The sequence below is a fragment of the Flavobacterium sp. Arc3 genome (genome assembly GCF_041431375.1).
GTDB lineage: Bacteria > Bacteroidota > Bacteroidia > Flavobacteriales > Flavobacteriaceae > Flavobacterium.
In genome coordinates, this window is sequence record NZ_JASMRI010000008.1 from 1 (window position 1) to 57,671 (window position 57,671).

42 protein-coding genes (1 of these 42 running past the window's edge) are annotated in these 57,671 nt (G+C 35.0%); 19 read left to right on the forward strand and 23 right to left on the reverse strand.

Annotated features, from left to right (window positions below; all coding sequences use genetic code 11):
* The 4 genes from QO200_RS07215 to QO200_RS07230 all read left to right on the forward strand — a co-directional run.
* On the forward strand, positions 1-5,382 hold a 5,382-nt coding region (locus QO200_RS07215; RefSeq protein WP_371538264.1), incomplete at its 5' end, for a beta strand repeat-containing protein.
* 52 nt (positions 5,383-5,434) lie between these two features.
* Entirely contained in the window at positions 5,435-10,069 is a 4,635-nt protein-coding gene (locus QO200_RS07220; RefSeq protein WP_371538267.1) for a BspA family leucine-rich repeat surface protein, read from the forward strand.
* A 43-nt stretch (positions 10,070-10,112) separates the two neighbouring features.
* The gene (locus QO200_RS07225) at positions 10,113-10,340 is read left to right on the forward strand and encodes a hypothetical protein (RefSeq protein WP_371538270.1); all 228 of its coding nucleotides are present in this window, start codon (positions 10,113-10,115) and stop codon (positions 10,338-10,340) included.
* A gap of 156 nt (positions 10,341-10,496) precedes the next feature.
* Complete coding sequence (locus QO200_RS07230; protein WP_371538272.1) at positions 10,497-13,565, forward strand: fibrinogen-like YCDxxxxGGGW domain-containing protein; 3,069 nt, start codon at positions 10,497-10,499, stop codon at positions 13,563-13,565.
* A gap of 109 nt (positions 13,566-13,674) precedes the next feature.
* Here QO200_RS07230 and QO200_RS07235 read toward each other — a convergent pair whose 3' ends face one another.
* The 3 genes from QO200_RS07235 to QO200_RS07245 form a co-directional block, all read right to left on the reverse strand.
* On the reverse strand, positions 13,675-14,619 hold the full coding sequence (locus QO200_RS07235) for a tRNA dihydrouridine synthase (protein ID WP_371538275.1): 945 nt from the start codon (positions 14,617-14,619) through the stop codon (positions 13,675-13,677).
* Positions 14,620-14,811: 192 nt separating this feature from the next.
* Positions 14,812-15,597, reverse strand: a complete 786-nt coding sequence (locus tag QO200_RS07240) for an anti-sigma factor domain-containing protein (RefSeq protein WP_371538277.1) — start codon at positions 15,595-15,597, stop codon at positions 14,812-14,814.
* Positions 15,597-16,127 (reverse strand): RNA polymerase sigma factor, encoded by a 531-nt coding sequence (locus QO200_RS07245; RefSeq protein WP_371538279.1) that lies wholly within the window; start codon positions 16,125-16,127, stop codon positions 15,597-15,599. The genes QO200_RS07240 and QO200_RS07245 overlap by 1 nt, the downstream gene beginning before the upstream one ends.
* A 232-nt stretch (positions 16,128-16,359) precedes the next feature.
* Here QO200_RS07245 and QO200_RS07250 point away from each other — a divergent pair, with 232 nt between their 5' ends.
* From QO200_RS07250 to QO200_RS07270, 5 genes are all read left to right on the forward strand, one after another.
* Entirely contained in the window at positions 16,360-17,010 is a 651-nt protein-coding gene (locus tag QO200_RS07250) for a DUF4331 family protein (protein ID WP_371538281.1), read from the forward strand.
* Positions 17,011-17,038: 28 nt separating this feature from the next.
* A complete protein-coding gene (locus QO200_RS07255) occupies positions 17,039-17,590 on the forward strand; it encodes a DUF4331 family protein (protein ID WP_371538283.1) in 552 nt (183 codons plus the stop codon).
* 77 nt (positions 17,591-17,667) lie between these two features.
* The gene (locus QO200_RS07260) at positions 17,668-18,966 is read left to right on the forward strand and encodes a hypothetical protein (RefSeq protein WP_371538286.1); all 1,299 of its coding nucleotides are present in this window, start codon (positions 17,668-17,670) and stop codon (positions 18,964-18,966) included.
* Positions 18,967-18,975: 9 nt separating this feature from the next.
* A complete protein-coding gene (locus tag QO200_RS07265; RefSeq protein ID WP_371538288.1) occupies positions 18,976-21,189 on the forward strand; it encodes a TonB-dependent receptor in 2,214 nt (737 codons plus the stop codon).
* Between the two features lie 156 nt (positions 21,190-21,345).
* Positions 21,346-21,933 carry a glutathione peroxidase gene (locus QO200_RS07270; RefSeq protein WP_371538290.1) on the forward strand — a complete coding sequence of 196 codons (588 nt, stop codon included), beginning with the start codon at positions 21,346-21,348 and terminating at the stop codon, positions 21,931-21,933.
* Positions 21,934-21,975: 42 nt separating this feature from the next.
* Here QO200_RS07270 and QO200_RS07275 read toward each other — a convergent pair whose 3' ends face one another.
* Together QO200_RS07275 and QO200_RS07280 are read right to left on the reverse strand one after the other, a co-directional pair.
* Positions 21,976-22,440, reverse strand: coding sequence for a hypothetical protein (locus tag QO200_RS07275; protein WP_371538293.1), 465 nt, complete (start codon positions 22,438-22,440; stop codon positions 21,976-21,978).
* 15 nt (positions 22,441-22,455) lie between these two features.
* Positions 22,456-22,953, reverse strand: coding sequence for an N-acetyltransferase family protein (locus tag QO200_RS07280; RefSeq protein WP_371538295.1), 498 nt, complete (start codon positions 22,951-22,953; stop codon positions 22,456-22,458).
* 144 nt (positions 22,954-23,097) lie between these two features.
* Here QO200_RS07280 and menD point away from each other — a divergent pair, with 144 nt between their 5' ends.
* Positions 23,098-24,759, forward strand: a complete 1,662-nt coding sequence (menD, locus tag QO200_RS07285) for a 2-succinyl-5-enolpyruvyl-6-hydroxy-3-cyclohexene-1-carboxylic-acid synthase (protein ID WP_371538297.1) — start codon at positions 23,098-23,100, stop codon at positions 24,757-24,759.
* A 236-nt stretch (positions 24,760-24,995) separates the two neighbouring features.
* Positions 24,996-25,337, forward strand: coding sequence for a DUF2853 family protein (locus QO200_RS07290; RefSeq protein WP_371538301.1), 342 nt, complete (start codon positions 24,996-24,998; stop codon positions 25,335-25,337).
* Between the two features lie 87 nt (positions 25,338-25,424).
* On the opposite strand, the gene QO200_RS07295 is transcribed toward QO200_RS07290, so the two are convergent.
* The 6 genes from QO200_RS07295 to QO200_RS07320 all read right to left on the reverse strand — a co-directional run bounded on the left by QO200_RS07295 (position 25,425) and on the right by QO200_RS07320 (position 33,880).
* Entirely contained in the window at positions 25,425-26,045 is a 621-nt protein-coding gene (locus QO200_RS07295) for a TlpA family protein disulfide reductase (protein WP_371538303.1), read from the reverse strand.
* Positions 26,046-26,128: 83 nt separating this feature from the next.
* Positions 26,129-27,226: an efflux RND transporter periplasmic adaptor subunit gene (locus QO200_RS07300; protein ID WP_371538306.1), complete on the reverse strand. Its 1,098-nt coding sequence runs from the start codon at positions 27,224-27,226 to the stop codon at positions 26,129-26,131.
* Positions 27,227-27,245: 19 nt separating this feature from the next.
* On the reverse strand, positions 27,246-30,404 hold the full coding sequence (locus tag QO200_RS07305; RefSeq protein ID WP_371538309.1) for an efflux RND transporter permease subunit: 3,159 nt from the start codon (positions 30,402-30,404) through the stop codon (positions 27,246-27,248).
* Positions 30,405-30,414: 10 nt separating this feature from the next.
* Positions 30,415-31,794, reverse strand: a complete 1,380-nt coding sequence (locus QO200_RS07310; protein WP_371538312.1) for a TolC family protein — start codon at positions 31,792-31,794, stop codon at positions 30,415-30,417.
* Between the two features lie 114 nt (positions 31,795-31,908).
* Positions 31,909-32,310, reverse strand: a complete 402-nt coding sequence (locus QO200_RS07315; protein ID WP_371538313.1) for a hypothetical protein — start codon at positions 32,308-32,310, stop codon at positions 31,909-31,911.
* Positions 32,311-32,527: 217 nt separating this feature from the next.
* Positions 32,528-33,880 (reverse strand): M28 family metallopeptidase, encoded by a 1,353-nt coding sequence (locus tag QO200_RS07320; protein ID WP_371538315.1) that lies wholly within the window; start codon positions 33,878-33,880, stop codon positions 32,528-32,530.
* 323 nt (positions 33,881-34,203) lie between these two features.
* Between QO200_RS07320 and QO200_RS07325 the strand changes: the two genes are divergently transcribed.
* The 8 genes from QO200_RS07325 to QO200_RS07360 all read left to right on the forward strand — a co-directional run bounded on the left by QO200_RS07325 (position 34,204) and on the right by QO200_RS07360 (position 42,976).
* Complete coding sequence (locus tag QO200_RS07325; protein ID WP_371538317.1) at positions 34,204-35,058, forward strand: S1 RNA-binding domain-containing protein; 855 nt, start codon at positions 34,204-34,206, stop codon at positions 35,056-35,058.
* Positions 35,059-35,672: 614 nt separating this feature from the next.
* Positions 35,673-36,503: a 1,4-dihydroxy-2-naphthoyl-CoA synthase gene (locus QO200_RS07330; protein ID WP_074724270.1), complete on the forward strand. Its 831-nt coding sequence runs from the start codon at positions 35,673-35,675 to the stop codon at positions 36,501-36,503.
* Between the two features lie 80 nt (positions 36,504-36,583).
* Positions 36,584-37,099, forward strand: a complete 516-nt coding sequence (locus QO200_RS07335) for a PH domain-containing protein (RefSeq protein ID WP_371538318.1) — start codon at positions 36,584-36,586, stop codon at positions 37,097-37,099.
* On the forward strand, positions 37,099-38,601 hold the full coding sequence (locus tag QO200_RS07340) for a PH domain-containing protein (protein WP_371538319.1): 1,503 nt from the start codon (positions 37,099-37,101) through the stop codon (positions 38,599-38,601). Before QO200_RS07335 ends, QO200_RS07340 begins: the two co-directional genes overlap by 1 nt.
* Positions 38,602-38,659: 58 nt before the next feature.
* Complete coding sequence (gene menA, locus QO200_RS07345; protein ID WP_371538320.1) at positions 38,660-39,622, forward strand: 1,4-dihydroxy-2-naphthoate octaprenyltransferase; 963 nt, start codon at positions 38,660-38,662, stop codon at positions 39,620-39,622.
* Positions 39,623-39,636: 14 nt separating this feature from the next.
* A complete protein-coding gene (locus tag QO200_RS07350; protein WP_371538321.1) occupies positions 39,637-40,314 on the forward strand; it encodes a metal-dependent hydrolase in 678 nt (225 codons plus the stop codon).
* 128 nt (positions 40,315-40,442) lie between these two features.
* On the forward strand, positions 40,443-41,645 hold the full coding sequence (locus tag QO200_RS07355) for a tetratricopeptide repeat protein (RefSeq protein ID WP_371538323.1): 1,203 nt from the start codon (positions 40,443-40,445) through the stop codon (positions 41,643-41,645).
* Positions 41,646-41,920: 275 nt separating this feature from the next.
* Complete coding sequence (locus QO200_RS07360; protein WP_371538325.1) at positions 41,921-42,976, forward strand: o-succinylbenzoate synthase; 1,056 nt, start codon at positions 41,921-41,923, stop codon at positions 42,974-42,976.
* Here QO200_RS07360 and QO200_RS07365 read toward each other — a convergent pair.
* The 12 genes from QO200_RS07365 to QO200_RS07420 all read right to left on the reverse strand — a co-directional run.
* Positions 42,960-44,693, reverse strand: coding sequence for a response regulator (locus QO200_RS07365; protein ID WP_371538326.1), 1,734 nt, complete (start codon positions 44,691-44,693; stop codon positions 42,960-42,962). The two genes, QO200_RS07360 and QO200_RS07365, sit on opposite strands and share 17 nt — an antisense overlap.
* 193 nt (positions 44,694-44,886) lie before the next feature.
* Complete coding sequence (locus tag QO200_RS07370) at positions 44,887-46,116, reverse strand: cation:proton antiporter (RefSeq protein ID WP_371538327.1); 1,230 nt, start codon at positions 46,114-46,116, stop codon at positions 44,887-44,889.
* Positions 46,117-46,118: 2 nt separating this feature from the next.
* Positions 46,119-47,018 (reverse strand): mechanosensitive ion channel family protein, encoded by a 900-nt coding sequence (locus QO200_RS07375; RefSeq protein ID WP_371538328.1) that lies wholly within the window; start codon positions 47,016-47,018, stop codon positions 46,119-46,121.
* Positions 47,019-47,021: 3 nt separating this feature from the next.
* A complete protein-coding gene (locus QO200_RS07380; RefSeq protein WP_371538329.1) occupies positions 47,022-47,831 on the reverse strand; it encodes a mechanosensitive ion channel family protein in 810 nt (269 codons plus the stop codon).
* Between the two features lie 58 nt (positions 47,832-47,889).
* Complete coding sequence (locus QO200_RS07385; RefSeq protein ID WP_371538330.1) at positions 47,890-49,632, reverse strand: APC family permease; 1,743 nt, start codon at positions 49,630-49,632, stop codon at positions 47,890-47,892.
* A gap of 221 nt (positions 49,633-49,853) precedes the next feature.
* Positions 49,854-50,210, reverse strand: coding sequence for a DUF1572 family protein (locus QO200_RS07390; protein ID WP_371538513.1), 357 nt, complete (start codon positions 50,208-50,210; stop codon positions 49,854-49,856).
* Positions 50,211-50,302: 92 nt separating this feature from the next.
* Entirely contained in the window at positions 50,303-50,776 is a 474-nt protein-coding gene (locus QO200_RS07395; RefSeq protein ID WP_371538331.1) for a nuclear transport factor 2 family protein, read from the reverse strand.
* Between the two features lie 134 nt (positions 50,777-50,910).
* Positions 50,911-51,969 carry a class I fructose-bisphosphate aldolase gene (locus tag QO200_RS07400; RefSeq protein ID WP_371538332.1) on the reverse strand — a complete coding sequence of 353 codons (1,059 nt, stop codon included), beginning with the start codon at positions 51,967-51,969 and terminating at the stop codon, positions 50,911-50,913.
* A gap of 54 nt (positions 51,970-52,023) precedes the next feature.
* Positions 52,024-53,112, reverse strand: coding sequence for an alkene reductase (locus tag QO200_RS07405; RefSeq protein WP_371538334.1), 1,089 nt, complete (start codon positions 53,110-53,112; stop codon positions 52,024-52,026).
* A gap of 197 nt (positions 53,113-53,309) precedes the next feature.
* Complete coding sequence (locus tag QO200_RS07410; RefSeq protein ID WP_371538336.1) at positions 53,310-55,340, reverse strand: OmpA family protein; 2,031 nt, start codon at positions 55,338-55,340, stop codon at positions 53,310-53,312.
* Between the two features lie 72 nt (positions 55,341-55,412).
* Complete coding sequence (locus tag QO200_RS07415) at positions 55,413-57,194, reverse strand: Ig-like domain-containing protein (RefSeq protein WP_371538338.1); 1,782 nt, start codon at positions 57,192-57,194, stop codon at positions 55,413-55,415.
* A 380-nt stretch (positions 57,195-57,574) separates the two neighbouring features.
* Positions 57,575-57,671, reverse strand: partial view of a histidine kinase dimerization/phospho-acceptor domain-containing protein gene (locus QO200_RS07420; protein WP_371538340.1) — the end only. The gene runs 341 nt beyond the window's last position; 97 of the gene's 438 nt are visible here — the last part of the coding sequence; the start codon falls outside the window, past its right edge — the gene reads right to left on this strand; the stop codon is at positions 57,575-57,577.

Genomic DNA, 57,671 nt, shown 5'->3' on the forward strand with positions numbered 1-57,671 from the left:
ACTGCCGATGGAGCTTTAGCAACCAATTTAGCAACAGAAGTTACAAATAGAACTAATGCTGATTTATTAAAAGAAGACCTAGTAAATAAAAGTACCGATGTAAGTACTGATGGAACTTCGGATACGAAATACCCAACTGTAAAATCAGTAAAAAGCTATGTTGACGCGAGTGCAAGCACAAGTGCGACAGGATTGACCAACGAAATTTCAAGAGCTAAAACAGCAGAAATAGCAAATGCAGATGCTATTGCAACAGAAACCACTAATCGCACTGCTGCCGATGCAACTTTAACAACGAACTTGGCTACCGAAGTAACAAACAGAACTAGTGCTGATTTATTAAAAGAAGATTTAGCTAATAAAAGTACTGATGTTTCAACAGATGGAACTTCTGATACCAAATACCCAACAGTAAAATCAGTAAAAAGCTATGTTGATGCTAGTTCAACTTCAAGTTCATCAGCATTAACAGCAGAAATTTCGAGAGCTAAAACAGCAGAAATTGCAAATGCAGATGCTATCGCAACTGAAACTACTAACCGTACTACTGCAGATGCAACTTTAGCAAGTAACTTAGCTTCGGAAGCGTTAACTGCGAGAGCTGCAGAATCTGCAAACGCTTCAGCAATTGCAACAGAAACTACAAATCGTAGTACTGCAGATGCAAGTTTAGCAAGTAACTTAGCTTTGGAAGCGTCAACGGCGAGAGCTGCAGAATCTGCAAACGCTACAGCAATTGCAACAGAAACTACTAATCGTAGTAATGCTGATTTATTAAAAGAAGACCTTGTAAATAAAAGTACCGATGTAAGTACTGATGGAACTTCAGATACGAAATACCCAACTGTAAAATCGATAAAAACCTATGTAGATGCAAGTTCAAGTACGGGATCAACAGCCTTAGCCGCAGAGGTAACTAGAGCAACAAATTCAGAAAACGCGATTACCGCGAATATGGTTACAGAAACAAATTCTCGTACCACAGCTGATGCAACTTTGGCAACCAACTTGGCTACGGAATCGTCAACTGCTAGAGCTGCAGAAGCTGCAAACACAACTGCAATTACAACGGAAACTACTAACCGTACAACTGCAGTCGCATTAAAAGAAGACCTATCAAATAAAAGTACCGATGTAAGTACTGATGGAACTTCAGATACGAAATACCCAACTGTAAAATCGATAAAAACCTATGTAGATGCAAGTTCAACTTCAGGTTCAACAGCATTAACAGCAGAGATTTCGAGAGCTAAAACAGCAGAAATCGCTAATGCAGATGCTATTGTAACAGAAACTTCTAACCGTACCACTGCAGATGCAACTTTAGCAAGTAACTTAGCTTCGGAAGTATCAACGGCGAGAGCTGCAGAATCTACAAACGCTACGGCAATTGCAACAGAAACTACTAATCGTAGTACTGCTGATTTATTAAAAGAAGATTTAGCTAATAAAAGCACTGATGTTTCAACTGATGGAACTTCTGATACCAAATACCCAACAGTAAAATCAGTAAAAAGCTATGTTGATGCTAGTTCAACTTCAAGTTCATCAGCATTAACTGCAGAAATTTCGAGAGCGAAAACAGAAGAAACAGCTAATGCGAATGCGATTACAGCAGAAACAACCAGAGCGACAAACTCAGAAAATAGTATTTCCGCAAACTTGGTAACAGAAACGAATTCACGTACCACAGCCGATGCAACCTTAACAAGCAACTTGGCAACAGAAGTTACTAATCGTACTACTGCGGATTTATTAAAAGAAGATTTAACTAATAAAAGCACTGATGTTTCAACAGATGGAACTTCTAATACCAAATACCCAACAGTAAAATCGGTAAAAAGCTATGTTGATGCTAGTTCAACTTCAAGTTCATCAGCATTAACTGCAGAAATTTCGAGAGCTAAAACAGCAGAAATAGCTAATGCAGATGCAATTGCAACAGAAACTTCTAACCGTACTACTGCAGATGCAACTTTAGCAAGTAACCTGGCTTCGGAAGCGTCAACTGCGAGAGCAGCAGAATCAGCAAACACTGCAGCAATTACAACGGAAACTACTAACCGTAGTACTGTTGATTTATTAAAAGAAGATTTGGTTAATAAAAGTACCGATGTAAGTACTGATGGAACTTCAGATACGAAATACCCAACTGTAAAATCGGTAAAGAGCTATGTTGAAGGAAAAATCAGTACTTCTGAAACAGCTACACAAACCGCTTTAGATTTAAAAGTAGATAAGGAAACAGGCAAAGGATTATCAACCGAAGATTATTCGACAGTAGATAAAACAAAATTAGCATCAATAACTGGTACCAATACAGGAGACCAAGATTTGAGCAGTTTTGCTACGAATAGCAATTTGGATTTAAAAGCAAATATAGCTTCGCCCACTTTCATTGGTGTGCCAAGTGCACCAACAGCGGTAGCGACAACTAACACCACTCAAGTTGCAACAACTGAATATGTAACTGATGCAGTTTCAACTTCAGGCGCCAATTTTTTACCATTGACAGGCGGGACATTGACTGGGACATTGATCGGGACTTATGGGGATTTTTCTTCTAATTTTAGAGTTTCTTCTTTAACTTTAGTAGGTAATACTAGTTCATGGGATTTTGGCCCTAATGGAAATGGGATTGCATTGGTTCAAGGGGGTTGTTGCAGAAGACTAACCATTGATGAAAAAGGTAGATTTGGAATAGGTGCAAATTATACTCCTTTATATCAATTGGATGTTGAAGGAGAAGGTCGATTTACTGAAAAAGTTATAGCAGAATCATTTAAAAAAGATGGAGGGACTTCTTCTCAATTTTTAAAAGCGGATGGAAGTATAGACTCCAATAATTATATAACAACTAGTGATAATGCTGAAAATGTGACTGGCATAGTTGCAATTGCAAATGGAGGAACAGGATCAGCTACTCAAAACTTTGTTGATTTAACAACAAATCAAACAATTGCGGGAGCTAAAACATTTAGTAGTGCCGTTACTGGAGCATCCTTTGTTAAATCAGGTGGTACATCTTCACAATTTTTAAAGGCTGATGGTAGTGTTGATTCAAGTACTTATCTGACAAGTAGTGGTAATGCCACCAATGTTACTGGTATAGTGGCTGTTGCTAACGGTGGAACAGGAGTGACTACTTCAACAGGAACAGGATCAGTCGTTTTATCGACTTCACCTAGCTTGGTTACACCAGCTCTAGGAGTTGCAACTGCTACGAGTGTAAATGGAACTTCAATTCCTACCTCAAAAACATTGGTTGTAACTACAGATAAATTAAGTGTATTATCATCAACTACATCGACAGAATTGGCTGGAGTTGTTTCGGACGAAACAGGAACAGGAAGTTTGGTCTTATCAACTTCACCTACATTAACAGGAACACCAATAGGACCAACAGCGACAGCAGGAACGAATACCACGCAACTTGCTACTACCGCTTTTGTTACTAATGCAGTAAGCATTGCTACTAGTGGGGCTTTTGTAGATTTAACAAACAACCAAACGGTCGGAGGAACAAAAACGTTTAGTTCACCTATAACGGTTCAGAGCAACACCTTAAAAGGGGATGGTTCAGGTTCTGTTCGAAACGTAGGTTTAGGCTTGGCTGTATTTAATGCAACTGTATCCGGAAGATGGAACACAGCTATGGGAGCCTATGCTTTTGAACGACTTACGTCTGGATCAAATAATACGGCAATTGGTAATGAAACTCTGAGCTTTGTAACTACTACTTCCAATAATACGGGTATTGGGAACAGGGCAATAATGAATACGACAGGTTCAAACAATACTGCCTTGGGAAGTAATGCGGCGGTTCAACTAGCAACTGGGGATAACAATTTAGTTCTTGGAAATTCGTCAGGTACTCAAATTGCAAGCAACTCCAACCTGACAAGTTTATCCAATAGTGTTTTAATTGGCTCTGGTGCCAGAACATCAGCAAATGGAGATACTAATGAAATTGTAATAGGTTATAACGCTGTTGGAAATGGCTCTAATTCTATTCAACTAGGTAATTCAAGTATTACCAATGTCAATACTAGTGGTTCATATGAGGGTTCAGGATTCAAAACGCCTTCAGGAACTTCCTCACAATTCTTAAAAGCAGATGGATCTGTAGATAGTTCAACTTATTTAACAGCCTTAGGAACAGCATCAAACGTTTCTGGAGTAGTTGCAATTGCAAATGGTGGAACAGGATCGTCAACTCAAAATTTTGTAGATTTAACAACTACTCAAACTATTGCAGGAATCAAAACTTTTAGTACTGATGTAAATATAAACGGACTAACAATAGGGCGAGGTAATTTTAATGAAAATTCAAATACTGCAATCGGACTTGGTGTTTTAGGAAGTAATGCTGGTTATGCAAATACAGCAATTGGTAGGGCAGCCTTAGAAAAAAATGTTGATGGTGGAGGAAATACGGCACTAGGTTATACAGCATTACAGAATAATACTTCTGGTACTGATAATGTCGCAATCGGAACTCAAGCATTAGTTTCAAGTAGCTCTGGTTCAGAAAATACAGCTATTGGTAAACATGCAGACGTCGCTTCTGATGGAATTTCAAATTCAGTCGCTATTGGTGCAAATGCAATCGTTACAGCCTCTAATACAATTCAGCTAGGGAATACTAGCGTAACTGAAGTTAAAACCTCAGGAACTGTAACCTCAGGAACTGTAACTTATCCTAAAACACATGGGACCAATGGTCAAGTATTATCCACAACAGGTAGCGGAACACTTTCTTGGATAACTCCAAGTACAACAGCTACAGCATATAGTGGAACATTACCAGTTGCTAACGGCGGATCAGGAGCAACTACATCAACAGGTACAGGGTCAGTCGTTTTATCGACTTCACCTAGCTTGGTTACACCAGCTCTAGGAGTTGCAACAGCAACAAGTGTAAATGGAACTTCAATTCCAATCTCAAAAACATTGGTTGTAACTACAGATAAATTAAGTGTATTATCATCAACTACATCGACAGAATTGGCTGGAGTTATTTCGGACGAAACAGGATCAGGAAGTTTGGTCTTATCAGCTTCACCAACATTAACGGGAACACCATTAGCTCCAACGGCAGTAGTTGGAACCAACAGCACACAAATTGCAACAACTGAATTTGTAAAAGCGGCAGAAATTACTGAAGTTGCAGATGAGTTTGCTGCAATCGCTTCTCAAACTAGTTTTGCGTTGACAAAAGCACCTGCTACGAAAAGCAAAGTAAAAATGTATGTAAATGGAATCCGAATAAGTAATACCGCTTATTCTGTTACTGGTTCAACCTTAACTTATGTTCCATCAAATAATGGCGGATATACATTGTCAGTTAATGATAGAATTCAGTTTGATTATTTTTATTAAAAGCATAAATTCCAAAATTAGAAAAGAAAATAGGATGATAAGATTTCGTAATTTGATAAGGTTAACTAAAATAATTAAAGGCAGCGTATTTTATTTCTGTTTTATTTTCTTGTTGATCTCGTTTTCTGGAAAGGCGCAGACTCCATTCACAACTACTTGGCAAACAGATGGGGCAAATAACATAATCATACCGTTAACTGGAAATGGTTACGATTTTACAATAGACTGGGGAGATAGTTCTATAGAGACTAAAGTGGGATCATTTGGAAATATTAGTCATACTTACAGTACGGCTGGTATAAAAACAGTTAGTATTACACCTAATGTAATAACAGGGTTTCCTAGGATTTATATAAATAATTTTGGTAATAGAAATTATTTGAAATCAGTGGATAATTGGGGAAGCGGACAATGGTCAACAATGGCAAATGCGTTTTACGGTGCCAGTGTTATGCAAATTACTGCCTCAGATATTCCTGATTTATCTAATGTTTCAAGTTTTTCTAATGCATTTATAAATTGTACTGCATTAACTGGAAATAGTAGTATGGCTGACTGGAGATTTACTACTGATATAAATAAATCGATTGATATGTCTGCTATGTTTCAGTCAGCTTCTAATTTTAATCAGGATATTAGTAATTGGAATATGGAACGGGTAACTAATTTAAGACAAATGTTTAATGGAGCATCAGCATTTGATCAGGATTTAAGTTCTTGGGAGGTTTCTAACGTACTAAGTATGTCCTATTTATTTGGTAATACAACAAAGTTCAATAATTTAGGTAATGATTTAAATTGGGGGGCTAAATTAGCTAATGTTACAGATATGAATAATATGTTCAATAACGCACAAGCTTTCAATAATAATATTAGCGGGTGGGATGTAGGAAACGTGACTAATATGAACGCTATGTTTCAGTCTACTAAAGTCTTTAATCAGGATATAAGTAGTTGGAATGTTGGTAACGTGACTAATATGGCGAGTATGTTTTATGCAGCTCAAGCTTTTAATGAAAATTTAAGTACTTGGGATATTGCAAATGTCACCAATATGAGTAGTATGTTTAGACAAACATTAGTTTATAACCAGCCTTTGGATGCTTGGGGAGTAAAAACTGCTAAGGTAACTAATATGCAAGATTTATTTAGAGACTCAAAAGCCTTTAATCAAACAATCAATAGCTGGGATGTTTCTAAAGTTACTAATATGCAATACATGTTTTATAATTGTGTATTTGATCAAGACCTTAATTCATGGGACGTTTCTAGTTTAACGAATGGGTACGGTATATTTCAAAATAATACCTTATTTAACGGGAACATTAGTGGGTGGCAATTTACCACTGATGTATCAAAATCAGTGAATTTAACTAATTTGTTTGCTAGTGCAGTTAAGTTTAATCAAGACATTACTAACTGGAATGTAAGCAGGGTCACTAATATGAGTGGCATGTTCAATAATGCACAAGCCTTTAGTCAAGATATTAGTGGTTGGAATGTAGCGAATGTTACTGACATGAACAATATGTTTAATAATACTCAAGTATTCAACCAAAATATTAGTGGATGGAATGTCGGCAACGTAACCAATATGAGTTCTATGTTTCGAAATGCAGATGCTTTTAATTTGGATATTAGTGTATGGAATGTGTCAAATGTTATGAACATGTCTTATATGTTTGCTGATAACAATATATTCAATCAAGATTTAAGCAATTGGGATGTTTCAAGTGTTATAAATATGTCGAATATGTTTGATAATGCATCTGTTTTTAATTCTCCTCTAAATTGGGGTTTAAAAACGGGTAATGTAACCAATATGGTAAGAATGTTTGCACAGGCACCTCAATTTAATCAAGATATTGATGGTTGGGATGTATCAAAAGTGACCAGTACAAATTGGATGTTTTATAGAACAAATAGCTTTAACCAAAGTTTAAATTCTTGGAATGTAGGAAGTCTAATTGACCCGCGTCAAATGTTTCAAGAGTGTACTTCTTTTAATGGAAATATTTCTAGTTGGGTTTTTACAACAGATCCTACAAAGAATATTAATGCATCCTCCATGTTTCAAAGCACAACCTCTTTTGACCAAGATATTTCCAACTGGAATGTTGAACGATTTACAAATATGTCTGGAATTTTTCAAAGTGCAACTTCTTTCAATCAAAATATTGGTAGTTGGAATGTTGCGAACGTAACCAACATGAATGCTATGTTTAATAATGCTATAGTATTTGCACAAGACATAAGCGGATGGAATGTTGGCAACGTAACGGTTATGAGTTCCATGTTTCAAAATGCGGATGCTTTTAACATAAATATTAGTGGCTGGAATGTTTCTAATGTTACCAACATGGTTAGCATGTTTAATTCCAATAATATATTCAATCAAGATTTAAGCAATTGGGATGTTTCAAGTGTTACAAATATGGAAGGAATGTTTCAACAAATGCCTTTGTTTAATGCGCCTTTAAATTGGGGAACTAAAACAGGAAATGTAACCAATATGCGTTATATGTTTTATAACACCCCTCTTTTCAATCAAGATATAAATAGCTGGAATGTTTCAAATGTAACTAACTTTAGGCAAATGTTTCATAATGCATTTAAATTTAACCAAAATTTATTCAATTGGCAATTTACTAACGAATCCAGTAAAACAATTGATATGGATTATATGTTTTATAATGCAACGTCCTTTAATCAAGATATTAGTACCTGGAATATTTCAAGAGTAACTAAGTTATACTTTTTTTTAGCAGGCGGTAAATTATCAAGAGCTAATTATGATGCATTGTTACTAAGTTGGTCTACTTTAGATTCTGGCGAAACCTTAGTACCAATAAATTTAAATGCTCATTTTGGTAGTAGTAAATATTCGGATACAGCCTCTGTTTTAACAGCCAGAAATACAACATTAATTGCAAATAAAAACTGGACAATTACCGATGGAGGTATGGATGCGGATGATATTGTACCTTTTATAGTAAGTAATTCTTTAGCATCTAATAATGCAACCATTAGTATAACTTTTAGCGAAAATGTCTACAGAACGGATGTAGGTAGTGTCTCCTTAGAAACTACCGATTTTTTATTTTCATTATCAGGGGGAACAGCTACATTAAATACAACAATACCAAGTAGTATTTCAGCTTCCAATAATCTAACTTTTGTGATAGGACTTGATATTAATGGAACCCCTAATGGCGCAGAAGTACTTACTGTGACTCCCGTTTTAAATTCGATTTTTGATAGTTCTGGAAATCCAGCAGCTGTTACACAAAGTAATAATACGGTCCAATTGAATGATTTGTCCAATCCCATCATCACCGGCCCTAATAGCGAAACCGGAGTAAGTAGTTCCATTTCGATCAATGAAAACACGGCAGCTGTGCATACTTTTTCGGCAAATGAAACCATAACCTGGACTTTAGGGAATGTCAATGACGAAGCTTTATTTGGAATTGACAGTAGCGGGAATTTAGTTTTCACAACAGCTCCTGATTTTGAAAATCCTTCAAGCACTTTAAATTCAAATACCTATGTTATAGAGATAGTTGCGACAGATGCTGCAAACAATAGCACTACACAAACTCTTACCATTACAATTTTAGATATTGCAAATTCTACCTTTGGAACTTTTGCTGCAATTACAAAACAATACTTTACAGGAACTCATGCTATTGTTCCTCCAACAACAAATAATGCTAACCCGATTGTTTATACCAGTGATAATTTAGCGGTAGCTACTGTAAGTGGTTCGGTGATTACGTTTACAGGTATAGGAACTGCAAACATAACTGCCACGCAAGCAGCCGATGCGAACTATGAAGGAAATGCTATCTCAACGGTGCTAACGGTTTTAGGAAAAGATTTAGTGTCAAAATACGGAGGCATTTCAAGCACTGATGTTAATTATATAAGTGCTAATGGAAATGTAGGAGGCGCTTTTGGAATTGATAAATACGGAAAGCAAGAAATAGTTCTGGATGATATTATTTCATTAGGACTAGTCATGCATTTAGATGCTGGTAATGCAGCCAGTTATTCAGGATCTGGTACTACTTGGACAGATATAAGTGGTAATGGTAATAATGGAACCCTAAAAAATGGTGTTAGTTATAGTAGTTCAAACAGCGGTTCTTTAATTTTTGATGGCTCAAATGATTATTTTGTAACAAACAATAATTTAGATTTATCGAATAAAGATAAATTAACCATTCAAATAATACTAAAAACGGAATCTTCTAAGACAGAAATGGTTATGGAGCATAGCGTTACTTGGAATAGTAATAATTCGTTTGGCATCATATCAAACAACTTAAATACTAAAATGCAATTTGTAGATCATAATCAAAATTATAATGTATCTAATTCCGTGGATTCTATAAATGATAGTAATTGGCATCTTTTTACAGCAACTACTGATAGAAGTTTGGGTGCTACAGATCAAAACTTAATCTATATTGATGGAAAGGCAGCAAATAAAGTAAACGTAGCTAGTCTGATTAATGACAATAGTGGAAATTTCACAAGTCATAAACTGTATCTATCATCTAGGGCTGGCTCTGCTAATTTTTTTAATGGAACTATTGCCCAAGTATTAATTTATAAAAGAGTACTTACTGCCGAAGAAATTCAACAAAATTTTAATGCAGTAAAATTAAAGTATGGCCTATAAATTTATGAACATTCGTGTTTGTAGTGCTTCTGGGGTATAAAAAATGATCGAAGCAAATACAAGGAATGATGTTGATCGTATATATAATTTAAATACTTCAGCAAAAGTTAGATGGGGTTTTGCTTGGAATGAAAATTCAGCAGGTTTATATCCAAATGGAGATCAAAGTATAATGATGTCTCAGGAGGTATTGGTATGGATTCCTCATATGGCAATTACTCTGCTGGAAATAGAGTTGTCCAGGAACTACTTGGACCAACAGAACTACTAGAGTTGAAATTTATATTAGATAAAAAAAATAGTTCAGCTTAAAAAAGTCAAAGATTGATTATTTGCATATTGAGTTTCTTAACGAAATGAGGTTGTAATATTGTGATTTTAATTTAAAACTTTATTTTTACGACAATAAGCAAAAAAACTTCGATTTATGAGTTCATTTACATTCGACATCAAAAAAATAATACTTTTTCTATCTCATTTTGTGATGAATGTTTTAAAAAATAAAAATCAATCATTATTTAAGGATATTTTTTTATTAAACAAATTTTCCAGACGACTAAGTTATTTATGTTTTGTTTTTATTGTTTTTAATAGCAATGCACAAAGCATACCATCAGGTTTTAATCTTGTTGCTTACGAAGGTTTTAATTATACCAGTGGTTCTTCATTGTTAAATGCAAATGGAGGGAGTGGATGGTCGACTTCTTGGGAGAAAACATATTTAGATCGATTTTTAAAAACTTCAACGGCAGGATATACGTATTCGGGATTAACAACAGCTGGTCTTAAAGCTGATTTTGATGCTACTTGTTACGGAACTTGTAATGTAATTGCGGCTCTAAAAAGAACATTTCCAGCACAGAGTCTAGGTGTTGTTTATTTTCAATTTATATCTGTTTTTGAAGCGTCGGGAGGTTTTGGAACGCCTAATATTCGGTTTTTTAACAGCTCAACTTTAACAGGAGGTATAGGGGCTAGTAGCGGAACTTTTATGTCAATTTTGGATGCTTCTCTCAACAATATAAGCTCTACCACAGCAAGTTTGAGTGCTCAAAATTTAGTAGTGGTTCGTATAGACTATAATTTGAATAAAACAGAAATGTGGATAAATCCGAATTTATCAACCTTTGATTATTTGAATCCAACAAGTCCATCTGCTACAGCATTAGGATTTTCTCCAGCATTTAATGCATTTGATATATATATGAGATCGGGCAGTATCGATGAAATTACTGTTTTTTCTCAAACATCTGCACCAACAACAATATCTGGAAATAATGTAATTTGTGCTGGAGATAGTACGACATTGACTTCTTCAGGAGGAATTACTAATCCAAATACAGTTGATGTATGGTATGATGGTGGATGTGGTGGGGAAGCCTATTCTGAAGGTTGGGGAAATCAGCCCACAGCGCCAAACCTTTCTACTACAACGGTCAACAGTTGTATTAATGGAATACTGAAGGTGACATCTACCTCTGTAGACCCTAGGATTAATATGTATGGTATTGGATCTTTTAATCCGTCTGTTTATAAATATATAAATTTTAGATATAGGGTGGTTTCTGGAACAGCCGGAACTACAGAAATTTTCTTTTTAAATTCTGCATATACAATTCCAACCGGAGGGATTTCGAGAGCTACAACCTTGGTTTCTGATAATGCATGGCATACCGGAACTATAGATATGTCTCTAAATCCAAGTTGGGCATCAGGAGGTAATATCACCGGTTGGAGATATGATTATTCATCGGCTACGGGAGTAACAATGGATATTGATTTTATCGAATTAGGGTCAAGTCCGATTGTAGGAACTGGAACAGCAATAAATCTAACACCGAGTGCATCTACGACCTATTATGTAAAAAGAAAAGGACCTGATGCCAATACAGCTTGCATCTCTCAAGTGGTAACTGTAAAAAGTGTTCCAACAATAACTTCCTTTACGCCAACATCAGAAGTTGCTGGTGGAACAGTCACCATAACTGGGACTAATTTTACAGGCACGTCGGCAGTGAGTTTAGGAGGTACTGCTGTCACATCATTCACTGTTGTGTCTCCAACAAGTATTACCGCAGTTGTTGCTACTGGAACATCAGGAAGTTTAATCTTAACAAACAATAGCTGTACAGCTACAAAAACAGGTTTTACTTTTTTATCTACAAATGCAGATTTAAGTGCTTTAACACTTTCAAACGGCACATTAAGTCCAAGTTTTGCAACAGCTACAATAGCTTATACAGCAAGTGTAATTAATACAACAACTAGTATTACTGTAACACCTACAAAATCTGATGCGAATGCAACAATTCAAGTGCAAGTAAACGGAGGAGGATATACTACAGTTACTAACGCATCAGGGGCTTTATCTTTAAATGGAGGTTCAAATACAATAGATGTAAAAGTAACAGCCCAAGATGGTTCAACTACAAAAACTTATACTATTATAGTGACCAGAGGTTTAGCTCCAAGCATTTCCAATTTTAATAATATTACAAAACTTTATTTTGATGGCAATTATATTATAGCTTCACCTACAACTAATAGTTCCGGAGCTTTTACTTATACCAGTAGTAATCCTGCGGTAGCAACAATTAGTGGAACAACAGTTAGCATAACTGGGGCAGGAACTTCTACTATAACAGCAAACCAAGCAGGAGATGCAACCTATTATAGTGGAAGCATTACATCTACTTTAACAGTGAATAGTGTTGATGTATTAACTAAAAACGGTCAAATTTCTACAACAAATGCGAATTATATAAATAAAAATGGGGCATTGTCTACAAGTAATTCATTAACTAAATACGGTCAATCAGTTTCTACTAAATCGAATGATGGATTATCTGCAGCGTCGGCAGGAATAAGTGCATTTCAAATAAAAAATGATTTCCCAAGTGCTACTGATGGATTGTATTGGATAACGAACCCCAATATAAATGCAGGAACTCCATTTCAAATTTATGCTGATATGACCACAGATGGGGGAGGTTGGACATTGATTATGAAAAATTCAAGTAGTGCTGGTTGGAATTATGGTAATGTCATTTCGTTAAACACAAGTATTCCATTTGCAAATACTGCGGATATGGAGAACGCAGCAACACCAAATTATTCTATTATAGAGTGGGCTAATTATCTTAAGAAAAGTGCTAGTGGTTTTCAATACATGATTGATGCCACTACAAGAAGAAGTCATGGCGGTATCTGGACTGCCAATGGGAATTATAGTTTTGTGAAAACAGACAATTCTCAAACGAATATTACACTTGATACAAAATTCGGAACATGGAATTATGTGAGTGATAACGGTATTAGCCAAAGAATGCCATGGTATCAAAATGATTGTGGAACTATAACTACAGATAACGGTGGAGGTAACTGGTGGGGGACATTGATTTCTATATGTGGTTGGAGTCCTACTCCATGGATTTCCGATGGAGGCGGTGGATCGACTAATCCAAACCCAGGTATTATTTGGTATTGGGTTCGATAATATTTTTATGAATTATTTTAAAAAAAGCAATTAAAATTTTGGTAACAAAGGAAGGTTCTACTATTTAGTAAAACCTTCTTTTGCTAGAGAATATTTAGAGTTTTATTAATTAACCCGCTTTTATAATTTCTTTGACAGCAGCTTCATAATTCCTTATACTCTGTGTCTTTTTTATCTTTTTATGCACTTTATGTGGATTCGAAAAAATAACCGAAAAGTACTCCCATAAATGATGCATCTTTAATAAGATGTGAGTGGAGCCTGATAAAGATTCACTGTATCCTTGGTACAAAGTGTCATGAAACTCACTTAATAACTCCATTTTGTTTTTGGGATATTCAAACGAATTGTTTTTAATCATAGTAGGCAAAAAAGGATCGGCAATTAAACCTCTTCCTATCATCCAGTGGTCAATCGTAGGGAAACGCTCTTGCATCTCTTTAAATTTAGCCACAGTAGTAATATCGCCATTGTAATACAATTTCAATTTGGTGTTGTCAACGCATGTCTGGAATGCATCTAAGTGAACGCCTCCTTTATACAATTGTTTTCCAATACGTGCATGAATGGCAACATTCTTTATAGGGTATTTTTCTAATATCGGAAAAACATCCAGAATTTCTTCGGTAGTGTCATATCCCAAACGCATTTTCATCGAAACGATAATATCAGATTCATTGTGTACTTTATGCAAAATCTGGTTGATCTTTTCAGTATTACTGATCAGTCCAGAACCCATTCCACATTTGGTTACCATAGGATAGGGACAACCCAAATTCCAATTCAATTCTTTATACCCTAATTCCTGAACATACTTCGATACAAACAAAAACTCATCAGCATCATTAGTAATTATTTGCGGAATTACTTCAAGGGTATTATTGTTCTCTGGTAATAAATCACGCTGATAAGAGGATTTAATAACCATTTTTCCATTCAAACGAATGTAAGGCGCATAAAAAGTATCAATACCACCAAAAATTTTATTTTGGGCATTTCTAAAACGAAAATCAGTAAATCCTTGTAAGGGAGAGGAAAGTAGGGTGTAGTCCATGTATTATTTAAAAATGCAAATATAATACACTTTAAACTGTTATGGTTTGCATTTAGCAGATATGTTATTATAAGTCCTTTTAAGCTCTTTTTCTATCATTTCCAAAGTTTGGTTGTGTGGAATAAAAAAACCAGACTTTCATGTGAAAGCCTGGTTTTAAGATGAATTGAAATTTATATTTTTAGAATTAAATTACACTTTTCCTAAGGTATATAATTGCTCCATTGTAGGGCTTAAACTTCCACCAGCAGGTTCCAACGTAATTCCGAAAGCTTCTGCATCACCAGTACTATTAACAGCAAAAATGCGTTGGTTGTTTTCATCAAACTTGTCTAGCAATCCAATGCTTGTTGGAGTTAAAGGATTCAGTTTTAAAGCCCAAACTTGATACACCATTCCTTTTGGAGGGGCTGGTAATCCAGCTGCATCAACGTAAACGACCTGTGTTTCTTTGTTCCAATATACTTTTGCAGATGATTCTGGCGCTACCGCTTGTCCGCCTAGGGCTACAACAGTATTCTTAGTATCTCGTACGACTGCAAGACCAATTTCATTTTGCTTGTTTTTAAGTTCTAATTGATTTAGTTCTTTTTCAATTTTTGCTTTTTCAATTTCAGTACCTACAACCTGATTATTGGTTTGTTCTAATTGATTGTATTGAAAGCCAATTCCAATCATTAAAAGAATGGCAGCTGCCCATCCAATGTATTGTGACCAGTTTCTCGTGGTTTCCATCTCTATTACTGGCGTATGTTTTAGTTCTAGCTTAGCCTTAATTTTTTCGTAATTTGCCACTGAATGAAAAGGGGAGAAGCTAGAAGATAAGGCCACAATTGCTTTTTCAATGGCAATAATTTCCTCCTTAATTTCAGGATGCGTATTAGCCATAGTAGTAACTTCTTCGTTTTCTGTTTCGCTTAGCAAACCATATACGTAAAGTTCTAATATTCCGGAGTCGATATATTCTTTTGTTTCCATTATACTTTCAAATAAGTTCTTAGATCATTAATACAATTTCGATTGTGCGTTTTTACAGTTCCTAAAGGAATTTCCAACTCTTCCGAAGCTTCTTGCTGAGTATATCCTTTAAAGAATAATAAATCTATTATTTGTATACATTTTGGTTTAAGTCTTTTTACAAACTCTTGTATTCCAATTGTATCCACTTTGTTGACCAGTTTGTTACTGTCGTCTAATAGATGTACGAAATTATCTGAGGAAAGGTTTTTTTGACTGTTATTAAAATTTTTAGATCGCAGTTTATCTATAGAGGTATTCCTTGCAATATTAAGGATCCACGTATAGAATCGTCCTTTACTTTCATTATAAGAATCAATATTTTTCCAAATCTTAACGAATACTTCCTGAAGTACATCTTCAGCTTCTTCTCTATTTCTTACAAGAACATTAATAACTGAAAATAAACTTTTAGAATACATATCATAGAGATGTGTAAAAGCTCTTTCGTCTTTCTTATATATTAATACTAATAACTCTTCTTGGGTCATATACTTTATGTTTTACTCTTACAAACTTATACAAACTTATTTACAAATGAATAAATTATATTCATTGTGTATGCAATAATTAAAGTAGTTTAAAATAATTGTGTTTTTATTTTAATTTTAAATTACTGAAAGTTAATATATTAAAAAATATATTAACTTTTTTTTAATTTTTTTAAAACCAAAAGGAAAACATTCCCGTAAATGCTTTTATAACCTTTTAAATTATAACAAAATGAAAAAAACAAAAATGGTATTGGGTCTTTCGCTAATTGCGCTTTCAGGCTTAATCTTAGTAGCAGCGGATCACGTAGATGCTCCATCAGTAACAGGTAATGCAGCAGACATTACAGACTTGTACACTTTTCAAGGACAAGAAACTAATAATTTAGTTTTTGCCGTTAACACGCAAGGGCTGTTAAGTCCTAACGCAACCGGTGCAGCAGCATTCAATGAAAATGTGATGATTGAAATTAACATCGACAACACAGGTGATAATGTGGAAGACTTGGTTATTCAAGCAATTAAAAAAGGAGATAAGATGTACTTCTTTGGACCATATGCTCCAGGAACAACTGGAACATCTAGTACAATTAAAACTAGTGCGGCATCTGGAAGTGTTGCAATATCTAAATATGGTGCAGCAGCAGTAACCTCTACTGAAAACGGAATGAAATTTTTTGCAGGACCTAGAGATGATCCTTTCTTTTTTGACTTAGGTCAATTTCAAGCAATTCTTGGAGGAACAGCTACAGCGTTTAAAAATCCAGGTACAGATACTTTTGCAGGTTCAAATGTATTATCAGTAGTTGTTGAAGTTCCAAAATCAATGTTAGGTACTGCCGCTTCTTTGAATGTATGGGCTGAAACTAAGAAAAAACAATAATAAATTTTATTCTAAAAAACTCAAAATTATGAAGACAAATAAATTCAAAATCATAACTCTAGCACTTGTATGTGCAGTAGCTACAGTAAGCTGTAACGATGACGACAATAATAATGACTCTATGGCAAGTGCAGACTTCTCTGGAACATATGTACAACAAGATCAAATGGCAAGACCAGCAATAAACACTGTTTTTATTGCTTCAGGACAACCTAAAGATGATTTTAATGCGGCGATTCCTTCTGCAATGGGAGCAAAATACCAATCTATTTTTCAATCTAGACTGTTGGCTTTAAATCCTGCATTTACAACTAATGCACTAGGGCAAACAGCTGCTCAATTTACAGGATTGTTAGCAACGGATGTATTAAATGTAAAAACTTCAGGTAAAACAACTTTCTTCGACGGAACAAATGTGCTAACAGGTAGAGCTTTGGCTGATGACGTTATTGATGTGGAATTACTATTAATCTTTGGAGGTACAAATGGTGCGGCTAACCCTGGACTTACTTCAGATCACGTAAATGCAAATGATAAAGCATTTACTACTTCTTTTCCTTATTTGGCAGCAGCCTGGTAATATATTTTATACATAATACAGAGCTCAGTCATAATTATTGAGCTCTGTTTTTTTTCTAACAACAAAACACATAGATTATGAAACCTTATAAAGTTATCCCCGTCCTGGTTTTTACAATCCTTTTTATTTTCGCTTGCGATACTAAGAAACAAAACCAAATTACAAATACTTCTGATTATAATAAATACTTGCATGTTGATGGAAATGAATCATTGGATTTTGCACGTAAAGAAATTGATTTTTGGCAAAAAAAATACGATGCAGCTCCTAATCAAAAAAGTTACTTAGGTATAATAGCCTCAAAGTATGCCACTCTTTTTGAATATACGGGAGACATTAAAAACTTATATAAAACAGAAGATTTATTGACACAATCGAATGAAGCTAGTAAATATTCGAGAGTATCAACCATTCGAACATTAGGAAGGAATTACATTGCACAACACAGGTTCAAGGAAGCTTTAGCTTTAGCTAATAAAGCATTGGCTATTGGCGAAGGCCGTAAAGAAACTCAAAAATTGCTGTTTGATGTCCAAATGGAATTAGGGGATTTTGCCGAAGCGGAAAATAATTTGAACGCTTTAAAAGACATGAACGATTATGATTACTTAATCCGTTTAGCAAAATGGAATGATCATAAAGGCGACTTGAAAACGGCGATTACTTTCATGGAAAAAGCGAGAGATATAGCAGAGAAGGAAGATAATAAAACACTAAAAATATGGTCATATTCTAATCTGGGTGATTTTTATGGTCACGCTGGTAGAATTCAGGAGTCGTATGACAGTTACCTAAAAACATTAGCAATAGATCCCAATTATTCCTATGCATTAAAAGGAATTGCTTGGATTGTATTTTCTCATGAAAGAAATACTAAAGAAGCGAAAAGAATTGTGGAAGCTATTGAAATCACACACAATACTCCCGACTTTTATTTATTAAAATCTCAAATTGCTCAATTTGACGGGAATGATGCAGCAGCTTTAGAAAATCGAAATGCTTATTTCGCAATGCTTGAAAAGAATAATTACGGGGCAATGTATAATAAATACAACACTCTGATTTATGCTGATGCAAAAGAGACAGCGCCTAAAGCATTAGAAATTGCAAAAATAGAAGTGGATCACAGACCTACACCAGATTCTTATGATCTATTAGCCTGGTCTTATTTGAATATGGGACAAAAGGATAAAGCATTAGAAATTGCAAAGAAATATGTGGTAGGAAAATCATTTGAGCCAAAGGTACAATATCACTTGGCAATGATTTACAAGTCTAATAACGAGAAACAAAAAGTAGCACCTATAAAAGAAGAACTACTTTCTAGCATGTATGAATTAGGTCCTAATCTAGACAAAAAGGTAAATCAATTATAAAAGCCCGCCATGAAATATTTTTTTACAATAGTACTTGCCTTTTTAGGGTTGGTATCGTACAGTCAAATCCAAAAAGGAGTTGTTGTAGATCAATTTGGGAATGCAATTGAGAACGCCTATATCGTAAATATGAATTCGGAGGCACATGCACACACTAATGAGTTGGGAATGTTCAGCATTGATAAATCTGTAGTAGGAAATGTTTTGATAGTAACTGCCTTGGGACATAAAAAGTCTAGCTATACTTTAGGTAACGCTGAAAATAGAATTCTGCTGGAAGGAGATATCTTTAGATTAGATGAAATTGTGATTCAACAACAGCTATCTGCAATGAATGTTATTTCAAAGATCGATTTGCAGACTACGCCTGTTAATTCCTCTCAGGAAATCTTACGAAAAGTTCCAGGGTTGTTCATTGGTCAACATGCCGGTGGAGGTAAAGCAGAGCAAATATTCCTACGAGGATTTGATATAGATCACGGTACAGATATTGCCATTTCTGTTGATGGAATGCCAGTAAATATGGTGTCTCATGCTCATGGTCAGGGCTATGCCGATTTACATTTTGTGATTCCTGAAACGGTAGAAAAGATAGACTTTGGAAAAGGGACGTATTATGCCAGTAAAGGGGATTTTGCAACGGCAGGATACGTTACCTTCCAAACTAAAGAAAAACTAGAGAAGAGTAGTATAAGCATAGAAGCCGGTCAGTTTAATACGTTAAGAACGGTAGGGATGTTTAACCTTTTGGGAAACCAAAAAAAACAAAGCGCATACATCGCAACAGAATATATACTGACCGATGGGCCATTTGATTCTCCTCAAAATTTTAATAGGGTCAATTTGTTAGGGAAGTATTCGGCTGTTTTGGATGATAATAGTAAGTTCTCAGTATCTGCTTCTCGTTTTTCCAGTACTTGGGATGCATCTGGACAAATACCGCAACGATTAGTAGATAATGGAACTATTTCTAGATTTGGATCAGTTGATGATACCGAAGGAGGTACGACATCGAGAACAAATATTAATGCGTCGTTAAGCAAACCTATAGATGAAAATACGTACTTGAAAGCGAATGCTTTTTATTCTAAATATGATTTTGAACTGTATTCGAATTTCACTTTCTTCTTAGAAGATCCTATAAATGGAGACCAAATCAAGCAAAAGGAAAACCGCTCGATTTACGGTATGAATGCAGAATTAAATAGAAAAGTAAAAAGTAATGATTGGGATGCGTTATTTCAATTAGGCGTAGGTTTTCGTGCTGATGCGACTATTGATACTGAATTGTCACATACGTTGAATAGAAGCATTACTCTAGAAAATATTAAATTAGGTGATATTGATGAAACGAATGCTTTTACGTACTTAAATTCAGAATTTAAATTTGGGAAACTGACTATCAATCCGGCAGTACGATTGGACTATTTCAAGTTTAATTACAGAGATAAGTTGGCTCCTATTTATAATACGCAGACAGAAACGGAAGTGAAAGTATCACCCAAACTTAATTTTATCTATTCACAAAATAACAATTTACAATTTTTTGTAAAGTCAGGAATTGGGTTTCATTCGAATGATGCTCGCGTTGTGGTTCAAAATAATGGAAAACAAATTTTACCTACCGCTATAGGAACTGATGTAGGAACGATTTGGAAACCTTTTCCAAGATTGATTGTGAACTCAGCATTGTGGTATTTATACCTACAACAAGAGTTTGTCTATGTGGGTGATGCCGGAATCATTGAGCCTAGTGGAAAAACAAGACGTATGGGAGCTGATTTAGGATTGCGCTATCAATTAAATGATTGGTTGTATTTTGACGCCGATGCTAATTATACCTACGCCAGAAGCATTGATGAACCTAGCGGGCAAAACTACATTCCGCTTGCACCAGATTTTACTTCGACTGGTGGATTGAGCTTTCAAAAATGGAATGGACTTTCGGGAGGGTTGAGATATCGATATCTAAAAAGCCGTCCTGCTAATGAAGACAATTCAATTGTAGCCAAAGGATATGCGATAGCTGATTTTAATATTAATTATGAATTTAAAAGTGTGACTTTTGGCATTTCGATAGAGAATTTATTGAATACTAAATGGAATGAAACTCAATTTGCTACCGAATCAAGATTAAAAGAAGAGTCTGAGAGTGTTGAAGAAATTCATTTTACCCCTGGAACCCCTTTTTTTATGAAGGCTAGAATAACCTATAAGTTTTAGTAAAGAATAATGATTTTGTTTGTTTTGTTAGAAAGACCTGGCGTTACTAATTTGTTTACGTCAGGCTTTTTTATTTAACGTTTGTTCAATTAAAATCGCAGTCTTGAATAGACAAAAGTAATTTTGAAATTGTTTAATTTTATCAAAAATATAATTATGAAAAAACTATTATTTGTAGCTTGCACAGTACTATTGCTTTTTAGTTGCCAGAATCAGGCGCAAAGCAAAAAGTCAGATAAAAATAAAATCGAAATAGCTATGACAAAACAAAATATCTACCAATATAAAGTAGAAGATTTATCAGGAAACACTTTCGACTTTGCAAGTCTTAAAGGGAAAAAAGTAATGATCGTAAACACGGCTTCAAAATGTGGACTAACCCCTCAGTACAAGGATTTAGAAGCGATTTATAAAGAATACAAAGACAAAGGTTTTGTGATCGTTGGTTTTCCTGCAAACAATTTTGCGTCGCAAGAACCGGGAACGAATGCCGAAATCGCTTCTTTTTGCCAAATGAATTATGGAGTAACTTTTCCTATGATGGATAAAGTATCTGTGAAAGGAGATGATATGTGTGAGATATACCAATTCTTGACGCAAAAATCTAAAAACGGTGTGGAAGATTCAGAGGTGTCTTGGAATTTCCAAAAATACCTAATCAATGAAAACGGAGAACTAGAAAAAGTGATTTCTCCACAGACGCTACCTACAGATCCTTCTGTGATTGATTGGATTAAAGCGTAATATATAGAAAGTAAAAGAGCCTTATAATGGCTCTTTTATTTTTTAAGTTTTAGCGGTATATTTTTTCAAAAGTTCAATTAAAGTATCTTGCGCTATTCCGTTTTTTCGGGCATTTAGGAAGCTACTGATGTCCCATGTTACGGTAGAACCATCATTCAAATATAATTTTACACGATCGTTAGCCCGTCCAGACCACACTTTATGCTTATTTGCTAAATTTAGGTCTATTGTTTGTTCTTTAATGTTCGAGAGAATAACTTTTTTCTCCCAGCGCACAGTCGCTGTGTTTTCTTCTTCATTAAAGATGATTTCAAACGTCCCTGTAAAATATTTAAATGCACCATAAAACGAAACAAAATTCAGTACTAAAAAAGATAGGTATAAAAATAGGTGATTACTAACATTAAAAATTAGTGCAAACAACAGCATCGATATAAACCAAGATACAATTGCAGCTAGTACCGATATAGTCTCCATTTTAATAATTGTAACTTTTGCTTTGTTCATAATGGTGTTCTAATGTTACTTCAAAATAAGTTGTACAAAAACAGAGTGCAACCAGCGGTCAAATTTAAACCCCGACTCTTTTATGATTCCTGTGGTTTTGAATCCGAATTTTTCATGAAACGTTATACTACTTTGATTTTCAGCGTCAATGACCCCGATCATGGTATGTAATCCTTGTTTTTTAGCTAGTTCAATCAATTCAAGTAGCAATAGTTTCCCAATTCCTTTGCCGTGAAAATCATTGTTCACATAAACGGAATGTTCTACCGTATATTTATAAGCTTCTCTGAACCGGAATTCACTGTACATTCCAAAACCAGAAACAACCCCATCTAATTCAGCTACAATTACAGGGAATCCTTTATTGATTTTATCCTCTAAAATTGTTTTTTGCTGTTCATAGCTTCGCACATTATAGTCATATAAGGCCGTTGAATTTAAGATGTTATAGTTTATGATATCTAATATCGCTTGGGTGTCCTCAGCGTGGTATGGTCGAATTTTGATTTCCATTTTGATAAGTAAATTTTGTTGTCAAATTTAATAAAAATCAGTTAAAATGAGGCGAAAAGAGGGAGCAAGTTTGTAACTTTGCTTGGCTTGAGGTTTTGAAGAACTTTACAAACTTCGAAACCTTAAACTTTAAACTAAAATTGAATGATTTACCCCAAAATACCTTTAGCGCAAAGCATTATTCAAACATGTTTAGCCAAAGGAATTACCACCATAATAATTTCTCCAGGATCGAGAAATGCGCCTTTAATTATAGGTTTTACAAATAATCCTGCATTTGAATGTTACAGTATCGCCGATGAGCGATCTGCTGCTTTTTTTGGGTTGGGTATAGCTCAACAAACTAAAAAACCAGTAGTACTGATTTGCAGTTCTGGGTCGGCATTATTGAATTATTATCCTGCACTTGCAGAAGCTTTCTACAGTCAGATTCCGTTAATTGTTATCTCTGCTGACCGACCACAAAGCAAAATTGATATTGGTGATGGACAAACGATTCGTCAGGAAAATGTATTTGCAAATCATTCGTTGTACAATGCCAATTTGAATGAAATGGTTTCTGCTGAAAATGACACAAAAATAAAAGAGGCAATCGACATTTCGATTGCTCAAAATGGTCCTGTACATATCAATGCTCCTTTTGAAGAGCCTTTGTATGAAACGACGTCGGAACTTGCTGTGAGTGTTAGCGTCACCGCTTCCGCAAAAGAGTCGCAGTCGCTTTCACACGATGAGTTGGCTGAATATGCGAAGATTTGGAACAAGTCCACAAAAAAAATGGTGTTAGTGGGTGTGAATGAACCCGATGCGATTAGAAATAGTGTCGTTGAAACTTTAGCTGCTGATGAATCAGTAGTAGTTTTGACTGAAACGACTTCGAATTTGCACCATCCTAGCTTTATCAATACCATAGATACTTTAATTACACCTTTTACTAGCGAGGATTTTGAGACTTTTCGTCCTGAAATATTGGTCACTTTTGGAGGAATGATTGTTTCTAAGAGGATAAAAGCTTTTTTACGAAAATACAAGCCAAAACACCACTGGCATATCGATTCTTTACGAGGATATGATACGTTTAGTGCTTTAACAAAGCATTTTGAAGTAGAACCCAATCTATTCTTCGATGTGTTTTTACCGTTGACTAAATCAGTTGAGAGCGACTATTTTAAGAAACTGAATGCCGTGAATGACTTACGAGAACTAAAAAGTAAAATCTATCTGGATGCAATTCCTTTTTCAGACTTCAAAGTTTTTGAAAAAGTGATTCCCAGTTTACCAATAAATTCGCAGTTGCAAATCAGTAATAGTTCTGCCATTCGTTATGCACAGCTAATTGCTATTGATCCATCGATTGAGGTATATTGCAATCGAGGAACCAGCGGAATTGACGGAAGTACTTCTACCGCTCTTGGTGCGGCTGTAGCCAATATAAAGCAAACGGTATTTATAACAGGTGATATTGGTTTTTTATATGATAGCAATGCCTTGTGGAACAATTACATTCCTAAAAACTTTAAAATTATTTTGATTAATAATGGAGGTGGAGGGATTTTTAGAATTTTACCAGGACATGAGGAAACGCCCGTTTTTAATACATTCTTTGAAACATCTCATTGTTTAACAGCGGCTCATTTAGCAACGATGTACGGATTTGAGTATACGACTGCTAGTGATGAACTGAGTTTGTCAAACGGTTTAGCAACCTTGTATGGTCAAAATGAAAAGCCAGGAATATTAGAAGTTTTTACCCCAACACTTAAAAATGACTCGATTTTGTTGCAGTATTTTAAAGAGTTACTGTAATACATATAATAAATAAAAATTTGTTGAAATAAAGTAAAATGACTTAGTTTTAGAGGTTAATCGATTTTTTTTAGTTAAAAAGAGTTCTATTACATCTTTTTTATCGTTTTCGTAGTATTTTGACTCTTTTTGGCTGTGCGTTGCGTAATTTATTAAGAAAACCAAGTACTCTTATAAATAATTGTTTAAATTTGAGAGTGTAATTAATTATCAACCAATATATTAAATTTTTATTTATGAGCAAGAGAGACGAATTAATTGAAAAATATGCTGCAGATTTAAAAGATAAGTGTGGTGTAACTCCAGATATGGATTTATTGACAAAAGTAACTATTGGTTGTGGCCCGTCAATTTACAACGCAGATGCTGCAACAGTCGCTGGAAGCCAGCAATCAGAATTAGATACGGTAAAAAATAACTTTTTAATCAAAAAATTAGGACTTAAAGAGGGGCCAGATTTAGATGCTGGGATTGATGCTGTTATTGAAAAGTATGGTCGCTCAAATACAAATAAATACAGAGCAGTTGTATATTATCTATTAGCTGTTCACTTTAAAAAGGAAAGTGTCTACAATTAGTAAATTGATATAAAAATATAAAAGCGCCTTTTGGGCGCTTTTATTATTTCTATGCCATGGATAAATAGCCTTTCGGTTTTACTAAATTTATTCATCAAGCAGTTGCTGAATCTGAATCTGAAATTTTTCACCGCTATAATCACTAAAACCTGTATGGCGCATTCTAACGATTCCTTTTTTATCTAATATTACTGAAGTAGGTAATGAGCCAGAATAAATTTCTTCAGGAACCTTAGATACCGCTTGCGCTATTGGCATTGAATAGTTTTTCTTCTGGAAAAACTTTTTCCCCGTGGCAATATCATCATCCAAATTTATCATCACAAATACAATCTTATCATTGTCTTTAAATTCCGAGTGAAATTTTTCGATAGAAGGAAATTCGGCAATACACGGTGGACACCAGGATGCCCAAAAGTTGATAAAAACAACTTTCCCTTTTAAGTCAGCTGTACTTCGAATATTACCTTCGTAATCCTTAAAATCAAAATGATTTTCAAGTGTATTATCTGTAGAATTGACCTCTGAAATTTCAGCGTTAAAGAGACCGGTGAACATTAACTGCTTAATTAGAAATGATTTTGCATCTGGACTGAATATTAGAAGTCCAAAGACTATTAGCATTAAAATTGATGAAAAGTGTTTCTTGATTTTATTTAAAACTACAAGTTTAGTAGGTTGTTTTTCGTTTTTATTGTTTTCGATCATTGATATTTATCTTAAATTATATTGTATAGAATGGTATTTAAGAAAACCAAATAACAACGCGTTACTTGGTTTTCAAAAAAATATTATTTAATGATTCCTTCTTTCATTTCTTCCGAAGGTTTGAGAATTATTCGATCTTCACTTGAAAAATCTCCAAATACCTCCGACAAGGTATCTAATTTAATACCTTCTTTTACAACGACTTTTTTAATTTCATTATTATTAAGGGTAAGAACGAATGTTCCTCTCTGAGTGTTAAGAATACTTCGATTTGGTACCCAATACGATGGTGATTTTCTTTGCAGTTTAAGGTTTACTTCGGCATAATCACCGCCTTGTAGTTCTCCAGCGGTATTATCAACATCAAATTCTATAGTCAAAGAACGATCGTTTCTATTCAAGAATCCTGAACTTCGCGATAGTTTTGTTTCGAAAGTTTTTCCGGGTTGTGAGCTTATCGAAAAAGTGGCTGGCATTCCTTCCGTAATTGAAGCAGCGTGTTTTTCAGGAAGTGAGAGTGTTAATCGCAAGCGGTTCGCTTGCGCAATCATAAACAAAGGAGCACTTGAACCTGTTCCAGCTAAAGCTCCAACAGAAACATTTCTATTAGTAATGATCCCGTCAAAAGGAGCGGTGATGCGTAAATATTTTTGAAGTTGCGCTGTTCCTGCCGTTCCTGCACTAGCACTTTTATAAGATGCTTGGGCGCTTTCCATTGTACTTTTTGATCTTTCCAGTTCTATTGCCGCAACAGCTCCAGCCGTTTTTGAAGCATCTAACATTCGGTCATAAGCTTGTTTTGCATACAAGTAATCACTATATGATTTTTGCTCAGATGACTTGTCTGAAATGTGTTTTTGGTTCATTTCTGGAGCCACAAGTTCCGCTAATAATTGTCCTTTTCTGACCTTTTGGCCGCGCTCCACAAATATTTTTTGAACAAAACCGCTAACTCTTGCATAAACTGCCACTTCTTCGTACGGTTGCAATTCTGCTGGCAATGATATTTCGTATTCTGGTTTTATATGTTGGATCACCACTGTCTTAAGATCTTGTGATTTTAAAATCGGTACTTCAACCTTTTTTAAATTCTCTTCTTTCTTATCAGAACAGGCAGTAAAAACAAGTAATGAGAAGGTTGTAATCGCTGCAATTTTTATTTTTTTATTTATATCGTACATTTTTTTATTTATTAAAAAGTTATTTTACAAAGTATTGACTCTCTTCATCATCTGGGTCGAGAGATGGATTTTTAATCGCAGTTCTGGTTAGCATGGACGAAAAGAAATGTGGAACCAATAATAGTATTGTGGCGGTAGAAGCTATTAGCCCACCAATCACTGCTCTGGCCAGAGGAGCAACTTGTTCAGCACCATCACCAAACCCAATTGCCATAGGTAACATTCCTGCAAGCATTGCGGCTGCCGTCATTAATATAGGTCTAAGTCTTGACGAAGCGGCAAGGCGCGCTGCGTTTGCAGGTTTAAGCAACAAGTCTTTTCGATAAAACTCAGCTTGATTGACCAGTAAAACGGCATTGGATACAGATACACCAATTGACATAATGATTCCCATATAAGATTGCAAATTGAGGGTACTTTGTGTTAAAAATAAAATCAGCAAGCTTCCTGCTATGACTGCAGGAACCACAGAGAGAATAATTAGAGGTATTTTGTACGACTGATAATAAGCCGCTAACATTAGAAATATCGCTATAATTGCAACACCTAATCCCGCTATTAAATTGCTTAATGTTTCATCTAATAGCTGAATGGTACCTTCAGTCCAAACTTTAACTCCACGCGGTGGTTCTCCAACATCTTTAATAGCTTCTTTTACAGCAGCTGAGGCAGTTCCTAAGTCTTTTTCGTGCAAATTCGCAATTATTGTTACGTAGCGGTTGGGACCTTGTCGATTTACTTGTGCTGGAGTGCTTACTCTTCTTATCGTCGCAACATCTTCCAGAACAGGTCTCGTACTGCCTTTCTTCAATGGTAAGGATTTAAGTTTTTGTTCCGATGACATAATTGCTTCCGGAATTTGTACCTGTACCTGAAACACAAGCCCCGATTTTGGATCTATCCATAGATTTTTATCAGTAAAACGAGTCGAGGAAGTCGCGGTAACCAAACTTTTTGTAATGTCTTGAACGGTCAAGCCAAATTGTCCTGCTAGATCTCGATCTACTTCAATTTCTAAGGTAGGATAGGCGACAGGTTCTGCAATGCGAATATCTCGCAAGTACGGAATCGTTTTTAAATTGGCTTCAATTTTAGAGGCAAAAGCAAAAGCGGCTTTCAATTGTCCGGCTCCCACTTTTACTTCAATAGGAGTCATGGCACCTTGGCCCATTATCTTTTCAGTAAGTTCCATAGGTTCAAAATTAAGAGCTACTTGCGGATGACTTTTCTTAACCGCTATCCTAATTTGTTCCTTTAAATCTTGGATTGATCCAGTGAATAATTCTTGATCAATTGATACTTGTAGAATGGCCTCATGAGAAGCGTTCGTAAAAGTAAAAATCGGATTAATAGGCGAGGTTGCTGGCTGCATCCCAACAAATGCCGACGATATTGCTACGCCATTTTCAGGAACTAGCGTTTTAATTTCCTGTAAAATTTCTTTTACGATTCTTTCTGTTTTTTCCAATCTACTTCCCGTAGGTGCTTGGATGCGAAGTTGGAAATCGCCACTATTCGATAGTGGCATGACATCAGTACCTACATTTGGTAACAATAGTGCTACTATACCTACCGCCACAAATATATAAAGTAGAAAAAGTGAGGTCGCTTTTGTAGACCATTTACGCATTCGATACGAATAATTAACACGAAATTTTTCGAAGAATGCACGCTTTCTAGGAGTATTAGCCACTTCATTCTTCTTCATTTTCATCATCCAATTTGCCAGAATTGGAACAAATGTTTGAGAGGCGATAAAAGAAGCAACCATTGCAAAAGCTACTGCCATTGATAAAGGCATAAACATATCTTTTGGTATTCCTGTCATAATAAACGCGGGGGTTAACACGGCTAGAATACAAAGTAAAATTAGGAGTTTCGGAATCGAAATTTCAACAAGTGCATCGCTAATCGCCCGCTGTTTGGGTTTGCCCATTTCCATGTGTTGATGAATGTTTTCAATGGTGACCGTGGCCTCATCTACTAATATTCCGATGGAAAGTGCTAGTCCACTTAAGGTCATTATATTTATTGTTTCGCCTAAGAAATAAAGCGCAGCAACCGCACTTAAAATAGCGATTGGGATCGTTAGCACAACAATTATTGCACCTCGAGTGTCACCTAAAAACAGAAAAATTACCAATCCTGTAAATACAGCACCTAATATTCCTTCATGAATTAGATTGGTTAACGAAGTTTCGATGTATTTTGATTGGTCAAATTCATACTTTATACTTACATCTTCAGGAAGTTGATCCTCCAACATAGGTAAAGATGCCTTCAAATTTTTAACGGCCTCTAGCGTAGATGCATCTGCTTTTTTTATAATAGGAAGATAGACCGAACGTTTGCCGTTAATTAAAGCATATCCTACAGTTTGATCTGCTCCATCTTGAACACTCGCAACATCTCGCACGTAAATAGTGCGCGAATCATTTGTTTTTATGGGCGTGTTAAGAAATTCTTCTGGACTCTTTGCTATGGAATTAATAGGAGCCATTAAATTCTCATCGCCTATGCGGATGTTACCAGCAGGCGATGGTAAACTATTTTTTGTAATGGCAATAGTGATTTCTTCAGCACTCAAACTATTGGCTTGCATTGCTTGCGGATCTATATTGACAACAATTGATCGTGCGTTTCCACCAAAAGGAGCTGGCGCGGTTATCCCTGGAATGGCAACAAACATAGGACGTACTTTTGTAAGTACTAAAGTCTGAATTTCATTAATGGAACGCTGGTCACTTTCGAAGACCAATTGGCCAACCGGTAGCGAACTTCCGTCGAATCGAACTACCATAGGCGGAACGGCTCCCGGCGGAAGAAAGCCCATTGCTCTGGATACAGAGGTCGAGACTTCACCGGCGGCTTGTGCCATATTTGTTCCCGGATAAAAAGTCAATTTCATTAGGGTCAGCCCTTGTATACTTTTGAAGTCCATACTCTTGACTCCGCCCACAAACAAAAGGACTTTTTGAAACTCGTTGGCCATGAAACCATCCATATAAGCAGGAGAAAGCCCGCCGTATGGCATGGCGATATACATTGCAGGAAGTTCTACTTCAGGAAAAATATCGACATTTATTTTTTTTATTGACGTAATGGATAAGAAAACAATTGCAATAACAGCAACAATTACCGATATAGGTCTTCTTAGCGCAAATCTTATTAAGTTCATCTAAGTAGCGTTAAAGATTAGTAAAGAGAAAATTAAAATTCGAAGTTAGCTCTGCTTCATAAGCAACAAGCATCCAGTATTCTCGTGATGCTTCTAAATGTGAATTTTCGGCAACTTCAAATAGTTGTTGTATTTGCAGCAGTTCGTTTAGACCTATCAGACCGCTTTTGTATCGAGATAAGTACATTTTATACCCATCGCCAGCCTGTTTTACAGCAGTAGTTGTTTTTTCGATTTGCTTGAATTGTTGACTAATTCGCACTTGAACTGCTGTCAAATCTGCTTGCATGGTTTGCTCGTACTGTGCGTGAAGATTTTCTATGCTTTCAGCTTCCTTTGTTAATCCTTGACTCTTATAGCTGTTAGTTAGTAAATTTGAAATGTTCCATGTTATCCGAACTCCAGCTAGAAAGTTATTGACATTATTTGAAAAACCATCTTGCCATTTTCCAGAAACATAGCCGTCGTCATTAATACTGCTACCTTTATAAGATAATCCACCTAGAAAATGTACTGATGGTAGGGAAGCGCTTTTTTCAACCGCACTTTTAGAATTGAAAACGTCTGCTTGATGTTTTAATGTAGTAAGAATAGGATGTGAATTTTCAATTAATCCATTTCTATGTTCAAGATAGGCAACTGGTGTAGAGAATTGAGTAAGCGAACTATTGAGTTCAAAAGCTTCTTTTGCAGAAAGTTCCTGTAGCTTAATCAAGGCTGCACTGCTGTTTCCTTCTAATTTATAGTTTGCAGCAAGTGACTGTGTATACGCAGAAGAAGCAAGTAAGCTATCGGCAGCAGGTTTTAGCCCCGCTTTTGACAAACCAGAAGTGATGGATCGAATTTCGTTTAAGCGTTCCAACGTTTTTTCATTCCAGGAAAGTTTAGTTTTGTTATATAAAAGCGTAATATATCTTTCGGATAAAAGTTTTTTTAGACTCAGTAAATAAGCGTCTTTTTCGCTGTTTTTTTTATTTGTTGCTGCTCGAGCGGCTTGATTTTCTTTCCGAAGTTTACCAAAAGAAAAAACTTCCCAATCTACTACTGCAGAAACAAAAGAGTTTGCCGATAGTGAAGCGCCATATAGAGAGGCGTCACCACTAACATTAAAAAAACCGGCTTGCGGAAAAAAGGCACCACCGCCGCCGTTATAAGTTCCATAGGTGCTTTGTGCTTGCGCTTTGATTTGTGGCAACATATTCGATTTTACGGCTCGCTCATTTAAGGCTGCAGCATCAGCAGAAGAATGTTTGACTTTAATTCCAGAATAATTTTCTTCTACGTTTTTCCATAAAGTTCCCAATGTCTCGGGAAATTTTTGTGCATATAAGGGAAATGATATTCCCAAGACAAGCCACACAATTGTGACTGTCAAAAGAGGTTTGACCATAATGATGTAATAGATTTTGAGATCAGATTTTGATCAACTAATTAAAAAATTGTTGTACTGAAAGATGCCATAGCGGAGGTTTTCCTTATGGCAATTCTAAAAACTATTAGGGTATCAAATGATCAGTTTGCGGTATAGCAAAAAAATGGGGAAAGAATCACTAATTTTTAAGCTATTGTAAAAAGGGTGTTTTCTCTTTTCTTTTTCAGAAACAGAAAAAAGAAGCAATACAATTGATGATAAGGTAGCAATAGCTGCTAAATTAACGGTAAGCAAAGTTATTTTTGCAGATTGTAATAAATCTGTAGCTAGGGAATGGTCACATAAATTCGAAATAGTACTAGAAAAAAGATTAGCTCTTTGATTTGTACCTTTTTCCATAGCGATTGGAATTCCAATAATTTCTTTTATTTCATTTTTTATGGAACAGCTAGAAAAAAGCACTACTAATATTGCAACAATTGTAAACAAATGTCGCAATATTAGATTCGCACTATTTTGTAAAGTTCTATTCATTGTCGCGAAGATATGTTTATTGAGAGTAAACACAAACCGCAATCACTATTTTAATCGTTTTTTAACTTCTCCATAGCTTTTCGGTAACTATTCGGATATATTTGTAATTTTGTCGTTTTTGATGTTTTTTTCGAAAATTTTAAGCTTGCTGACTTTTAGTTTTTGATAGAACAGTTAGATACAACAAAGTCATATTTTTCCTGAAGTGTAAAACTCCTTAGCGAATTGGTGTAGGAAACACTGGTAAACTTGCATGTCCTAATTCATCAATTGATTGCACGGCAAAAAGAAAATTATCTTTTGAATAGGGTATCGTTGTTTTTGTATCTGATACAAAAATTGATTTTTGCCAATTGGTGTCAGAAGTTTCTCTTACTAATACTTGGTAACCATAAACTTTTTTACCTTCTGGAGCTTTCCATACCAAAGTAGAAAAATTAGTAAGGTCTTTTACTTCAATACCCACATTTGTTGGGGCTTTAGGGGCTGAAGCCAAATTAGCTAATGTGGCCAAATTTGAAGCTGCTATTTTTCTAAGGTATTCAAAATCCATAAATTCAGGAAGGTCACCATATTTAATCTCATTTTCTGTTCTTAGATCTTGATGCTGGTGGTCGTGATTTTCATTCATTTCGCAAAAACGAATCGCTGTAAAACCATTTTGACTAAAAGGAGTGTGGTCACCCCCACGTAAAAAACGATCATTTCTATAAACAAGATTTATTTCTAGCTGGTCTACGTATTGATCAGTAGTTGTTTTAATGTAACGTGCTAATAATCTTGATGGGCTATCATTATCTCTGTTGATTAGCTTTCGCATTTTAGCTTCGTCTTCTGTTTCTAGATAAGGGGTGGCTTCGCTAAAAACTCTCACCTTAGTATTGTCTCTTAAATTTGTTCCGCTTGATAAACTGTTTCCTATCATGTCATTGTTTAGCATGGCAATAATATTCCAATTTTCTTTTTTGGCTAGTTCAGCCAAATGTCTTGCGCCGTACAATCCTTGTTCTTCTCCTGTAACGGCAACAAAAAGGATTGTATAAGGAAAACTTCTTTTGCTCATAATCTTGGCGAGCTCCATCATGGCGGCTACTCCTGAACCATCATCATTTGCGCCTGGTGCATCTGATTTAGCGTCCATAACATCAGTAACTCTAGAATCTAAATGACCACTAATGATAAGTACGCGATCATCTGTAGGATCTGTTCCTTTGAGAGTAGCCATAACATTTCCTAGTTGGCTATCAACTGCAATGCGTCTGCCATCTGCTTTTATGGTGAAATAATCAATGGCTGAAGTTAGTCTCCCACTGGATTGTAAGGCGTATTTATCAAACTCTGATTTGACCCATTGCTGTGCTGCGCCAATGCCTCGCGTTTTACTTTTGGTATCGCTTAAGGTATGTCTTGTTCCAAAGGAAACGAGTTTTTTTACTGTATTTTCTAGGTTTTCAGCTTTGACCTCGGTAATCATTTTTTTGATTTCGGGATCATCGACTGTAATTTGAGCAATGCTAATTTGAGTAAAAAACAATAAGGCAAAGAGGAGGCAAAAAGGATTTGGTTTCATTTGATTTTTGGTATTTAATTTTCAGATTTTAAAATTAAGTAAAAAAAGAAAGTTAATGGGTAGTAAAATAAATTTTAATAGTTGTTTAAGACTTTTTTTGATGGTTTTATAGAAAACGAAGCGCTCTAATTTAGCCCTGATAGGAGCGAGTATCCTTTTTGGGCTGGGGTTTAGCCCAAAAGATACTGTGGATAGCAGGACTAAACATTCTGTGAGGCTGAGGTGTTTTTGCTTCTAATAAGGAAAATATATGGGAATTGTAAGATGGTGTAGGGTTACTATTTTCAAACTTCGTACCTTTGCGCTTTAGAAAATACAAGAAAATGATTGAAATAGGAAAATACAATACGCTTACAATACTTCGTGACACAAAAGTTGGTTTATTTCTGGGAACACCAGAGACAGATCCTGAAGGGATACACGACATACTTTTACCCAATAAATATGTGCCTAACGAATTTGAGATAGGTGAGGAGTTGATTGTTTTTGTTTATTTAGATCATGAAGAACGTCCAGTTGCAACCACATTAGAACCTTATATTTTATTGAATGAATTTGCACTTTTGCGTGTGAATTATGTCAACCAGATAGGTGCTTTTATGGATTGGGGAATGGAAAAAGATATTTTAGTTCCGTTTAAAGAGCAGGCTCGTCCTATGGAAAAAGGAAAGCGCTACTTGGTTTATCTTTATATGGATGAGAAAACGAACCGTTTAGTAGCTTCAAGTAAGACGAATCAATTTCTTAAAAATGAAGAACTTACTGTTGAAAAAGGAGAAGAAGTAGAGTTGATCGTTTCGCATATTACAGAGATAGGAATCAATGTAATTATCAACGAGCGTCACAAAGGATTACTTTATAAAGATGAAGTGTATGATGATGCAATTCGTACGGGAGATCGTATGCGAGGATACATTAAAAACATTCGTCCTGATAATAAAATCGATGTTTCATTACAGATTCAAGGATATGAAAGTATCGAACCAAATGCAGATATAATTTTGGATGAACTAAGAGCGAGTCGTGGTTTCTTACGATTAACAGATAGCTCTCATCCTGAAGACATTAAAACGGTTCTGAAAATGAGTAAAAAAACCTTTAAGAAAGCGATTGGAGCATTATACAGGGAGAAATTAATTGAAATTAAGGAAGACGGGATTTATCTCGTTAAGGAATAAAAAAAAAGAAAGACTAATCGAGATGATTAGTCTTTCTCTTTTTTAGTTTGTTTCGAGTAATCGAAGTACAAAGCTAAAAAATAATCTAGGGTAAACATTTACTTACATGCTAGACTTATATTATAATAAAAACCATTTGGTTTCTTTTTATTGTATAAAGATAGTAAATCCAAAATTCTACTGTGATGTAACTTTGTTATTGCAGCGTTATGGTTTTCATAATCTTTCTTTTAACCGTAGGTGTTACTATAGTCCTTTCACAATTTCGGTAAATTGCTTTCCCGTTTTCTCGCTTTTTCTGTTGTTATTATTTAAAACCACAAAATAAGGAGCGACAAAATTTTTAATTGAATTCAAATCATTCTTTTTTCAGGTTAATAAATCAGTTAAATTTTAACGCTAAATCCGCATAATTTAATTGTATTCTGCTGATTAGCTTGGTTTAAAATTAGTGATAATATTAGTTACCCACTGTTAATATTTTGTTTTTTTTTAAATTTTAACACTTTAAAACGGTTATATAAAGGAAGGATTTCCAAAGCTTCCCCTAATAGAATAGTATAAAATGCAAAAAATGATTTATTTTTACACTTGAATAATTTAAATCAATTATAATGGATTGGATCACTGCCAAAGAATATGAAGATATCACCTATAAGAAATGCAATGGGGTCGCTAGAATAGCGTTCAATAGACCCGATGTTCGCAATGCTTTTCGTCCCAAAACAACAGCTGAGTTATACAACGCATTTTATGATGCACAAGAAGACACTTCTATAGGGGTTGTGTTGCTGTCTGCTGAAGGCCCTTCGTCTAAAGATGGAGTGTACTCTTTTTGTAGTGGTGGAGATCAAAATGCGCGTGGTCATCAGGGTTATGTAGGAGAGGACGGTCAGCATCGTTTGAATATATTAGAAGTACAACGTTTAATTCGTTTTATGCCGAAGGTTGTGATTGCTGTAGTTCCTGGTTGGGCAGTAGGTGGTGGACATAGTTTGCATGTAGTTTGTGATCTAACTCTAGCGAGCAAGGAACACGCTATATTCAAGCAAACAGATGCTGATGTGACCAGTTTTGATGGTGGTTATGGATCTGCTTATCTTGCAAAAATGGTAGGTCAGAAAAAAGCACGTGAAATCTTTTTCTTAGGTCGTAATTACTCCGCTCAGGACGCAATGGATATGGGAATGGTAAATGCCGTTATTCCGCATGCTGAATTAGAAGATACTGCTTATGAGTGGGCACAAGAGATATTAGGAAAATCACCTATGGCTATCAAAATGTTGAAATTTGCCATGAACCTGACTGATGATGGGATGGTGGGACAACAGGTTTTTGCAGGTGAAGCCACTCGATTAGCCTATATGACAGAAGAAGCTAAAGAAGGTAGAAATGCATTCCTTGAAAAGCGTAAGCCTAATTTTGAAAAAAAATGGTTGCCATAAAAGGTTTAAAGTTTAAGGTTTGAAGTTGTCTTAGTAAAGACCTTTAAATTGTCATACATTAAATTTTAAACAAAAAATAAATGGAGAATTTTACAAATGAAATAATTGATACGACAGCGCTTCCTAAATTTGAGGAAGTGCAGTTCTCTGTTTTACATGCTGATTATTGGAAAGTGACTTTGCTAAATGTATTTTTCTTTTTCTTGCTAATCGGAGTTGGCTTAGGAGTATTGCTGTTTTTTAACCGTGGATTATTGGTTTTTGCGGTTGTAATTTCAGCGGCTTATTTTGTTTTCCTTTTTCTTGTTTTGTTGCTTTCGAGAATTAGCTTTAAGAAAAAAGGATTTGCCTTCAGGACGCATGATGTTCTTTTTAGGCATGGTGTGATAGCCACAAATACAATTGTAATTCCTTATAATAGAATACAACATGTAGCTTTACATGAAGGGTTTGTTTCACGATATTTCGGATTGGCAAAAATTGAAATTTTCACTGCGGGTGGTAGTTCAAGTGATTTAGAAGTTCCAGGAATAGCTATAGAGCAAGCAGAAAATATTAAACAATTGTTGATGGGGAAAATACAAAAGCAATTGTAATGGAGGAGCAGTTCAATCAACCTCAAAGGCAATCCTCTATCGGGGTACTGATACTTTTTTTTGATACTGTACAAAAATGGGGGCGCGGTTTGTGGCCCATTTTGCTACTCTATGTTGTTAAGTTCGATGAATTAAATAAGTACTACATTTTTTTAGGAATAGGTGTTTTTTTAATAGTAACAGCGGTAGTAGCATATTTAAAATACTTGAATTTTACTTTTTATCTGGTGGATGAAGATGAAGAGTTTATTATTAACGAAGGAATTTTAAATAAAACTAAAACAATTATTCAGCTGGATAAAATTCAGCAAGTAGATATAAATCAGTCTTTAATACAGCGATTTATCGGTGTTTATGAGTTGAATGTGGACACGGCTGGAAGTGCTAAGGAAGAAGGGAAAATTAAAGCAATTTCGCATCCGTTAGCTTTGGCGTTAAAGGCTCGACTATTGGATAATGACAAGAAAATTGACATTTCATCTGATCGACAAGCGGTTGTGGAAGAGGAAGGTGTCGAGAAAGAGTCCATTGTCAAGATTAGCTTTTTGAGTTTGTTAAAAGTAGGGGTTACTTCTAATTATGTGAAAACGCTGGGTTTAATATTGGCTTTTTTTACAACTTTATACGAACAAAGTAAAATCTTTATAGCGGAATCAGATTTTGATGAAGAACAGTTTGATGCTTATTTAGAGCAACGTTCGGTGATAAGTTCGATTGTGTTTTTTTTCGTCTTGATGTTTGCTTTGGTTTTGATCATCAATTTAATTCGGGTAGTCTTTAAGTATTTTGATTACAAGGTAGCGAAGCAAAACAATTCATTATTGCTTTCTTTTGGCTTGTTAAGCACTAAGAATACTATTGTGAAGCCAGAAAAAGTGCAAATTGTCACTGTTACCAGAAATTATTTTCAAAAGAAAATGAATATTCTGGAAATAAAGATAAAACAAGCGACCAGCAGTGATAAAGAGGATCGTAAGTCTGTAATTGAAATTCCGGGTTGTAATGAAAATGAAAAAGAGGCTGTTTTTGAATTGTTGTTTCAAAAAATTCCCGTTAAAGGAATTGTTTTAAAACCAAATTACCGCAAACTTGTCTTTTCTGTGTTTTTGTCAATGATACTTCCGGTAGCGGCTTTTTTTGCTTTTGCAAAATATGTTCAGCCAGTATTTTTTGACTATTCATACGCTGTAGTGTTGTATTTGTTATTTGTAGGGCTGATTGTTTATTTTGGATTTCAAAATAACAGACTTTATATTAACGATGACTTTATAATTAAACAAAGCGGTGCTTGGGATATTGATAACAAAATAATTGAGCCTAGTAAAATTCAGGCGATTACTACTTCACAGTTGTTTTGGCACAAGAAGGCAAATATTGGTTCGATAATAATACATACAGCAGGAGGGAATCTTACGTTTCAATTGGCGGATTTTAGTACGGTAAAACACTATGTTAACCTATGGTTGTACAAGGTGGAAACGTCAAATGAGAATTGGATGTAAGCAAATAACAGGCTTAGAATAGAGAATAAATTATAAAAATATAGTAAAATAAAATAAAATGAGACATTGGATTGAAGCAGCAAGAATAAGAACATTACCATTATCTGTTTCTGGTATAATTGTGGGAAGTATGTATGCCTTGGCAAACCCAACGGATAATATACTTACACCAACAGAAGTGTTTAACTGGAGGGTTTTTGGTTTTGCCATTTTAACTACGCTTGGATTGCAGATTTTATCAAATTTTGCCAATGATTATGGTGACGGGATCAAAGGGACGGATAATGAGGATCGTGTGGGACCAAAAAGAGCGATTCAAAGTGGTGTGATTACGCCACAAGCAATGAAAGTAGCAATTATAATTACTTCCTTGCTTACGCTGCTTTCAGCAATACTATTGATTTATTTTGCATTCGCAGATACAAATCTATTTTATTCCTTGTTCTATTTGGTATTAGGTATACTGGCTATCTTATCGGCAATCCGATACACAATTGGATCAAAAGCTTATGGGTATCGTGGGCTTGGTGATGTATTCGTATTTGTGTTTTTTGGATTAGTGAGTACCTTAGGAGTAAATTTTTTGTATTCAAAACAAATAGATATCGAACTCTTTTTGCCAGCAATGGCAATTGGCTTTTTGAGTGTTGGTGTTTTAAATTTGAATAATATGCGCGATGAAGCGTCAGATAGAAAAGTAGGGAAAAATACTTTGGTTGTTAAAATGGGTGGTAAAAAAGCAAAGTTATATCATTACTTTTTAGTAACTTTTGCTATGGCTTTGGTGGTTGTTTTTGCCCTTATTAATAATTTTAAGTTCGATCAGTACATATTTTTATTAGCTTATATACCTTTAACTAAACATTTAAGTAATGTTTATAAAAATAAAGAGCCTAAGGCATTAGATCCAGAATTAAAAAAATTAGCGTTAAGTACATTTGCGCTTTCAGTACTATTGGCTCTATGTATGATTTATTTCTTTTCAGATATCATTGTAAATACCCTTTTAGGAGGACGATAAATAAACTATAAATTATGAAAATTACATTTTACGGACACGCCTCTCTTGGAATCGAGGTAGGCGGAAAACACCTTTTAGTAGATCCATTTATTTCGGCTAATCCATTGGCAGGAGATATTGATATTACTACAATAAAAGCAGATTATATTTTACTGACGCATGCGCACGGCGATCACATTTTGGATGTGGAAGCAATTGCAAAGCGTACGAATGCAGTCATCGTTTCAAACGCTGAGATTGCAGGTCATTATGCCGCCAAAGGGTTTCAGGCGCATCCTATGAATCACGGCGGAAGCTGGGTTTTTGATTTCGGGAAAGTGAAATACGTAAATGCTATTCATTCTAGTTCGTTTCCTGACGGGGCAAGCGGTGGTAATCCAGGAGGATTTGTTATCGAGGGCGAACACAAAAACATTTACATCGCGGGAGATACAGCCCTAACAATGGATATGAAGTTGATTCCAATGCGTACCAAACTTGATTTAGCTATACTTCCCATAGGAAACAACTTCACTATGGATGTTGAGGATGCTATTTTGGCTTCAGACTTTGTGCAGTGTGATAAAGTTCTGGGGTATCACTATGACACCTTTGGTTATATCGAAATTGATCATAAAGCGGCTATTCAGCAGTTTTTCGATAAAGGAAAAGATTTGATGTTGCTAAAAATAGGGGAGAGTATCGAATTATAAAATAATTTAGGAGCTATTTCCAGCTGTTTGCTACAATCTTATGTGCCGTCCCGAAGTGTCGGGACCAGCACATAAGGATTTCCACTTCCATCTGGGCTAGTTTCGTATAGTTAACACAAAACACACCAGTGAATAGAATAGTTTTTCTGCTATTGATTAGCATTTTTTATCAGTCGGGATTTGCTCAACAAGACGGTTATTGGGATAAAGATAGAGCTACTACCAAGGAAATCATTGTTTCTGCACGTGATAGAATTGTCATTAAAACAGACGATTTCCCCATAGGAACGACCGAGTTAATTTACAGAATTACCCTTTTAGATGACAATCAAAAAATGGCGGGTAGTTTAGTTTCTCTTTTAAAAGCAATTCCGGACCCTACGGGAATTAGTCAGGGCTCGGCGGGCGCAGTTTTCTTGCTTTCTCGTATTTCAGGAGAGGACAAAAGTAAATATGCAATTTTCTCGTCAAATGAACTGGCATTAGCATATCAAAAAAGCGGTAAGATGAATCAAGCCTGCTTAGCGCAAGAGACGCCGTTAAGTAAAGATGCAAAACGATTGTCGATTGATAAGTCTTCTTGTTTGAAAAACACGACTGGGAATCTATGGTTTGGTTTCGAAAGTTCAAATTGGATTATGAAACAAAAAATCATTCTTGAGGTAGTGCCTTGGGTTGATGCTAAATTAAGTAGAGGTTGGACTTTAGAAAATAGAAAATTCATTATCAATCAATGCAAAACGTCTGCATTAGCTCGAAAACTGGCAAACTCTGATGATTTTTGTATATGTATTGAAGAGAAAATTCAAAAAAAGTATAAGTTTCAGGAATTTCAGAGCCTTCTAGCTATAGAACAAGCAAAAGTATACAAGGATAATGGCGAAAGTTGTATTAACGAATCAAGCGTTTCTAATGGAGTGTATATTGATTTGCGTAATCAGGCATTAAATTTTGCTAAGAAAGGCGAGTATGGACGCTCAATAGAGGCGTATGCAAGAATTATCAATGATGGAAAGTCGACTGCGTTAGATTACAGTAATATTGGGTTTGGCTATATTGTTACTAAACAATATGGGAAGGCAATCAAATTTCTAAAAGAAGGAGAGAAGCTAGATGATACAGAGTTGTTAGTAAAGCTCAACTTAGCGCATGCTTATTTACTGAATGATGAATTTAGAAATGCAAAATCCATCTACAAGGAATACCAATCTCAAAATGTCAACGACAGCGTAAGTTGGGCTCAAAAAATAAAACAAGATTTTGCAGTATTTAAAAAAGCAGGTATTCAAGGTGATGATTTTGATAGGGTTTTAAAATTGTTAGCACATTAGAAAATATGAAAAAAGCAATTGGTTATATGCGATTAGTAGGTTTGGTTTTTCTTTTTGTAGGGGTGATTTTAAATCTCCAAATGTACATTTATGAGGAAACGCCGCATTATTTATATCTTATATTCTGTCTTTTCGGAGTTTTATTAATTGGGCTATCTTATTTAATAAAACGAAAACAATAATTTAATTTATCAATTAGAACGCAGTTGAGAAGCGTTCAAAAAACGTAGTCAACCTTACTAAAATGGCAATGGTAATTGCAGTTAAAGCAAAATATGAAAGCAACCTATCATAAATACATGTTGGATTTTAAACGCCCTTCAGGAACTTCTCGAGGCGTTATGACCGAAAAAGAAACCTGGTTTTTAGTACTTGAAAAAGACGGAAAAACAGGAATAGGCGAGTGCGGTATTTTGAGAGGATTAAGCATCGATGATCGGCCAGACTATGAAGAAAAATTGCAGTGGACTTGCGCTAATATTCATCTTGGAAAAGACCAACTTTGGGAAGTATTAGTAGAGTTTCCTTCGATACAATTTGGAGTCGAAATAGCGTTTCAATCTCTGTATAGTGAAACCCCTTTTTTATTGTTTCCGTCGGAGTTTACAAATGGTACAAAATCAATTCAAATCAATGGTCTCGTTTGGATGGGTGAAGCCTCGTTTATGAAGCGACAAATAGAAGAGAAGTTGGCGCAAGGATTTGCTTGTGTGAAACTTAAAATTGGTGCAATAGATTTTGGTGTAGAACTGGATTTATTACGTTATATCAGGCAACATTTTACTCCGGAGCAGGTTGAAATCAGAGTGGATGCTAACGGTGCTTTTGGTTCAAATGAAGCTTTAGGTAAGATAACGCAATTATCTGAATTTAAGTTGCATAGTATAGAGCAACCGATACAAAAAAACAATACTGACAGGATGGCAGAGCTGTGTAAAATCACTCCCATGCCTATTGCTTTAGATGAAGAATTGATTGGTGTGTTTTTATTTGAAGAAAAGGAACAATTATTGCAAAAAATCAAACCGCAATACATCATTTTAAAACCTAGTTTTATAGGAGGTTTTCGAGGAACGCAAGAATGGATTTCATTGGCTAAAAAACACCAAATTGGATGGTGGATTACCTCTGCTTTAGAAAGTAATATTGGTTTAAACGCCATTGCTCAATGGACCTTTTTACAAGGTAATTTGATGCCGCAAGGCCTTGGGACAGGTGCTCTTTATACCAATAATTTTGAGTGCCCTCTAACTGTTTCTAAAGGGCAACTTTGGTATGAAAAAGCTAAAGAATGGGAATTCAGTTTAAAGGAGATTATGAAAGATTTTTAGTTTGCGATTTATTTCTAGAAGTAGTTATTTGTTTATTGATATGATCAATTAATTGATTTTTATCAATAGGTTTTGAGATGTATCCGTTGCCTCCAACTTTAATCGCTTTTTCAGCTTCGTCAGTAAATACAAACGCACTTTGCGTAATTATAATTACCTCTTCATTAAACTCCCTTATTTTTTTAATAGCTTCATATCCATTCATCACTGGCATTTGGATGTCCATTAGAATAATATCAATATCAGGATTGTTTTTACATAAATTAACCGCTTCAAATCCATTTCTAGCTATTAATAAGTTTTCTCCAAATATTTTTAAAATTTTAGAAATAAACTTTAAGGAGATACTATCATCTTCGGCTACAAGAATTTTTAATTTTTGTGCTTCATAAGGAACTGCTAATAAGGAGTTTTGAACTTCTTTGTAAGTTTCATAGGGCTCAATAAGGGGGATTTTGAAATAAAAGACCGCACCATTATCTGCATTGTTTTCTGCCCAGATGGAACCACCTAAAAGGTCAGCGTACGATTTAGAAATATATAAACCCAATCCAGCACCATCGTAATTTCTGTTTAAAGAATCATCCAGCTGTCTAAAACGTTCAAAAATGATTTCTGTTTTAGTAGAATCGATTCCTATGCCTGAATCCTTTACATAAAAAACAACAGAATTATTCTCTTTAAAACATCCTACTTCTATTATTCCATGGTCGGTAAATTTTAAGGCATTGCTAAGTAAATGTGATAATACAGTGTAGACTTTTTCTTCATCTGTGTGTATTAAATTATCGGCTGTACCTAAAGTATTGTTTATTGTAAGAAGGATATTTTTTTGCTTGGCTTTAGCTTTAAAAACAGCATAAATAGAATCAATTTGATCTTTCACTGAGGTTTCTTTGTAGGACAGGTTCATTTGTCCTGATTCTATTTTAGAAACACTAACGATATCATTTATGATATTAAGCATTCTTTCACCGCTCTTTTCAATGACACGAATATATTCGCGTTGTTCTCGCCCAGTTAGTTTTGGCTCCTTTAAAAGCGCTGTAAAGCCTAAAATACCATTCATTGGGGTGCGAATTTCATGACTCATGTTCGCGAGGAAAGAAGATTTTAAACGGTCTCCCTCTTCTGCTTTCTCTTTTGCATATATTAATTCCCTATTAATTTTTTGAATTTGGATAATACTCTCGTAGAGTTCTCTATTTCTGACCTCTAGTTTTGTATTCAAATTTTGAGATTTCTTTTCAGCTAATTTGCTTTCTGTGATATCCTTAAAAAAAATAACGATTCCTTCTTTACTGGGTATTATACGATTTTCAAACCAGCGGTTCCACGGAACATAATAATCTTCAAAAACGACCTCTCTTTTGGTTTTCATCGCTTTGTAATACACTTTATAGTATGATGTTTGAGTAGGATCGGGGAATATAACCCACGCATTTTTACCAATGAGGTCTTCTGGTTTCTTTCCAATCATCACGCCTGCTTTCTGGTTTACAAAGGTGTATTTCCAACCCTTGTCGATGGCAACAAAAGCATCTGACATGTTTTCTAAAGATATTGTCAATTTTTCGTTTATGTGATCAATTTGATTTTCGTTATTTTGATTCTCGTCTGTTAATGTATCAAACTTTTCTTTTAATGAATTATAATCTTGTTGAAGTTTGTAAAAATCGGTGGCGATTTTAGTGGTATTTAAATTCTTATGAGTCATCACTAATAAATTCAAATTAGGAATACATATCAATATATTCCGTATCAATTTTAAAAATATAGAAGTCTCTAGTATATAGTAGATTAGGAGGGGTTAAATCTAATAAATAAAAATTGATAAATTTAAAGTTTTTGTTTTTTTTGTGATTTGTTTTCAATAATAATAAGAGGGTAGTTATAGAATAAAGTATAATTTACTGCATTTTTTTTGCAAATTTACCTATTGTCATTCCTTGTACTAAAATGGAGAAGCAAACAATTACATACGTGATGGTAACCCAAATATCCTTATTAAACTCAGGAGCGATAGATAATGCAAGTGCGATAGAAATTCCACCTCTTAATCCGCCCCACGTTAATATAAGAATGGTTTTTTGAGTGATCCTTTCCTTTAAACGAACGGCGATAGAAGGGATGTAAATTGAAATGTATCTTGTAATCAAAGTTATTAATAATAGAATTACAGCTGCAAAAAGTATTTTTTCATTAGTTTGTATGATTAATAATTCTAAACCTATCAGAACAAACAATACAGCATTTAAAATCTCATCAATAAGCTCCCAGAATTTATCGATATATTCAGCTGTTACGTCTGACATTCCTAATTTTTTACCTTGATTTCCGGTAATCAATCCTGCAGCAACCATAGCAAGTGGTCCAGAAACATGTATATAATGCGCTAGCGTATAGCCTCCCATTACAATAGCTAAGGTAATTAATACTTCTACCTGATAATGGTCAATACTGGCAATCAATTTGTATCCTATATAACCAATTCCAATTCCTAGGAGTAAACCGCCGATAGCTTCTTGTCCAAATAATAATAAGATACTGCTTATTTCTAAATTAGCTCCTGGTTGTGCTAATTTTAAAATGGTTATGAAAACAACAACAGCTACACCGTCATTGAATAATGATTCACCGGCTATTTTAGTCTCTAATGATTTAGTCACACCAGCACTCTTTAAGATACTCAAGACGGCAATAGGATCAGTAGGGGAAATCAGTGCGCCAAATAACATGGCATGAATTAACTGTACATTAACGCCCATAAAAGTCAATAAATAGTAGCTCGCAAATCCGATTATGAAAGTACTAATTAATACACTAATAGTTGAAAAAAGTAAAATACTCAGTTTTTCATTATTCAAGTCTTTAAATTTGATATGAATCGCTCCTGCAAATAACATAAAGCTTAGCATTCCTTCTAACAATAGTTCGCTAAAATTAATATTGTCCATTTTTAGTGCTATACTCTCTTTAAACGAGGGGAAGTAGTAGCCAAGAATTAGTATTATGAATGAAAAAATTAAAGAGACCAGCATCAGTCCTATTGCATTTGGTAATTTTAGGATTCTAAAATTGATATAAGCGAAGCCTGCTGACAGAACAATAAGTATTGAAAAAAGATGAAATAGATTCATTTTTATTTTTTGATGTTAACGTTAAAATCTGGTGCTTGTACTAATTGGAATGTTGCAGAAGCCATTTTTACGGCTCCATTTGTTTTTTCAATTTCAGTTAAGATTTTTGTAAACAATTCTGATTTTGTAGCTCTTCTTCTTTTATATCCCACAACGTAACGGAGGGTGTATTCGGCCCAATTATCATTGGCAATTAAGGAGATCATTGGTTCAGTCTGTGCATCTTCTAAACGGTATTTGTTTTGTAAGGAAGTCCATTTTTCTTTGGATCTAACAGTTAAGTCTCCAGCTACTTCAACTCCCGCTTTTAGAATTATTTGCTTTGCTTTTTCATAATCACTTCCATACTGAATAGGGATTTTTATTTCATCCCATAAAAAAGGGAAATCACCTGAATAGTTAAATACCGGTTCCTTAAAAACATAGCTGTTAGCTATTAATACAATTCGACCATTATAGAGATCGCCATCAACCCATTGCCCTGTTTCCATTATGGTAGTTCTTAAAACACCAATATCCATTACGTCGCCTTTGATTCCACCAAGCTGAACGCGATCCCCAGTGTTGTAAAACCCTCCAAACATGATAGCTAACCAACCTGCAAATGAAGCAATTACTTCTTGGAGAGCAAAAGCGATACCCGCACCTGCAACTCCTAAAGCAACAGTTAAATTGCCGAGTTTATCACTGAATATGACTGTTAAAAGAATTATGGTTAAAAAATAACCAATGAAACTGCTGAATTTTTTCGCTTTGTAGCGATTGTTATTGTCTTTAATCTTCGAAAAAAGGTTTTTTTGAATAGCATTTATTAGCATCCAAATTACTGCGATGCCTATAAAAAAGCTTACAATTTTACCAACTGTAGGGTTGTAAAGGTACTCTTGAATTTGCTCTTCCATTTGTTATTTGTTAATGTGAACAACGCGCTGAGGGAAAGGAATAGTAATGTTATTATTTTTAAACAATTCGAAGATCTTTATTCTCATTTCGCTTTTGATGTTTTCAACGCGAAATAATTCTTCAGACCAGAAAATTATTGAAAAGTTTAATGATGAATCACCAAAATCTGTAAAACGAATAAATGGACTAGGTTCTTTCAAAACGCTACCTTGATTATCTACAGCTTCTTTTAGTATCTTCATTACCTGTGTAACATCCGAAGAATAATCTACTCCTACGGTCACTTCAAAGCGAGAGGCATGATTATTATGTGTCCAGTTGATTAATTGATTTTTTGTTAAATCAGAATTAGGTAAAATGATATATTTGTCATCTCTAGTTAGAACTGTCGTAGTACGTAAATTAATTTCTTGTACAGTACACACCATTCCGTTTAATTCGATAACATCATTTACTTTTACAGAGGAATCAAGCAGCAGTAAAATTCCAGAAATAAAATCACTAAAAAGATTCTGAAGCCCTAAACCGATCCCTACTAAAAGAGCTGCTGATCCCGCTACAAGTACTGATAAATTAAAACCAAATAATTGTAATCCAGCAATAATCGATACTAGAATAATTAAATATCGAACTAGTCTATATATAGAATACTTTTTGGCTACATCAATTTTATCGACTTTATAAATCGCCTTTCTAATAAGCTTTAAAACGAGTAGGACTAGGATTATAAAAACAATCAGCTTTATTAGACTAATAACCTTAATGCTAAAACCACCATCTTGAAAAAGAGTATAGTCGATTATTTTCTTCATGTATTTTATGTTTATATAGTCTTTTGATCCTAGTTATTTATGGCAACTACAACTAAAGTTACATAATTAATCGAACACCACCTAATTCAGCAACTCTATAGGAGAAACGATCTCCTGGCGAACCAATAAACATGAAATTTTTTGGTATATTCCATTTTTGTGAAAGTTCATCAATAATATCCGGTCCAAAAACACCTTCTAGCTCAATGAATTCAATATCAATTTCAGGATATGCTCTATCTAATACTTTCAAATCAGAAATCAATAAGTCATTATTATAGTGGTCTTTATTTATGTTTACGATTTTTAATTTCTTTGTAGATTCATTATTTTGAACATATTGCATAACTTTATTAATAATTGCAACATCATCCCCTTTAGTGAAAAACACAAATTCTTGTGATTCAATTTTTAGGTTCATTTTTAACAAATAACGATTAGTAAAGATGACCATTTTACGTAAAGGTCTGTAAAAATATTCTAAAGCATCGATTAAAAGTCTAATTAACAACGTACGGTTAAGCATAATGGCTACAAAACCAAAGGCTGGAACTAAATATTGTAAAAAGGTATAAAACGACGTGATATTTAATTTTATATTTCCCACAAAGGCGGTAATGATTAATGCAACAGCAATTACAACCGAAATACCACGAGCTTTTTCTGGTCTTGGTAATTTTTTTCTTTTGAATTTCAATAATAGATTTCCAACTCCAAACAATCCCATCACTGCCAAAAATGAAAAAGTATATACACCCGCAAGTGCTACGATATCACCTTTAGTAACTAATAGTACAGAAATACAAAGGATTAAAAAGCTAATGATAATGCGGTAATTAGATCCTCTATTATTTTGCTTTAAAAAGTAATTTGGCAAAATACGGTCTAATGTCATACGGTTTAACAATCCAGAGACTCCTACAAATGAAGTCAACACAGCACCACATAATACTAAAACCGCATCAATCGAAATTAAATATGCTAACCATGAACCTCCAGTTGTAGCACCTAAATGGGCTAAAAGTGACTCTTGGTGTTCTCCAACCTGTGCTAATGGAATGATGCAGATAAGTAATAAAGCAATTACTGGGTTAAAAAAACTAACTATTGCCCACATGTTACGAAGGGTTTTAGGAAATACGCCTTGTTCTTGTTCTTCAACAAAGTTGGCAGAACTTTCAAAACCAGAAATTCCTAACATCGCTGCAGAAAACCCTAAAAATAAAGCGTTAACAATGGTTCCGGAAGTAATTGGTAGGCTCCAGTTCAAATCAAAAACTTCTAATCCGTTCATGAAAATGAACCAAACGGAAGCTAAAACTAACAAGCTTAAAGTGGTTAAGTGCGTGATAAAAATCACAACTGCGACAATAGCGGATTCTCCTATACCAATTATTGCTAGTCCTGTGAAAATTAACAGTATAATGACCGTTGCTATTGTAATGTTAATTCCAGGAGCTATATTATGTAGGTAATGCATTCCTTCTGAGGCAGAAATTACGGCCGTTGCCATATAAGACAAAACAGTCAGGGTGGCTGCTACAGAAGCAAGTCTTTTTGAAGACGTATTTAAAAGTACGTTGTACGCTCCCCCATTTAAAGGTAAAGCTCCAACTACTTCACCATATATTTTTCTGAATAAAAATAAAACAACAGCTACAAATAATAATGAAATCCATGCATACTGACCAGCATACATGATGGTAAGAGCCGAAACATATAAGCAAGAAGAGCTAATGTCATTTCCGCAAATAGCCGTTGCTTGTAACTCATTTAATTTTGGATGTAATACCTTTTTCATTGTATATTATTTGGATTTATTTCAATTTGCTCCGCAATATAAGCATTTGTGATAAAATGCCAAATAACAAAGCTATTTCCTTCTCCTATAATATCGTGTATGCGATTGTTTTATTTTAAAGTTATTGATTTACAAGTAATTATCTGTTTTTTTTTTAATTTGTAAAGTTTTAAGCTAAGTGCAAAGAAAGAAAAATACGCTATTAAGTAAGAAATTGCGGGTTATTCTTCTAGTTCTAATAATCTTCTGTGGTAATTTATTTGTCCAAGATGATAGGCGAGGTGAGTAGTGAGATGAATCAACATGAATTCGGTTGACGTTTTTGTTTCAAAAACCAAAACAGGAAAATCCATTCGTAATTCCTTTTCAGATAGCTTATCTAATGCACAATCCACTACGATCATAGTCTGTTCAATTTTACAAATGAGTTGTGTTTTTGGAATGTCCTTCAATGAAAATTCAAGTTCTCTATTTCTAACATAATCAGTGTTCCCAAGAATGGTACCGATGTAGGTGTTAAGATTTCCTATTAGATGTAAGCAAAGGTTCCCGGCAGAATTAGTTATTCCTTTTTGAATCGTCTAAATCTGATTTTCATTTTGATATAGCTCTATTTCTTTTTTTAGCCGATTTAAATCTCTGTTAAAAATTGTTTTTAAAGCTTGAACTATCATAAAGTTGACTTTTGATACTTTTTGAGTGATTGTAGTGCGTTTTGATGTATTTTCTTTTGCATGTAACCAGTCCAGCCCAATAAATGTCCTGATAATCCTAATGCCTGCTTTGACCATTTCCAGATATCAAAATCATCAGTATGTCTCATAATCAGATCGTCTTGAAAAAAGAACTCTGCTCTAATTTTATTCACAACCTCTCTATTGTTTTTGCTAAAATTATAGGTATCTTCCCAAAGTGCAGACCCATGGTAGTCATCTGCTTTTACTTCTGAAAACTTAATGTTCTCATTTCCATTACTTTTTGCCATTAGCATTTCCCACATTTTGCATACATCATTTCCTTTCAAAGCGCCGAAGATTGGGTCTCTGAATTGAATATTAGGATGGTAGCATTCACACATTTTTGTAGCATCACCATTAGCAAAAGCATTGTAAAATTTAGTAATGGTTTTTTCGTTTTGAGTCATATTTGTATAAAAAGTAGTTAAAAATACTAAATTTTTCGGTTCGAAGCTATTTGTTTTCAAAACATATAGGAAATAGACTGTTTTTATTAGTGAAATAAAATGTTTTATAACTGTAATTTATTAGTAATAAGGAGCTAAGCTATAGAAATAGTTTTTGAAAGATAGATGTCCTGTACTGCATTTATAATTTTCACTCCGTCGTTAAAAGGGCGTTGAAAAGCTTTTCGTCCCATAATTATGCCCGAGCCACCAGCCCGTTTATTCACGATCGCAGATTGTATCGCTTGTTTTAAATCGCCTGAACCTTTTGATTCACCTCCAGAATTTAGCATACCAATTCGTCCAGCATAGCAATTCAGAACCTGATATCTGCACAAGTCAATTGGATGGTCACTAGCTAATTTAGTGTACATTTCGGGGTCCGTTTTTGCAAAGTCAATCGCTGTAAACCCACCGTTATTTGTTGGTAATTTTTGTTTAATAATATCCGCTTGCAATGATACTCCTAAGTAATTTGCTTGAGCGGTTATATCTGCCGCTGAATTATAGTCTACCTTGTCTTTTATAAATGCATTATTTCTGGAATAGCACCATAGAATAGTTGCCATACCCAAATTGTGCGCCTCTTCAAAGGCTTTTGAAACTTCGATTATTTGTCGATCAGATTCGGCCGATCCAAAATAGACAGTCGCGCCTACAGCTATGGCACCCATATTCCAAGCATCTTTTACACTCCCAAACATTATTTGGTCGTTTTTTTTGGGGTAAGTCAATAACTCGTTGTGATTTAGTTTTACGATAAACGGAATCTTATGTGCATATTTTCTAGAAAGCAGAGCTAAGCCGCCCATCGTAGAAGCTATAGCGTTACAGCCCGCTTCAATGGCTAACTTCACAATGTTTTCAGGATCAAAGTACATCGGGTTTGGAGCAAATGAACTTCCAGCAGTATGTTCAATCCCTTGGTCTACAGGTAAAATCGAGAGATAGCCCGTGCCGGAAAGCCTGCCATGGTCGTAAATCTGTGTTAAACTTCTTATGGTTTGTCCATTTCGATTGCTTTGTAAAAAAGAGTCTGTAAAATCCGGATGGGGTAAATGAATTTGCTCTTTAGTAACTGTTTTGCAAACATGGTTTAAGTAAAAATCCTTTTTGTCTCCTAATAATTCCAGCAATAGATCTATATTTTCCATTTTATATTTCGTTTGAGTAATACAACTTTTAGTTAATCAAATAGTTAAATTGAATTATGGTTTAAAAGAAGGATAATCAGTATATCCTTTTTCATAAGGAGTGTAAAATAAATCGGTATTGAGATTTTGTGAAAGGGGCCAGCCATTTTTAAACCGCTCCACAAGATCTGGATTATTTATAAACGGTCTTCCAAATGCTACGAAGTCAGCCAATCCACTTGCAATGGCTAGTTCGGCGCTTTCTTGGTCAAAACCACCGCAAAGGATTAGTGCGTTTCTAAAGTTTTTCCGAATTGTTTTTTTTATTTCGATTGGGACAGGGGGCGCTCCCATGGCCGAATGATCAACAAGGTGGATATAAGCAATACCAATTTTATTAAGTTCTTTTGAAAGGTAATCATAGGTATCATCTATTTCTGGATAATGTGGCATATCACTTGCGACGCCATAAGGAGACAAACGAATTCCAGTTTTGTCTTTGCCAATAGATTCAGCCACGGCAGTTACCACTTCGATGATAAACCGACATCGATTTTCGATACTGCCACCGTAAGTATCAGTTCTGATATTGCTAATGGGTGAAAGGAATTCTTCTAGTAAATAGCCGTTTGCACCATGCAATTCAACACCATCGAATCCCGCAAACAAGGCGTTTTCTGCGGCGGCAACAAATTCTGTTTTGGCATGTATAATATCTTGTAAACTCATTTCTTTTGGCACAACAAAATCTTGTAAACTCTTTAAGTCGGTCCACATCTGCCCATCAGCTTTAACAGCAGAAGGGGCAAGTATCTCACTTCCAAGAGGCATATTCAAAGGATGGCTGATTCTTCCGGAGTGCATTAATTGAACAACAATCTTTCCCCCGCTTTTGTGTACTGCTTTTGTTGTTTTTTTCCAACTAGTCACTTGTAGCTCATTAAATATTCCTGGAATCCGGGCATAACCAAGTCCATTGAGTGAGGGCGATGTACCTTCGGTAATTATTAAACCAGCGCTGGAGCGTTGCTTATAATAATCAGCCATAAGATCATTTGGGACATTTTTTATAGCTCTGCATCGAGTCATGGGTGCCATCACAATCCGATTCTTTAATTCTATAGAGCCTATTTTTCCGGGAATGAATAATTGTTTGTTTTTCATTTTTTTTTTTACCGTTAAGTTGTTGTAATAAAGGTAATTATATTTTTTGACTTAGGGGTTTAAAATAGTTATGGAATTGATTATCATAGCCGCATAAATACATTGGGCATAAATTTTAAACAAAAAAAGAGGATAGACTGTTTAGTTTCTATCCTCTTTTCTAAAATTAAAAAATAAGTTTGTCATTAATTGACGTATTATTTTGCAGCTACAATATCAATTATAACGGTTCTGTTGTAAGAACGTTCCTCTGGAGTTGTATTCTCAAAAGGAGAATTGCTTTCATTCTCGCCAAATCCATTTAATTCAAATTTAACATCATTTCTACCTGCTTTAGATAATGCACTTTCAATGATAGTTTTTACATCGTTTGCACGAGCTAAAGATAAATCTTGATTGTGAACAGAGTCACCGATAACATCAGTATGACCGTGAACAATTACTGTCGCTCCAACAGGGATCTTTGGTGCAATAACATCCGTTAAATATTTTTCATAGATGGCAATAGCTTTCGATTTATTGAATTCATAAATAATGCTATATCTAAGACCTTCTTCTGTTTTAGCTGGGGTCCAAAGTACAACATGTAAAGGAGCTTCATTTTCTATAACAGTACCACTTTTAGTCTGACCTATCATTTTTACTTTGAAATCTCCTTCAAGGCGATTTCCTAGAATTGTTTTTCCGGGGATACTAACTTCCTCTTGAGTATATGGTCCAAAAGACTGTGATTTACCTTGTTCATCAGTGATTTTTAATGACCATGTAGATAAAGCTTCCGCAGCTCCCTTATTGTTGAAAGTTACATAACTAGAAGCAGGAGCCTCTTGAAGTGGAACAATTTTTACTGGTTTCAATTGCGCACCAGGCCCACTTTGAAATTCCATTAATAAATCTGAAGAAGTACTTTCGATAGATACTCTACGGTCTCCTTCACGAAGAAGTTCTAATTCAAGTGTTCCACCTGGTTGTTCTGACGGAATGTTTGGTTTAGTTTGACCTTTAGTACTTATTCTAGAAGGGTTTATTGCAAATACATCAACTAAGTATGTTTTAATTGACTCTGACATAGCTAACCCATCTGCTGGGCCTTCAGCTGAAGAACCAACTAAGGAAATAGTTGCATTTGGATTTTTTTGCATACGGTCACCAAGGATGTTTAAAACATTATAATAAACAGTCATCTGTCTTTTTGAACGATCTGATAAATTTTTTGGTGCAAAAACCTCTATTTGATCTTCTTTGAAATTTTTTACCTGATCTTTATTCAATAAAACATAACGGTTTGGTATTTCATTCGATCCAGCGTTAAAATACACATAGTTTCTAAGTGGAAAAATTTCAGTAAGTCTAGCGTCTCCTGGAACATTGCTAGGAGAATCTATAGAAAACGAAACTTCTTTATCTGCTTTGATATCAGTAGCTTCCTGAATATTTTTTCCCTGTCCAAATTTAAGTGCAACACCTGCTCTAACAGTTGTATTGTTCCATGTTTCTGTTGAACGTGGATCTTGACCAAAATAAGGTTGGAAAGAAACAAAAGGAGACAATACAAATTGAGTTTTGTTTGCATCCGTTGAAAGTGGAATATCATAACCTGCTCCAATTTGCATTGAAATAATTGTTTTTTGGATATTATCAAAATCACCTTTTACTGCAGGAGTAGCTTCTTGATCTGGATATGATGGGTTGATCCCTAATTGGTATGTAAATGATTTATCCAAGTTGAAAGCCAAACGTGGACCACCATATAGATAGAAATTAGATTTAAACGGTGCAAAACGTACGCTTGGTTCCACTGTAATGTAACTTAAGTCAGTTGTTAAATCAGCAGGACAGTCACATGCAGTAATCACTTGGTCAAAATCAGCTTTACGACTATCATAACCGGCTTGTAACATAACACCCCATCTTGAATCAGCAGGACGATACTCTAAAAGTGGAGCAATGAAAAGTCCGGCACCAAATCCATCATGAAATGTTTTTGGTGAAGTGAAACTGGCATTCATTTGTTGCGTTGAACCACGGTAAAAATTAAAATTTGCTCCACCCGCTACACCAAAGTACCAGGAAGGTTTTGCGTATTTAACTGCAATAGTTTCCTGCGCTTGGACAGCTGTTTGAAAACTTAACCAAGCTAAAGCAATCATTCCGACGCTTTTGATGGTAAGATTAGTAGGACACCATGCATTAGATGGTTTCTCTGTATAAAAAGTTTTTGATTTCATTTTTTTTTATTATTAGGTTTTATTTTAATATATCCCGCCCTAAGACGGGATATGTAAAACTTGGAGTATTAATTAATTAGCAGGAACATTAATAATGGTATTAACCATAGTTACTGAGGATACTAATGAAATAGCCCTTCCGTTTAATACTGTTTCTGCACCAGGTAGAGTAGTGCTATTTGCAGGTGCTGACAATGTCACACCATTATTAGCAATAACATTTCCAACCATTACACCACCACCGGCGTAGTTAATAACTGCTGAGCTACCTACGTACCAGTAAACATTATTTGCTTTGGCACCATTTATTAATTTAACATTTCTAGATGCTGCTGGAGAACCTACTGTTAATGAAGATGCTGATTGGAAATACCAAGTTGCATTTTCATTACCTTGAGCATCTAATGTTAAATCACCATTTGTAATTTTGTATGTACCACTTGCTGATTTATAAACACCTGGCGCTAAAGTTAACGCTCCAAGTTCTCCTGAACCTTGATCGCTACCGCCTGGTTTGTTAGCTGGAGAAATACTGTTATAAAGATCTCTTGCTGCATTTAATCCTTCTAGTGCTTTGGCTGCTTTTGTCGCATTTCCTGGTGCAGGAGCATCGGTAAAAATACCACCATTAACTAACCCATTATGAAGAGGAGTAATGGTATATACTTCGAATGGAGATGCCATAGTATCGGTGAAACCAGTTACTAAAGATGATGCAGCAGTTGTACCGATAGCTCCGTTAACTCTGGTATTTAGTCCTTGATTCGTTATTCCTGCATTTCCTCCAAATACTCCGAAGAATAAACCTGAAGGCGCAGGGACAACTAATGCCGACAATGTAGTGAAGTTCCATACATAGTTATTTGCTAAAGGTACTCCGGCAGCATTTTTCGCAGCAGTTGTAATGGTTGCTGTATATGTTTTACCTTCTACTAAAGCGTTTGTTGGTTTGAATGAAGCAGTAGTTCCTGAGTAAGTTACAACTCCCGTGATAGCTGTTGTACCTTGTTTCAATGTGAAATTAGTAGCATTGATTGTTAATGGATCCATTACCATACTAAAGTTAGCAGTAATCGTTTTATTAAGTGCAACACCTGTCGCATTATTGATAGGATCTGTAGAAGTTACTGTTGGGGCTACTATAGCTCCAGTCGTAAATTTCCACACATAGTCACTTGGTAAACGTGTGTTGTCTAGATTCGTTACAGCTGCTGAAACAGTTGCTGTATAGACTGTATTTGCAGCCAATGCTAATGTAGGAGTAAATACAGCCGTTGTTCCGCTATATGTTACAATTCCTGCAATGGCAGTATTACCTTGTTTTAAAGTATAAGTGGTTCCAGTAATAGTACTAGCTTTCATTGGCATATTGAAAGTCACACTTACTACCTTATTTAAAAATACGTTATTCTCGTTGTTTGCTGGGTCAGTTGACGCAACCATTGGAGTAACTGTTAAACCAGTACTAAACGTCCAAATTTTTTCTGTTTGTAAAGCGTTACCTGTAAGGTCTTTTACTGTTCTCTTTATTGTAGCAGTATACGTTGTGTTAGGAGAAAGTAAAGCAGATGGTTTAAAGGTTGCTGTTTTACCTGAGTATGTAATTACACCAGCTATCTGTGAAGTACCGTTTAAAGTAAAAGAAGACTGATTTATAGTTTCAGGATTCATCTCTTCATTAAAAGTTGCTGTGATCAATTGATCCAAAGGAACATTAGTAGCTGCATTTAATGGAGTAGTACTTACCACTTCCGGACAAAGTCCATCGATTTCTACGAAATCGTCTTTCGCACAACCAGAAATTAAAGCAATAAATAGTATTGCAAAGGTTAATAGTAATTTTTTAGTTTTCATTTTATTGAAGTTTAGGGGGTTTAATTATTTTATGAAACAAAGGTTGGTTTAATTGCTTACAGAAGTATTATACTATTAAAAAGGATACTTATATAATTCACATATAGAAAACCTTAAGATTTTGAACAAGTCGTTTTAAATCAGCGAGTTGTGAAATATGAAGTGTTAATGCCTTGTTATTTGGCTTATTTTATTTAACTGAAATTAAAAAAAAGCCGTATTACTATCAATAAAAAGGGGTGGAGGGTTTTTTTTAAGAAAAGGATATCTTAAAAATCAGGGTTTACGACAAAGGCTGTCGGTTGCTTATGATTGGAATAATAAAGGGGGGAGGCTAATGTTCGATTTTAGAAGTTTAGCAGACCAGGTAATATAGTAGTTTAGAGAAGCCTATTTTTTGCTTTTTGTCTCAGGTCTAAAATATAGGTGTTGAGTTCTTTAGTTAATTCATCAAGGGATTGCGCAGATGTTTTTATA

Excerpts from the sequence above, each read along its gene's own strand:
- QO200_RS07225 (WP_371538270.1), top strand. The coding sequence starts at position 10,113 with ATGATCGAAGCAAATACAAGGAATGATGTTGATCGTATATATAATTTA.
- QO200_RS07230 (WP_371538272.1), top strand. The coding sequence starts at position 10,497 with ATGAGTTCATTTACATTCGACATCAAAAAAATAATACTTTTTCTATCT.
- QO200_RS07235 (WP_371538275.1), bottom strand. The coding sequence starts at position 14,619 with ATGGACTACACCCTACTTTCCTCTCCCTTACAAGGATTTACTGATTTT.
- QO200_RS07240 (WP_371538277.1), bottom strand. The coding sequence starts at position 15,597 with ATGGAAACAAAAGAATATATCGACTCCGGAATATTAGAACTTTACGTA.
- QO200_RS07245 (WP_371538279.1), bottom strand. The coding sequence starts at position 16,127 with ATGACCCAAGAAGAGTTATTAGTATTAATATATAAGAAAGACGAAAGA.
- QO200_RS07250 (WP_371538281.1), top strand. The coding sequence starts at position 16,360 with ATGAAAAAAACAAAAATGGTATTGGGTCTTTCGCTAATTGCGCTTTCA.
- QO200_RS07255 (WP_371538283.1), top strand. The coding sequence starts at position 17,039 with ATGAAGACAAATAAATTCAAAATCATAACTCTAGCACTTGTATGTGCA.
- QO200_RS07260 (WP_371538286.1), top strand. The coding sequence starts at position 17,668 with ATGAAACCTTATAAAGTTATCCCCGTCCTGGTTTTTACAATCCTTTTT.
- QO200_RS07265 (WP_371538288.1), top strand. The coding sequence starts at position 18,976 with ATGAAATATTTTTTTACAATAGTACTTGCCTTTTTAGGGTTGGTATCG.
- QO200_RS07270 (WP_371538290.1), top strand. The coding sequence starts at position 21,346 with ATGAAAAAACTATTATTTGTAGCTTGCACAGTACTATTGCTTTTTAGT.
- QO200_RS07275 (WP_371538293.1), bottom strand. The coding sequence starts at position 22,440 with ATGAACAAAGCAAAAGTTACAATTATTAAAATGGAGACTATATCGGTA.
- QO200_RS07280 (WP_371538295.1), bottom strand. The coding sequence starts at position 22,953 with ATGGAAATCAAAATTCGACCATACCACGCTGAGGACACCCAAGCGATA.
- menD (WP_371538297.1), top strand. The coding sequence starts at position 23,098 with ATGATTTACCCCAAAATACCTTTAGCGCAAAGCATTATTCAAACATGT.
- QO200_RS07290 (WP_371538301.1), top strand. The coding sequence starts at position 24,996 with ATGAGCAAGAGAGACGAATTAATTGAAAAATATGCTGCAGATTTAAAA.
- QO200_RS07295 (WP_371538303.1), bottom strand. The coding sequence starts at position 26,045 with ATGATCGAAAACAATAAAAACGAAAAACAACCTACTAAACTTGTAGTT.
- QO200_RS07300 (WP_371538306.1), bottom strand. The coding sequence starts at position 27,226 with ATGTACGATATAAATAAAAAAATAAAAATTGCAGCGATTACAACCTTC.
- QO200_RS07305 (WP_371538309.1), bottom strand. The coding sequence starts at position 30,404 with ATGAACTTAATAAGATTTGCGCTAAGAAGACCTATATCGGTAATTGTT.
- QO200_RS07310 (WP_371538312.1), bottom strand. The coding sequence starts at position 31,794 with ATGGTCAAACCTCTTTTGACAGTCACAATTGTGTGGCTTGTCTTGGGA.
- QO200_RS07315 (WP_371538313.1), bottom strand. The coding sequence starts at position 32,310 with ATGAATAGAACTTTACAAAATAGTGCGAATCTAATATTGCGACATTTG.
- QO200_RS07320 (WP_371538315.1), bottom strand. The coding sequence starts at position 33,880 with ATGAAACCAAATCCTTTTTGCCTCCTCTTTGCCTTATTGTTTTTTACT.
- QO200_RS07325 (WP_371538317.1), top strand. The coding sequence starts at position 34,204 with ATGATTGAAATAGGAAAATACAATACGCTTACAATACTTCGTGACACA.
- QO200_RS07330 (WP_074724270.1), top strand. The coding sequence starts at position 35,673 with ATGGATTGGATCACTGCCAAAGAATATGAAGATATCACCTATAAGAAA.
- QO200_RS07335 (WP_371538318.1), top strand. The coding sequence starts at position 36,584 with ATGGAGAATTTTACAAATGAAATAATTGATACGACAGCGCTTCCTAAA.
- QO200_RS07340 (WP_371538319.1), top strand. The coding sequence starts at position 37,099 with ATGGAGGAGCAGTTCAATCAACCTCAAAGGCAATCCTCTATCGGGGTA.
- menA (WP_371538320.1), top strand. The coding sequence starts at position 38,660 with ATGAGACATTGGATTGAAGCAGCAAGAATAAGAACATTACCATTATCT.
- QO200_RS07350 (WP_371538321.1), top strand. The coding sequence starts at position 39,637 with ATGAAAATTACATTTTACGGACACGCCTCTCTTGGAATCGAGGTAGGC.
- QO200_RS07360 (WP_371538325.1), top strand. The coding sequence starts at position 41,921 with ATGAAAGCAACCTATCATAAATACATGTTGGATTTTAAACGCCCTTCA.
- QO200_RS07365 (WP_371538326.1), bottom strand. The coding sequence starts at position 44,693 with ATGACTCATAAGAATTTAAATACCACTAAAATCGCCACCGATTTTTAC.
- QO200_RS07370 (WP_371538327.1), bottom strand. The coding sequence starts at position 46,116 with ATGAATCTATTTCATCTTTTTTCAATACTTATTGTTCTGTCAGCAGGC.
- QO200_RS07375 (WP_371538328.1), bottom strand. The coding sequence starts at position 47,018 with ATGGAAGAGCAAATTCAAGAGTACCTTTACAACCCTACAGTTGGTAAA.
- QO200_RS07380 (WP_371538329.1), bottom strand. The coding sequence starts at position 47,831 with ATGAAGAAAATAATCGACTATACTCTTTTTCAAGATGGTGGTTTTAGC.
- QO200_RS07385 (WP_371538330.1), bottom strand. The coding sequence starts at position 49,632 with ATGAAAAAGGTATTACATCCAAAATTAAATGAGTTACAAGCAACGGCT.
- QO200_RS07395 (WP_371538331.1), bottom strand. The coding sequence starts at position 50,776 with ATGACTCAAAACGAAAAAACCATTACTAAATTTTACAATGCTTTTGCT.
- QO200_RS07400 (WP_371538332.1), bottom strand. The coding sequence starts at position 51,969 with ATGGAAAATATAGATCTATTGCTGGAATTATTAGGAGACAAAAAGGAT.
- QO200_RS07405 (WP_371538334.1), bottom strand. The coding sequence starts at position 53,112 with ATGAAAAACAAACAATTATTCATTCCCGGAAAAATAGGCTCTATAGAA.
- QO200_RS07410 (WP_371538336.1), bottom strand. The coding sequence starts at position 55,340 with ATGAAATCAAAAACTTTTTATACAGAGAAACCATCTAATGCATGGTGT.
- QO200_RS07415 (WP_371538338.1), bottom strand. The coding sequence starts at position 57,194 with ATGAAAACTAAAAAATTACTATTAACCTTTGCAATACTATTTATTGCT.